Origin of the sequence: Rhizobium aouanii, assembly GCF_037002925.1 — a bacterium.
Taxonomy (GTDB): domain Bacteria; phylum Pseudomonadota; class Alphaproteobacteria; order Rhizobiales; family Rhizobiaceae; genus Rhizobium; species Rhizobium aouanii.
Genome location: NZ_JBAMYD010000010.1, coordinates 225,263 through 277,398 on the forward strand (window position 1 = coordinate 225,263; position 52,136 = coordinate 277,398).

A 52,136-nucleotide genomic window follows, 5' to 3' on the forward strand; every position below is an offset into this window, starting at 1 on the left:
TCGCCGGCGGCGCCGCCGCCTGGTTCATCGTCGCCCGCATCATGCGCCTGCCCTCGGCGTTTCTCCCTGACGTGGCGGGACTGACGCTCTTGACCGCGCTCGTCCTCACCGTCGGCATCGGCCTTATCGGCACCTGGCGCATCCTCGGGCAGAAGGCAGCCCCCGTCTTGCGCGAGCTTTGACCGGGCAGCGGCACCCAAACCCTTCACCTTACGGCGATTTAACCGACGGAGCCTTTGCAAGCCTCTTGTTTGCAAAGGGCGAAAGCCTCATATTATCCGCAGGCATGCTGGAGCTCCGCAGCGGCGCCCGGGTCGAAAACCCCGACACCGTATCTCCATCGGAGCTTGTAAGAGGAAACTATGGCTGATCTTCGTAACTATCAAAGCCGCGCTCAGACCGGCGAGATGATTGATCAAGGCCTGCGCGCTTATATGCTCAAGGTCTACAACCTGATGGCGCTGGGTCTGGCGATCACCGGTGTGGCCGCATATCTGTCGTTCCAATTCGCCTTCGCCAATGGTGAGCTGACCGCTTTCGGTCAGGCGATCTATGTGAGCCCGCTGAAGTGGGTGGTCATTCTGGCGCCGCTGGCTCTGGTGTTCTTCCTGAGCTTCCGGATCAATAGCATGACGGTGGCCGCCGCCCAGACGACCTTTGCGGTCTATGCCGCGCTCGTCGGCCTGTCGCTCTCGTCGATCTTCCTGATCTACACGGGTCAGAGCGTCGTTCAGACCTTCTTCGTCACCGCCGCCTCCTTCGGCGCGCTGTCGCTTTACGGCTACACGACGAAGCGTGACCTGTCGGCGATGGGCTCGTTCCTGATGATGGGTCTGTTCGGCCTGATCATCGCTATGCTGGTCAACGTCTTCCTGGCGTCGTCCGCCGTGCAGTTCGCCATCTCGGTACTCGGCGTCCTGATCTTCGCAGGTCTCACGGCCTACGATACGCAACGGATCAAGGAATTGTACCTGGAAGCCGATGACGTCGCCGTGGCCGGCCGCAAGGCGATCATGGGTGCGCTGACGCTCTATCTCGACTTCATCAACCTCTTCATGTTCCTGCTGCAGTTCATGGGCAACCGTAAATAAGCAGGGCAGGCTGAGATCGAAAAGGCGGCTTCGGCCGCCTTTTTTGTTGCGCAGGCTTCCACGGAATGGTTTTAAAAAAACCTTGCCGCCCTTATGGATATGCTGCTGAAATGTCCTTTGTCCTGCGCGATGCCTCGAACGCCGATATTCCCGCCATTGCCGATATCTATCGCGAATCGGTCCTGAACGGCGTCGCGAGCTATGAGATCGTCCCGCCCTCCGAGGCCGAGATGGCGCTGCGTTTTTCAGCGATCGTCGGCCAGCAATATCCCTATATCGCAGCCATCGGCACGGACGGGACGCTTCTCGGCTACGCCTATGCCTCGGCCTTCCGCACGCGTCCCGCCTATCGCTGGCTGGTCGAGGATTCGATCTATCTGGCGCCTGAAGCCCGTGGCCGCGGCATCGGCAAGGCGCTGCTCGCCGAACTGGTCATCCGTTGCACCACCCTCGGCTTTCGGCAGATGGCGGCCGTCATCGGCGGCGCCAGCCCCGCATCGATCGCGCTCCATCGCACGGCCGGCTTCGAGGAGGTCGGACTGATGAAGGGCACCGGTTACAAGCACGGCCGCTGGCTGGATACGATGTTCATGCAGCGCGCCCTCGGTGACGGCATGAGCACTGATCCGGACCCGTCGACCTATCCCGGCGTGCTGTTTAACGGCTGATATGGCTTACTTGTCGACGAGCTTCAGGGCCTTGTCGAAGACCTTCAGCACCTGGTTCAGCTCGTGACCGCGCTTCAGGATGGTGCCGTTGACGCTGATCACGGAATAGGCGCCCTGCTTGGCGGCGAGCTTCGGGTTTTTCTCGATGCGGAAGAGCGGCATTTCGCCGGAACGCTTGAAAACGGAAAAGACCGCCCTGTCCTTCAGGTGATCGATGGCGTAGTCGCGCCATTCACCATCACCGACCATGCGGCCGTAGATCCAGAGGATCGCGTCCAGTTCGCGCCGGTGGAAGGTCACCGGAAGCGGGTCCTTGCTTTGTTTGTATTCCCTGAGATCGACGACGACTGAGGAACTATTGTCGACGGATCGGCTTTCGCCGTGTCGCAAATCCGGCTGATCTGTCATCAGTCTCCCGAGGCCTCCGCTTGTGACAGGAGGGTGACAGTTTGCCCGAGCTGCCGCAAATTGCAAGAGTGCCAGCCGTCACATTCGACCGCACTACAGCGCCGCGCGTCTCTCGTGCAAGGACGCTGCAGCACTTTGAGTCAGTGCACCATGCCTCCTGAAAGTTGGGGCCGATTTTCGCGCTGGACAGGTCAACGCTTTCTCGGCAGCGCCGCATTTCAGTCAAAACAGCGCCTCATTTGCAGGAGATTTATGAATTCCGGTTTGGCGCCAGCGCGCCAAAGGGCCCGGCGGAGCGTATCGACCTTAACCCCAGCCCCGAATACGCTCGGCCGGGCCGCCCGGCACCTCATCCGGACTGGATGGAATCTCAGATATTTTTGCCAGCCATCACCACGGTCGCGCCAAGGATCGCAGCCGGATCGCCGTCTGCGGTTGCCGATTGCAGCAGGATGGCGCAGCCCTCGAGCTGCGGCCGCTGCAGGACGCTGGCCGGCAGTGTCAGACTGGTTGCTTTGCCGTCCCACATGCCGACGGTTTCGACATTGGTGACGCTGTGCAGATAGGAAATCTTCTTGCCGCTGTTCTCGCCCTTTTCGACATCGATCGTCTTTTCCTTGTCGAAATAGACCATCACGACATTGGCTTTGCCCTGTCCGGCACCGATCTTGATTTCCAGTTCGTCGCCGCGCATCGCGGCACTGATGGGAATAGTCAGCCCGTTGCCTTCGCTGCTGTAGGTGTCGATCTTGCCGTTGATGCCATTCAGATCGGCGCCGGCCAAATGGTCGCGTCCGTTGACGATGGCTTGCGGCGTGTAGACGTTGCTGCGGCCCATCGTCTTGGCATAACCATACTGCCGCTCGGTATTTTCCTTGGAGCTCAGCGTATCGGCCCAGCCGAGATAGTTCCAGTAATCGACATGATAGGCGAGCGCGATGACATCGCCCTGGTTCACCAGCTTGCGGAAAGCGGCATCAGCGGGAGGACAGGAAGAGCAGCCCTGCGACGTGAAGAGTTCGACGACACCTTTCGGCGTGCCGTCTTCGGCCTGCAGCGGGCCTGAGAGAACAACGCCGGCGATCAGCGGAATCAAAAAACGGGGGGACATTCACCTGCACCTCTTTTTCAGCGCCGACGGCATGTTTGAACCGGGGCCCTGACATGAACGTACGAATAATCCTTCTGGGTCTAAACGAAAAGTCACGAACGGGTGAGACGTAGCTCGACAGGAACTTGCGTAAAACAAATCATCGTGAGCCCCGCTTAAATACTGTCGCCGCAAAGAAAAGCCGCCGGAAACTGCTCTCCGGCGGCCATTATCATGCGAGTTTCTTAAAAATCAGGCAGCGAGATCGCGCAGAACCGTCTGCAGGATTCCGCCATTGTTGAGGTAGATCACCTCGTCGAGCGTATCGACGCGCGACAGCAGCGGAACCTCCTTCACGGTGCCGTCGCCATAGGTGATCCTGGCAATCTTCTTCTCGCGCGGTTTGATCTTTTCCAGACCTTCGATGGTGACGAGTTCATCGCCCTTGAGGCCGAGGCTCTGCCAGGTCGTGCCCTCTTCGAAGACGAAAGGGATGATGCCCATGCCGACCAGGTTCGAGCGATGGATGCGCTCGAAGGACTGGGCGATCACTGCCTTGACGCCGAGCAGGTTGGTGCCCTTGGCAGCCCAGTCGCGCGAGGAGCCGTTGCCGTATTCGACACCGGCAAAGATGACGAGCGGCACGCCTTCCTGCTTGTACTGCATCGCGGCGTCGTAGATCGAGGTCTCTTCCTTCGACGGGTAGTGGATGGTGTAGCCACCTTCCTTGCCGTTCGGGCCGAGCATGTGGTTGCGGATGCGGATATTGGCGAAGGTGCCGCGCATCATCACTTCATGGTTGCCGCGGCGCGTGCCGTACTGGTTGAAGTCGGCAACGGCGACGTCGTGGTCGATGAGGTAGGCGCCGGCCGGCGATGCCGCTTTGATCGAACCAGCCGGCGAGATGTGGTCGGTGGTGATCTTGTCGCCGAACAGGCCAAGGACGCGGGCGCCCTTGATGTCGGAGACGCCGGTGCCCTTCTTGCCCATGCCGACGAAGTAGGGCGGGTTCTGCACGTAGGTCGAATCATCGTCCCAGGCATAGGTCTGACCCGGCGGGACCTGAACGGCCTGCCAGTTGACGTCGCCCTTGAAGACATCGGCATATTTGCTTTCGTAGAGTTCGCGGGTCACGTATTTCAGGATGAATTCCTGGACTTCCTTAGAGGTCGGCCAGATGTCCTTGAGATAGACCGGATTGCCGCTCTGGTCCTCGCCGATCGGCTCCTTGGTCAGATCCATCTGCACCGTGCCGGCAAGCGCATAAGCGACGACGAGCGGCGGAGATGCGAGGTAGTTCGCCTGCACGTCGGGCGAGATGCGGCCTTCAAAGTTACGGTTGCCGGAGAGAACGCCGGAAACGATAAGGCCCTTGTCGTTGATCGTCTTCGAGATCGGTGCCGGCAGCGGGCCGGAATTGCCGATGCAGGTGGTGCAGCCGAAGCCGACGAGGTTGAAGCCGAGCTTGTCGAGATCGGCCTGCAGGCCCGACTTGGCGAGATATTCGCCGACGACTTGGCTTCCAGGTGCCAGCGAGGTCTTCACCCACGGCTTCGTCTTCAGGCCCTTGGCAACGGCGTTGCGGGCAAGAAGGCCGGCGGCGATCAGCACTGACGGGTTGGAGGTGTTGGTGCACGACGTGATGGCAGCGATCGCCACGTCGCCGTGGCCGAGATCGAAGTCGGTGCCTTCAACCGCATAGCGGTTGTTCAACTGGCCGGGCTTCTTGTAGTCGGCATCCATGGAGCCGGCAAAACCGGTCGCGATGTTCTCGAGCGAAATGCGGCCTTCCGGACGCTTCGGGCCGGCCATCGACGGCACGACGTCGCTAAGATCGAGTTCCAGCGTATCGGTGAAGACGAGCTCGGAGCCGTCGCCCTCGCGCCACATACCTTGAGCCTTCGAATAGGCTTCGACGAGGGCGATCCGGTCATGCGTGCGGCCGGACATGGTAAGGTAATTGATGGTTTCGCCGTCGACCGGGAAGAAGCCGCAGGTGGCGCCATATTCCGGACCCATGTTGCCGATCGTCGCGCGGTCGGCGAGCGGCATGTTGTCCATGCCGGGGCCGAAGAATTCGACGAACTTCGAAACGACGCCCTTCTTGCGCAGCATCTGCACGACGGTGAGAACGAGGTCGGTCGCCGTGACGCCTTCCTTGAGCTTGCCGGTCAGCTTGAAGCCGATGACTTCGGGCAGCAGCATCGAGACCGGCTGGCCGAGCATCGCAGCTTCCGCTTCGATACCGCCCACACCCCAGCCGAGAACGCCGAGACCGTTGATCATCGTCGTGTGGCTGTCTGTGCCGACGCAGGTATCCGGATAGGCGATCGTCTCGCCGTCCTCTTCCTTGGTCCAGACGGTCTGGCCGAGATATTCGAGATTGACCTGATGACAGATACCGGTGCCGGGAGGCACGACGCGGAAATTCTTGAAAGCCTGCTGGCCCCACTTCAGGAAGCGGTAGCGCTCGCCGTTACGCTGGTATTCCAGCTCCACATTCCTGGCGAAAGCCTGCGGCGTGCCGAATTCGTCGACGATGACGGAGTGGTCGATGACGAGGTCGACCGGAACGAGCGGGTTGATCTTCTCGGGATCACCGCCGAGCGACACCATCGCGTCGCGCATCGCGGCAAGATCGACGACGGCGGGAACGCCGGTGAAGTCCTGCATCAGCACGCGCGCCGGGCGATAGGCGATTTCGTTTTCGACCGCACCCTTATTGTTCAACCATTCGGCAACGGCCAGGATGTGCTCCTTGGTGACCGACTGCCCGTCTTCGAAGCGCAGCAGGTTTTCGAGCAGCACCTTCATCGAATAGGGAAGCTTCGACACGCCGGCCAGACCGTTTGCCTCAGCCTTGGGCAGGCTGTAATAGACATAGTCCTTCCCGTTGACGGAAAGCGTGGAACGACAATTGAAACTGTCAAGAGATTTAGACACGAGATACCCCGTTTCTGATAGCCAACACAGTCGTGCGAACGCCTATGCACTTAATGCACATCAGGATGCGGGTACGGCCATTTCCGCTGTCCGCACGTGGAACAGACGCTCCAAGTTCGGCGCAAGGATGAAATTCACGCCGACCGCTGGCGTGGTTGCAGGTCTTATAGATAATTTCCTAAAAACTTGCCATACCCGAGCACAGTCAAAATCGGACATTTTTTGACCCCGCCGCGAGCCGAAACCAAGAAAGAGCCGACGTATGCATCTCACCGCCGAAAATCTGGCTGCAAGGCGCGGTGAGGATTTCATTTTCCTTAACATTTCCTTTCACTTGGCAGCCGGCGAGGCGCTTGTGCTAACCGGGAAAAATGGATCGGGAAAGTCCACTTTGCTGCGTGTCGTCGCCGGCCTCCTCAGGCCGGAAAAAGGCACTGTCATATTTCACGGCGAAGAGAGTCGGGAAGGCAGGCACCCCGGGGAAGTCAGCCACTACCTCGGCCATCGAAATGCGATGAAGAATGAACTTACGGTTGCAGAAAACCTCGATTTCTGGCGCACCTTTCTCGGCAGTGCAGGCTCCGTCGCCACCCCTTCCGTCGAGGACGCCACTGACGCCGTCGGTCTTTCCGGCGTCACCCACCTTCCCTTCGGTTATCTCTCCGCCGGCCAGCAGCGCCGGATAGCCTTCGCCAAACTGCTCGTCGCCCACCGCCCCATCTGGATCCTCGACGAACCGACCGCCGCCCTCGATGCCAGCGCCGACCGGCTGTTTGCCGATTTGATCACGACGCATCAGGCCAAGGGCGGCATCGTGCTGGCGGCAACGCATCAGCCGCTGGGGCTGAGGAGTGCGCAGGAATTGGAGATGACGGGCTTTTCCGGGGTCGATGCGGGGGTATGGGGTTGATGGTTTACGGGTACGGCGTGAAAACCCCTCCCCAACCCCTCCCCACAAGGGGGAGGGGCTATGATGCCGCGCTGCCTCATGCAAACCTCATCCTTGCAGTTCGCAGAACGATAACAGCTTGCGAGATCTTGGCTTTTGACCGCCATTGCGGGCTGCGACTTAGCCCCTCCCCCTTGTGGGGAGGGGTTGGGGAGGGGTTTTTCTCCACTCACAGTGAGGGGTCTTCCTCACATCCCCGCAACGGGCACTCCGCATGACCGCCCTGTTCCTCCGAGACCTGAAACTCTCGATCCGTGCTGGCGGCGGTGCGCTGATCGGCGTGCTGTTCTTCCTGACCATTGTCGCCGTCATTCCCTTCGGCGTCGGTCCCGATCTCAAGCTGCTGTCGCGCATCGGCCCCGCCATCGTCTGGATCGGGGCGCTGCTTGCCGCCCTTCTCGGCCTCGACCGCCTGTTCCAGGCCGAGCGCGATGACGGATCGCTCGACTTGATGCTGATACAGGAAACGCCGCTCGTCCTCACCGTGCTGGTCAAATGCTTCGCCCATTGGACGGCCACCAGCCTGCCGCTGGTCATCGCCTCGCCGCTGCTCGGCCTCTTCATGAACATGGACGAGACGGCGATTGCTGCCACCATGCTGACGCTGCTGGTCGGCTCGCCCGCCATCACCTTCATCGGCGCCGTCGGTGCTGCCGTTGCCGTGGCGCTTCCCCGCGGCGGCCTGCTGGTCTCGATCCTCGTGCTGCCGCTGACCATTCCGGTGCTGATCTTCGGCGTCAGCGCCACCTATGCCGCAGTCGAGGATCCCGCCCCCTTCCTGCCGCCCTTCCTGATCCTCATCGCGCTGACACTCTTCTTCGCGGTCATCGGCCCGGCAGCCGCCGCCCTGGCGCTGCGAAACACAGCGGATTGATGGGCCATTCGATTGCGGGAAAAGCCGGATCAAGGTAAGGAAGCGGACATGAGCGAAACGAGCCTTGCCATCAGCAAATTCAGCGATCTCGCCAACCCGACGCGGTTTCTGGCGCTGGCGGCGCGCGCCATTCCGTGGCTGGCTGGCATCACCGCCCTCTGTTTCGCGGTCGGCCTCTATCTGAGCTTTGCCACCGAAGGCGATTACCAGCAGGGCGAGACCGTACGCATCATGTATGTGCATGTGCCCTCGGCCTGGCTTTCGATGATGTGCTATACGATCATGAGCCTCTCGGCGATCGGCACTCTGGTCTGGCGCCATCCGCTGGCCGATGTCTCCGCCAAGGCCGCAGCGCCGCTCGGCGCCGCCTTTACCCTGCTTGCCCTCGTCACCGGCTCGCTCTGGGGCAAGCCGATGTGGGGCACCTGGTGGGTCTGGGATGCGCGGCTCACCTCCGTCTTCGTTCTCTTCCTGATGTATCTCGGGCTGATTGCGCTCGGCCGCGCCATCGACGATCCGTCGAAGGCCGCGCGCGTCAGCGCCGTGCTCATCCTCGTCGGCTTCGTCAACATCCCGATCATCAAATTCTCGGTCGAGTGGTGGAACACGCTGCACCAATCGGCAAGCGTGCTGCGCCTCGATGGCCCGGCGATCGATCCGGAATTCCTGCGGCCGCTCTTCGTCATGGCGATCGCCTTCACCCTGCTCTTCTTCACGCTGCACATCATGGCGATGAGGAACGAGATCTGGCGCCGCCGCATTGCCGCCCAGCGCCGTCTTGCCGCCCGCATGGCGAGCCGGGAGGATTAAATCGTGACGCATGCCTTCTACGTCTACGCTTCCTATGGTTTCGCAGCCCTGGTGACGGTCGCCGTTACCGCCTGGACCTGGGTCGATGGCCGCGCCCGCCGCAGGGAACTTGCAGCCCTTGAGGCTGCCGGCATCCGCCGCCGTTCGGCGCGCCCCAAGGACAGTGTGGGGGATGGGGAATGAACGACATGCCGGAAAACGCCGCCGCCAAGCCGCGCGGGCTGAACCGTTACGCATTGGCGCTGCTGCCGCTCGTCGTCTTCGGCGGCATTGCGGGCACGGCCGCAAAGATGCTCTACGACCAGGATTTCCATGGCAAGAACATCGCCGAAATTCCCTCCGCCCTGATCGGCACCAAGGCGCCGGTGCTGAACCTGCCGCCGCTCGACGGCGCCAACCTGCCGGCGCTGACCGATGCTGCAATCAAGGGCAAGCTGACCCTCGTCAACGTCTTCGCCTCATGGTGCCTCCCCTGCCGGGACGAACATCCGATATTGAAAGAACTGGCAAAAGACGGACGGCTGAACATTGTCGCCATCAATTACAAGGACCAGAGCGACAACGCCCTGCGTTTCCTCGGCGAACTCGGCAACCCTTTTCGGGCGATCGGCATCGATCCAAACGGCAAGGCAGCGATCGACTGGGGTGTCTACGGCATTCCGGAAAGCTATCTGGTCGGGCCTGACGGCACGATCCTCTACAAGCGCGTCGGACCCTTCGACGATATCAGCCTGAAGGAAGGGCTGTTTCCAGCGATGGAAAAGGCGCTCGGCAAGCCGGTTTCTTAATGAGGCGTCTTATCAGGACAAAGAAGCCTTAACCCCCGCCCTGCCAGACTTTGATCGCCTCCACCGGCCAGATCAGCATCACAATGTTGAGCGTCAGGTTGTCGCGGATGATGTAGCCGGTGAAAATCTCGAAGAAGATGGCGATCGCAACCGTGAGCGCCACCGGTGCGCGCCGCGCGAAGAAGAAGCCGACACACATGAAGACGGTGTCCATCGCCGAATTCAGGATGCTGTCGCCGTAATAATCGAGCGCGATCGTCGCCGTGCGGTAGCGGTCGATGATGAGAGGGGAGTTTTCGAGCAGCTCCCAGCCGGATTCGATCACTAGCGCCAGCAGCAGCCTTGCCGCCAACGGCTTGCCGCGCAGGATGAGATGCGCGAGGCCGTAAAACAGGAAGCCGTGGATGATGTGCGACGGCGTGTACCAATCCGACAGATGCTGCGAATTGCCGCTGGTATTGACCCCACCCTCCCACAGTTTGACAGTACCGCAGGCGCAGATCGGTACGCGGCCCATCATAAATTCGGCAGCAATCTGAGTGATCAGCACCGCAAGGCAGGCGGCGAACCAAAAGGTCTGGTGTCTTACGCGAGATTCTACGTCGACAGCGCTCACTTCTCGCCTTCCGTTTCCAGGTTCACGCTATGCTTCAGCACCAGCGGCATCTGCGCCAGCGTGAAGATGATGGTGATCGGCATCGTGCCCCAGACCTTGAAAGCGACCCAGGTACCGTCGGAAAAATTGCGCCAGACAACTTCGTTCAGCACCGCGAGGAAGAGAAAGAAGATGCCCCAGCGGATGGTGAGCTTGCGCCAGCCCTCGGCATCGAGCTGGAAGGCGGCGTTGAAGACATAGCCGAGCAGCGACTTGCCGAAGGCCAGCCCGCCGAGCAGCGCCACGCCGAAGAGCGCGTTGACGATGGTCGGCTTCATCTTGATGAAGGTCTCGTTCTGCAGCCAGATCGACAGCGAGCCGAAGATGACGACGACGATGCCGGATACAAAAGGCATGATCGGCAGATGGCCGAGCACGATCTTCGAAACGATCAGTGAGATGATCGTCGCCGCCATGAAGAGCCCGGTCGCGACGAACAGCGGCCCACCCAATTCGGAAAGAGCAGGAAACGTCTCCACCAGCCACTGGCCGCGCAGATTGGCGAAGAAGAAGATCATTAGCGGCCCGAGTTCCAGCGCCAGTTTCAGCAGCGGATGATGCCGGTCGGCAACAGACGGGGTGATATCGCTTTCGGTGCTCATGCGTTCTTCAAACCTGTTTTCCTGGAAACCTGTTTCCGGCCGTGGCCTGCAGGCATTCGGCGGCATATCTGTGGCATCATTGCCCAAGTCCGGCAATGGCATGGGCAAAATCCTCGGCCTCGAACGGCTCCAGATCCTCGACGCCCTCACCGACGCCGATGAAATAGACCGGCAGCTTATGCTTGGCGGAGATGGCGACGAGAATGCCGCCGCGCGCCGTGCCGTCGAGCTTGGTCATGATCAGCCCGTTGACGCCGGCGACGTTGCGGAAGATCTCGACCTGGCTGAGCGCGTTCTGCCCCGTCGTGGCATCGAGCGTCTGCAGCACGGTATGCGGCGCGTCGGGATCGAGTTTTCCGAGCACGCGCACGATCTTCTCGAGCTCGGCCATCAGCTCTGCCTTGTTCTGCAGGCGGCCGGCGGTATCGACGATCAGCACGTCGCATTTTTTTGCCTTTGCCTGTTCGAAGGCATCATAGGCAAGGCCGGCGGCATCGGCGCCGAGCTTGGTGCCGATGAATTCGGATTTCGTCCGGTCGGCCCAGATTTTCAGCTGCTCGATCGCCGCCGCCCGGAAAGTATCGCCGGCGGCCAGCATCACCTTCAGCCCGGCGCCGGAAAGCTTTGCCGCAAGCTTGCCGATCGTCGTGGTCTTGCCGGTGCCGTTGACGCCGACGACGAGGATGACATGCGGCTTGTGCGAGAGGTCGAGCTGCAGCGGCTTGGCGACCGGCTTCAGCACCTTGGCGATTTCTAACGCCATGATCCGGCTGACATCCTCGCCGGTGACATCCTTGCCATAGCGCTCAGAAGCAAGCGTGTCGGTGACGCGCATGGCGGTCTCGACACCGAGATCGGCCTGGATCAGCAGGTCCTCGAGATCCTGCAGCGTCTCGTCATCGAGCTTGCGCTTGGTGAAGAGCGCGGTGATCTGGCCGGTCAGCTGCGAAGAGGTGCGTGCAAGGCCATTACGCAGGCGCTGGAACCAGCTGAGTTTTGGCTGCAAAACAACCGGCTCCGGCTCGACGAGCTTCGGGCCGGTGGCAAAGCCTTTGGGAAGCACCGGCTCAACGGTCGGCGCCGATTCTATCGACTCTGATGGCGGCAGGGGCGTTTCGACCGAAGGCTCGCGATCTGCGGCTTCCCCCCCTACCCTGCCGGGCATCCCCCCCACAGGTGGGGGGAAACTCGCGGCAATGTTTTCCGCCGCATCGACTGAATCATCCGAAGCAGCGGGCTCACTCTCCACATCTCTTGTCTGACGAGCGGCATCCAACTGCGTAGTCCCCCCACCTGTGGGGGGGACGTCCGGCAGGGTAGGGGGGGTATCTTGCGCGGCCTCCGCCTCGGCTTCCAGCAATGAAAGCGGCACGACACCCATATCGCTCAGTTGGTCGGCGGCGGGCAGGATTGAGGATTCGACATCATCTTCAGCAACCGCTGCTTCGACCCCGCCCTCGTCAATATCGGCAGCCGGACCGCCGGCCGTATCCATTTCCTCGGCCAGCACCGGATCGTCGGCAACCGGCAGATCTTCGTCGCGCGAACGCGGTTCCAACTCCCTTTCCACGGCCGCAGGCACAGGTTCTTCAGCCGGCTTGCCGAAGGTGAAGACCTTTTTGATGAAACTGAGCGCCATGGGGATTCCGTGAAAGTCAGGCCGCGGCTGCGGCCGTCAATTGCATGTCGAGATGTTTGCCATTGTGGCCGGTGATCGTGACCGGCACAAGTTCGCCTGGACGAATGCCGGGGGCAGCGACCAGCGTGAAGTTCTCCGTATGCGCTAGGCCGTTGTTTTCAACAAGCAGCCATTGCCGGGTTCCGATCATCCGATCGAGATGGGACTGATACAGCATATGTCCAGCCGCGCGCAGCCTTGCGGCGCGGTCCTTGACCAGCGACCGGTCGAGCTGCGGCATGCGGGCGGCCGGCGTACCGGGACGCGGACTATAGGGGAAGACATGCAGATGGGCGATGCCAGCCTCTTCGGCCAGCCTCACGGAATTCTCGAACATCTCTTCGGTTTCGGTGGGAAAGCCGGCAATCATATCGGCGCCGAAACTCATCTCGGGGCGGAGGCGGCGCGCATCCTCGATGAAACGCAACGCATCGGCGCGTAAATGCCGGCGCTTCATGCGCTTCAGGATCATGTCGTCGCCATGCTGCAGCGACAGATGCAGATGCGGCATGAAACGTGGCTCGTCGGCAATCAGATCCATCAGGTGGGCGTCGGCCTCGATGCTGTCGATCGAGGAAAGCCTGAGCCGGCGGATATCGGGGATCTGCTTCAGCAGCGTCTTCGCCAACAGCCCGAGCGTCGGGGCGCCCGGCAGATCGCTGCCATAGCTGGTGGCATCGACTCCGGTCAGTACGATCTCGCGATAACCGCCGTCGACGAGATTGCGGGCCTGATCGACGACGGCTCCCATCGGTACGGAGCGGGAATTGCCGCGGCCATAGGGAATGATGCAGAAAGTGCAGCGATGGTCGCAGCCATTCTGCACCTGGATGAAGGCGCGCACATGGCCGTCGATATGCCTGACCATCTGCGGCGCCGTCGCCTTGACGCTCATGATGTCGTTGACCCGGAGCTTCTCTTCGGCCGAAACGCCGAAATCCGGCAAGCTGCGATAGGAGGCGCTCGTCAGCTTCTCCTCGTTGCCGAGCACGGCATCGACCTCCGCCATCGCGGCGAAGGTCTGCTTTTCCGTCTGCGCGGCGCAGCCGGTGACGATGATGCGGGCATGCGGATTGTCGCGCCGTGCCCGGCGGATCGCCTGGCGAGCCTGGCGCACGGCCTCGCCGGTCACGGCACAGGTATTGACCAGGATGGCGTTGTTGAGCCCGGCCTTCTCAGCCTGCGCCTTCATCACTTCGGATTCATATGTGTTGAGGCGGCAGCCGAAGGTAATGACCTCGATGCCGCTCACTGCGCCTCCGCCTCTCGGGTACCATCGCGCGACCAGAGACCGGTCGAAGGATCGACCCTGCCCGACCATTCCCATTCGGCCGGGCCGGTCATGACGACATGATCGTCGCGCTCGCGCCATTCGATGGAAAGCCTGGCCGGCGGCTTGGCGCTTGCCACATTGATCGTCACCTTGCGGCCGGTGCGGCCGGTGCGCGCAGCACTGACGGCAGCAGAACAAGCAGCCGAGCCGCAGGCGAGCGTCAGCCCGGCGCCGCGCTCCCAGGTGCGGGTCGTCAGGGATGTCGGCGAGGTCACTTGCGCCAGCGTGATATTGGCGCGCTCGGGAAACATCGGATGGTTTTCGAGCAGCGGTCCGAAGCGGGCGAGGTCATAGGACATCACGTCCCTGTCCACCCAGAAGATCGCATGCGGATTGCCCATCGACATCGTCGACGGCGAATGCAGCACCGGCTTGTCGATCGGGCCGATCTGCAACTCGATGCGGCTGGTGTCGTGGAATTCTTCCGCCAGTGGGATCCGGTTCCAATCGAACACCGGCCGGCCCATGTCGACCGAAATCGTCCCGTCCTCGTGCTCGACGGCGTTGAGGATGCCGGCAACCGTCTGGAAGGTAAAGACCTTCCTGCCGGTCTCGGCGGCAAGCGCCTGCACGACGCAGCGCGTGCCATTGCCGCAGGCCTGCGCCTTCGAGCCATCGGAATTCAGGATATCGATGAAGGCATCGGTGCCTTCGGCCTTCGGATCATGGATCGCCATGATCTGATCGAACTCGGTCTGCGGATCGGCATTGAGCGCGACCGCCGCCGCCGGCGTCACTTTGTCCGGTCGGCCGCGCATGTCGACGACCAGGATCTTGTTGCCAAGCCCGTTCATCCTCGCGAATTCGACCGTTGCGCTCATGGTATCGTTCCGTCTGTCTTTCCGGTGTATATGGCGGAAATGCGAAGGAATTACCAGTGGGTGAGTGCCGGGCAGACGTTGCGGCCCGCTGACCCCTTCGAGGCAGCAGTTCGGCTTTTACCGCTGTGCACCGTCGGGATCGAAGGACGCAGCATGGGCTTCGACAATGGCTGCGGTGATGACCTTTCTCAGCTCGTAGACCAACGAGCGGGACCGCTTGCGATCCAGATCCTGTGCCGCCTTCGCAAGATTCAGGCCTTCATTCAGGACAATATGATGGGCCCGCGCCAGCGCCCAGCTCTCAATATCAGCATTTAGCATTCGATATCTCCGCCGATTCATTCGGCATCAAGGATATTCACGAATCATTTTACAGGACGCACTTAAGTAGAAAGTAGAATCATAAGCACAATAATTTGCAACTGGCGTCGACAGCGAATTCGGCCGCCGGAGTGGCAATATTTATCGGCAAAACCTGAAACCCTGGCGGATTGCGCAAGCTAATACATCGCCTTGTTTGAGTATGTACTTTTGCTGCAACCGCTGGATGAGACACTGGCGCCCTCTCTCATCCAGCTTTTGAGACGGCGGTCATGCGGTCATTTGTCTGCATTGTCTTGACTTTCGCGCGGCTTTCCTGTTTATCGCGCCCAATCCGCGACGAGCCACATGACTCCGAGCCGCCGACCGGGACTTAGAGATCCCGGAGGTCAACACCCGACAGCGCGATGCGCCCTCGGGTGCTTTTTGGCTTTGCGTCTTGTTTTCGTCAAGGAAAAGCACGACGTTTCCGGGCATATCCCAACCTGCCCGAAACGTATCAAGGAAGAGCCGATGTTTGAAAACCTCCAGGACCGTCTTGGATCCATTCTGAATGGACTGACAGGCCGTGGCGCGCTTTCGGAAGCCGATGTTTCCGCAGCGCTGCGCGAGGTTCGCCGTGCGTTGCTGGAGGCCGATGTCGCGCTCGACGTCGTGCGTTCCTTCACCGACCGCGTGCGTGAGAAGGCCGTCGGTGCCGAGATTTTGAAGTCGATCAAGCCCGGCCAGATGGTCGTCAAGATCGTGCATGACGAACTGATCGAGATGCTGGGCGGCGAAGGCGTTGGCGTCGACCTTCATGCCGCTGCCCCTGTCGTCATCATGATGGTCGGCCTGCAGGGCTCCGGCAAGACGACGACGTCGGCGAAGATCGCCCATCGCCTGTCGACGCGCGAGAAGAAGAAGGTGCTGATGGCGTCGCTCGACACGCGCCGTCCGGCAGCCCAGGAGCAGCTTCGCCAGCTCGGCGCGCAGGTCAATATCGACACGCTGCCTGTTATATCAGGCCAGTCGCCGACGGATATCGCCGCCCGCGCCGTGCAGGCGGCCAAGCTCGGCGGCCATGATGTCGTCATCCTCGATACCGCCGGCCGCACGCATATCGACGAGCCCTTGATGGTCGAGATGGCCGACATCAAGAAGCGGTCGAACCCGCATGAAATCCTGCTGGTTGCCGATAGCCTCACCGGCCAGGACGCCGTCAACCTTGCCCGCAGTTTCGACGAACGCGTCGGCATCACCGGTCTGGTGCTGACCCGCATGGACGGCGATGGCCGCGGCGGTGCCGCCCTTTCGATGCGCGCCGTCACCGGCAAGCCGATCAAGCTGATCGGCGTCGGCGAGAAGATGAGCGAGCTGGAGGAATTCCATCCCCGCCGCATCGCCGACCGTATCCTTGGCATGGGCGACATCGTCTCGCTCGTCGAGCGCGCGGCGGAGAACATCGACGCCGAGAAGGCGGCGGCCATGGCCGCCAAGATGGCCAAGGGCAAGTTCGATCTCGACGATCTCGCCGACCAATTGCGCCAGATGCAGAAGATGGGCGGCATGGGCGGTATCATGGGCATGATGCCCGGCATGGCCGGCATGAAGGACAAGATGGCCGCAGCCGGCCTCGACGACAAGCTTTTCGGCCGCCAGATCGCCATCATCCAGTCGATGACCAAGGCCGAGCGCACCAATCCCGACCTGCTCAAGCATTCGCGCAAGAAGCGCATCGCCGCCGGCTCCGGCACCGATGCCGCCGCCATCAACAAGCTTCTGAAGATGCACCGCCAGATGGCGGACATGATGAAGATGATGGGCGGCAAGGGCAAAGGCGGCATGATGAAGCAGATGATGGGCGGCCTTGCCGGCAAGATGGGGCTCGGCGGCGGCATGGGCGGCATGGGTGGCGGCATGCCCGATCTCTCGAATATCGATCCCCGGCAGCTCGAGGCCTTGCAGAAGCAGGCGGAAGCAGCGGGGCTTGGAAAACCGGGTGGGGGCATGCCCGGTCTCGGCGGTCTGCCGGGTGGATTGTCCGGCCTCGGCGGCGCCAAGCTGCCGGGCCCTGGCGGTGGTTTCCCGGGATTGCCCGGATTGCCGAAGAAGAAGTGAAAGGATCGTTTGCCCCATGATTGATCCAAACGTCAAAACCCAGCTCGCGAGCTATCGTCAGTCGATCGACAATATCGATGCCGCTCTCGTGCACATGCTGGCCGAACGCTTCCGCTGCACCAAAGAGGTCGGCGTGCTGAAGGCCAAATACAATTTGCCGCCGGCCGACCCGGCACGCGAGGAATACCAGATCGAACGCCTTCGCCAGCTGGCGAAAGCCGCCAATCTGGACCCGGATTTCGCCGAGAAGTTCCTGAACTTCGTCATCAAGGAAGTCATCCGGCATCATGAGCAGATCGCTGCGGATCACGCTGAACAAAGCGCTGCAGCCCGATAACCGTACCGCTCGAGAAAGCGGTCAAGAAAAGCCCAAGGAGTAAAGAACATGGCACTGAAAATTCGTCTCGCCCGCGGTGGTTCCAAGAAGCGCCCCTATTACCACGTCGTTCTCGCCGATGCGCGCAGCCCGCGTGACGGCCGCTTCCTCGAAAACCTCGGTTCCTGGAACCCGATGCTTGCCAAGGACGATGAGAAGCGCGTTCAGCTGAACGCCGAGCGCATCAAGCACTGGATCGAACACGGCGCTCAGCCGACCGACCGCGTTCTGCGCTTCCTCGATGAGGCAGGCGTTGCCAAGCGCGAAGTCAAGAACAACCCGGTCAAGGCAAAGCCCGGCAAGCGCGCCCAGGAACGCGCCGCCGAAAAGGCTCAGAAGGTCGCCGACGCTGCGGCTGCTGCTGCCGACGCCGCGGAATAATCGCGACATTCCCTTCGAGCGGGCGGCATGGCGACATGCCGCCCGTTTTCGTTTCCAATCGCACGCACTTCGTTTATGAGAAACCTGTCTTTCGGCTTCACATGAAGGAACCCATGACCAAGCTTGAAAACCCCGTTCTGATGGCGACGATCGGTGGCGCGCAAGGCCTCCGGGGCGAGGTGCGCGCCAAGGCCTATACGGCCGATCCCGGCGCGCTTGGCGACTACGGCCATCTGCACAGCATGGACGGCCGTAGCTTCGAAGTCCTCGAAATCCGCGAGATGAAGAATGTCGTCGTCGTCCGTTTCCGCGGCGTCAACGACCGCAATGCCGCCGAGGCCCTGAACGGGCTTGAGCTCTATATCGAGCGGGACAACCTGCCGGACGAGGAGCTGGACGAAGACGAGTTCTACTATGCCGATCTCGAAGGGCTCGAGGCGCGCGACGACAAGGGCGTCAGCTATGGCACGGTCACCGGCGTCTTCGATTTCGGCGCTGGCGACCTGCTGGAACTCAAAGGTCCGGGCAAGCGCCCGGTACTGATCCCCTTCTCCGAAGCCTCGGTGCTGGAGATCGACCTCGAGGCCGGCACGCTGCTGATCGATCCGCTGGCGGCGGGGCTGGTCGACGATCCCGAAGAGCTTTCGAAATTCACTCCCGACAAGCCGAAAAAGAAGAAGTAATGGCGTTCCGGGCGAGCGTGCTGACACTTTATCCGGAGATGTTTCCGGGGCATCTGGGCTTCTCGCTCGCCGGCAAGGCGATGGAGCGGGGGCAATGGTCGCTGGACACGGTTCAGATCCGCGACTTCGCCACCGACAGACACCGCACCGTTGACGACACCCCGGCCGGCGGCGGCGCCGGCATGGTGCTGAAACCCGACATTCTCGCCCGCGCGATCGACAGCGCCTCGGAAAACGATACCCGCCCGCGGCTGCTGATGAGCCCGCGCGGCCGGCCGCTGACGCAGCAGCGTGTGCGCGAGCTCGCCGCAGGCGACGGTGTCATCATCGTCTGCGGCCGCTTCGAAGGCGTCGACCAGCGGGTGATCGAGGCGCGCGGACTGGAAGAGGTTTCGATCGGCGACTACGTCCTGTCAGGCGGCGAGCCGGCGGCGCTGATCGTGCTCGATGCCATCGTCCGTATCTTGCCCGGTGTCATGGGCAACGATCTTTCCGGCCTGCACGAAAGCTTCGAAGGCGGACTGCTGGAACATCCGCATTACACCCGCCCGCAGGAATGGGAAGGCCGGGAAATCCCCGCGATCCTCACCTCGGGCAACCATGGCGCCATCGAGAAATGGCGGCATCAGGAAGCGGTGCGGCTGACGCGGGAGCGCCGGCCGGATCTGCTTGAAGAGGCCAAAAGCAAGAAAAACGGCTGATTTCGCAGCCCTTTTCACAAAAATGCCGTCCAAGGGATGACAGGCCCTGGCCTTTCGTGTATTGGCGCACGCGGAAATGGGGTTTATCCCCGTCTGCCAGCAAACAAAGAATGGCGAATCCGCTCCCGCCCTTGACGGGCAAAGTCCTGAGGCCAGTTCCGAAGGATCAGTGTTGAGCGCTCTGGCTGTTTCAGAAGAACCAAAGGTTAAGACGATGAACATCATTCAGCAGCTTGAGGCCGAACAGGCCGCCAAGATCGAAGCCAAGCGCACGCTTCCCGAATTTTCCCCGGGCGACACCGTCCGCGTCAACGTGAAGGTCACGGAAGGCACCCGTACCCGCGTTCAGGCCTATGAAGGCGTCTGCATCGCCCGCTCCGGCGGCGGCCTGCAGGAAAACTTCACGGTCCGCAAGATCTCCTACGGCGAAGGCGTCGAGCGCGTATTCCCGATCTACTCGCCGATGATCGAAAGCGTCGACGTCGTTCGCCGCGGTAAGGTCCGTCGCGCCAAGCTCTATTACCTGCGCGACCGTCGCGGCAAGTCTGCCCGTATCGTTGAAGACACCGGCGTTCGCGCCCGCAAGCTCAACGACGCCGAGCGCGCCGCCATTGCCGAGGAAAAGGCACGCATCGAAGCTGAAAAGGTTGCAGCAGCCCAAGCGCTCGCCGCCGAGAAGGCAGCAGCAGAAGCTGCGGAAGCCAAAGCCGCTGCTGAAAAGGCCGCCGCAGAAGCAGCCGCCGCTGCAGCGGAACCGGCAGCAGAATAAGATCTGCGCCACGCAAAATTCTTTGCTTGAAGCAAAATTCTTTCGCTTGGAAAGGCGGCCTTCGGGTCGCCTTTTCTATTTTTTGCTTCGGTGCGCAGCCGGCGGCCTTGCCTCAGGCCTATCTTCCGTGACAGTTTTTGCCGTTCAATTTTGGGGAACCGTTCAATGTTGTTTCGTCGTACCGTTCTTGCGAGCTTCGCCGCCCTTGCTCTTCTGCCCCTGGCCACGTCGGCCGCCGAACTGCCCGATCTCGGCGGCAAGAGCGTCGTCGTCGTCACCGAGAATGCCTATCCGCCGCTGCAATTCGTCGATCCGAAATCCGGCAAGGCGATCGGCTGGGAATATGATGCGATGAACGAGATCGCCAAGCGGCTGAATTTCAAGGTCGAATACCAGAACACCAGCTGGGACGCGATGATCCAGGCGGTTTCCGATGGCCAGTACAACATCGGCATGACCGGCATCACCATCAAGGACGACCGCAAGCAGAAGGTGGACTTCTCCGATCCCTATATGCGCTCGCAGCAGTTCATGCTGGTGCGCGGCGATGAGAAACGCTTCACCGACGCCAAGTCCTTCGGCGAATTCAAGGATGGCCTGGTCGGCGCGCAGCCCGGGACCACGCCCTTCTACACCGCCGTCTATGAAGTGCTTGATGGCAACGAGCAGAACCCGCGCATCAAGCTCTTCGAAACCTTCGGCGCCACCGTGCAGGCCCTGAAGGCCGGCGATGTCGACGTCGTGCTGACCGACGGCACCGCCGGCAAGGGCTATGTCGACGCCTCGAACGGTGCCCTCAAGCTGATCGGCGAACCGCTCGGCACCGAAGATTTCGGCTTCATCTTCCCGAAAGGGTCCGACCTCGTCGCCCCGGTCAATGCCGCCATCGCCGCACTCAAGGCCGACGGCACGCTGGATGGGCTGAACAAGAAGTGGTTCCTCGACTACAAGATGGGCGAATGACGCCGGCAATTCGCTGATGGCCCTGCGACCATCTCCAGACAGATACGTCAAGGACGACTATCCGTGGTGGCTGATCGCCCTTGTTGCGATCGGCATCGTGCTTGCCGCCGTCATCGTCGCCAACGATATCTATGCCCAGGTCTTCCGCACCGTCGTCAACGGTGTCGGCGTCACCGTCTTCGTCACGCTGATCGCCTTCGTGTTCGCCACCGTGCTCGGCCTCGGCATCTGCCTGCTCGGCATGGCCGACAGCCAGGTGCTGCGTCAGATCGCGCGATTCTACATCGAGATCATCCGCGGCATACCGATCCTCGTGCTGCTGTTCTACGTCGCCTTCGTCGGCGCGCCGGCTCTGGTCGCAGCCTACAACTTCCTGATTTCGCCGCTGGTGACATCAGGCATGGCCGAGCCCATCCTGGTGCGCGATCTCTCGCTGATGTGGCGAGCGATCATCGCGCTGACGGTCGGTTATTCCTCCTTCATCGCCGAAATCTTCCGGGCCGGTTTCCAGTCGGTCGATATCGGCCAGATCGAGGCGGCCAAGGCGCTTGGCCTGTCGCGCTACCGGCGCTTCCGCTCCGTCGTCTTCCCGCAGGCGATCCGGGTGATCTTCCCGCCGCTCTCCAACGATTTCGTCTCGATGGTGAAGGACAGCTCGCTCGTCTCCGTGCTCGGCGTCGCCGACATCACCCAGATGGGCAAGGTCTATGCCGCCGGCTCCTTCCGCTTCTTCGAGACCTATTCGATCGTCACCTATATCTATCTGATCCTGACGATCGGCCTGTCGCTGGCGCTGCGGCGGACGGAGAAATGGATGAAGTCGCGGTAAGCGATCAAATCCCAGCCGCGCCGCTGATTGGCTGCAGAGTGTCTGCTGATGATTCAAATTGAAGCCGCCGCGAAAAATCGCTATATGCAGGGCCATGGAATCCAAGTTCAGATGCATTGGTGCGCATATTTTCGTGCTGCAGGACCATTATCGCCTGCCGGCGCGGTTTTTTGCGTGCGTGTCCGGTGCGCTCAACAGCCGACTTCGTTGATCGAATGACGGCCGGCGGAGCCTGATCCGCCATTTCTCGATTTTCCAAAGCTTCCAAATAAACGGACTTTACGCCATGAGCGCACCGCGTACCCTCTACGACAAGATCTGGGACGATCATCTGGTCGACGAACAGGCAGACGGCACCTGTCTTCTCTACATCGACCGCCATCTGGTCCACGAAGTCACCTCACCGCAGGCTTTCGAAGGCCTGCGCATGACCGGTCGCAAGGTTCGCGCGCCGGAAAAGACGCTCGCCGTCGTCGACCATAATGTTCCGACCTCGCCCGACCGCCATCTCGGCATCAAGAACGAGGAAAGCCGCATCCAGGTGGAAGCGCTGGCGACCAATGCCGCCGAATTCGGTGTCGAATATTATTCGGCAAGCGACAAGCGCCAGGGCATCGTCCACATTGTCGGTCCGGAACAGGGCTTCACCCTGCCCGGCATGACCATCGTGTGCGGCGACAGCCATACCTCGACGCACGGCGCCTTCGGCGCGCTGGCGCACGGCATCGGCACCTCCGAGGTCGAGCATGTGCTGGCGACCCAGACGCTGATCCAGAAGAAGGCGAAGAACATGCTGGTGCGGGTCGACGGCGTGCTTCCGCCGCACGTCACCGCCAAGGACATCATCCTTGCCATCATCGGCGAGATCGGCACGGCCGGCGGCACCGGCCACGTCATCGAATTTGCCGGCGAAGCGATCCGCGCGCTGTCGATGGAAGGCCGCATGACGATCTGCAACATGACGATCGAGGGCGGCGCCCGCGCCGGTCTGATCGCCCCGGATGAAAAGACCTTCGAGTATATCAAAGGCAAGCCGCGCGCGCCGAAGGGCGAGGCGCTGGAACAGGCGATCGCCTATTGGAAGACCCTGCAGACCGACGAGGGCGCTCATTACGACCGCGTCGTCGTGCTCGACGCCGCCAGCCTGCCGCCGATCGTTTCCTGGGGCTCTTCGCCCGAGGATGTCATCTCCGTCCAGGGCATCGTTCCGAACCCGGATGACATTCCGGACGAAACCAAGCGCACCTCCAAGTGGCGCGCGCTCGACTATATGGGCCTGAAGCCAGGCACGAAGATGACCGACATCACGCTTGACCGCGTTTTCATCGGCTCCTGCACCAACGGCCGCATCGAGGATCTGCGCGAAGTCGCCAAGGTCGTCGAAGGCAAGACGGTTGCCCCAACCGTCGACGCGATGATCGTTCCGGGCTCCGGCCTCGTCAAGGAACAGGCGGAAGCCGAAGGCCTCGACAAGATCTTCAAGGCCGCCGGTTTCGACTGGCGCGAGCCGGGCTGCTCCATGTGTCTTGCGATGAACGACGACCGCCTGAAGCCGGGCGAACGTTGCGCTTCGACCTCGAACCGCAACTTCGAAGGCCGTCAGGGCTTCAAGGGCCGCACGCACCTCGTCTCGCCGGCAATGGCAGCCGCAGCCGCGATCGCCGGGCACTTCGTCGATATCCGCGAGTGGAACTGATCCGTTAAAACGGATAACAATCAAAAGCCCACCGATGCCGCTGCGCATCGGTGGGCTTCACATTTTATGCCGCCCGGCCTCGGTCGCCTTATACAGCGGCCCCGCATGCTGTCTTCTGCGGGACGACCCTTGATTGGCTGGCGGTAATCGAGGCGACGATCAGAAAGTTGCCGTCATCGGATCCGGTCCCATGCGGGCACCGGCGCTGTCGAGCCTGGCGATCGCGGCCATATCGTCGGCATCGAGCTTGAAGTCGAACACCTGGAAATTCTCCTCGATACGCGACGGCGTCACCGATTTCGGGATGACGACGAGGCCGGTGTCGATGTGCCAGCGAATGATGACCTGAGCCGGCGTCTTCTGATGCTTTTTGGCGATCTCGCCGATATCGGCGTTCGAGATGAACTTGCCCTGGCCGAGCGGGCTCCAGGATTCGGTGGCGATACCAAGTTTCTTGTGAACCTCCTGCGCCGCCTTCTGCTGGAAATCGGGATGCAGCTCGATCTGGTTGATGACGGGGACGACGCCGGTTTCGCCGATGATGCGCTCGAGATGTTCAGGATTGAAATTTGACACGCCGATCGAGCGGGCACGGCCCTCTTCCCGAATGCGGACGAAAGCCTTCCACGTCTCGGTATAGAGGCCGCGATGCGGCGACGGCCAGTGAATGAGATAGAGGTCGACATATTCGGAGCCGAGCTTCTTCAGGCTGCCGTCGAAGGCGCGCAGCGTATTGTCATAGCCTTGATCGGTATTCCTGAGCTTGGTGGTGACGAAGATGTCCTTGCGGTCGAGGCCGGAAGAGCGGATGCCTTCGCCGACGCCCTCTTCGTTGTCGTAACCGGAAGCGGTATCGATATGACGATAGCCGGCGGCGATCGCCGTGCGCACGGTGGGAGCTGCAATGTCCTGCGGCGTCTGCCAGACGCCGAGGCCGACCTGCGGAATGGAATGTCCGTCATGGAAAGTGATGATGGGTTGAGCGGTCACAATATATCTCCGGGAGTTTGAAGAATTGGACGAGGCATGAATTGCGCCCGCACCTACGGGGCGTCCCTGAACGCATTTCAGCCCGAGCGTTCGGTCACCGGAAGCATATAGGCGGCCGCATCCGGAAGACAATCAGACGACGCGGACAATCGTTCCCTTTCGAAGGAAAGGCAGGAGGCGGCGCATGTCGCGCAGGCTCACCGCCACGCAGCCCGCCGTCGGCTCGTAGCCCGGCCTGATGAGGTGGAAGAAGATTGCCGAGCCGCGATTGCGTGCACGCGAGGAGATGTTCCAGTCCATCACCAGGCAGATGTCGTAGAGCCCGTCGCCGCGCCGCATCTCCTCGTGACTTGCGCTGAACGGCGCCCGGACGAGGCGGTTGTAGCTGGCACTGCCGGACTGATCGCACCAGAGCATGTCGGGGCGGATGCGGCGGATGGAAAGCGGAGTGACGAGCCGGCCGTTCCGCTCGCCGCGCCGGAAGCCTGATATCAGCTTCATCGAAGCGATCGGCGTGGCGCCGTCGCCCTCTCGTTTCATCACTGTGCGGCCGGAGCGGCCGATCGCGGCGGGCACGGTGATGGCGCCGAGCCGGACGATCGCCCGGCTCTTGCGCCCCGGCGCAGGACGCACCACGATCGTCTGCCGCTTTATCCCCCGCCTCTGCCTTGCTTTTTCCATTTTTCTCGCATGTCGTGCCTTGTCTGGGGCTTCGATTGAAATCATATCGAAACCGACCCGGCAACAGCCCGCTGCCCGATCCTTGCCAAACCAGGAATTTGGCGTAGGACTAGGGGACTTAACACGAGGACGCAAACGGCATGACCGCACGCACCATTCTTCTGGTGGATGACGACGATGACCTTCGACAGACGCTGACGGAGCAATTGTCGCTGTATGAGGAATTCACGGTTCTGCAGGAAGCCAACGCCGGCAAAGGTGTGGCGACCGCCCGCTCGATGCCGATCGACCTGCTGATCATGGATGTCGGCCTGCCCGATATGGACGGCCGCGAGGCGGTGAAGCTGCTGCGCAAGGGCGGTTTCAAGGCGCCGATCATCATGCTGACCGGCCACGATACCGATTCGGACACAATCCTCGGTCTCGAAGCCGGCGCCAACGACTATGTCACCAAACCTTTCCGCTTCGCCGTGCTGCTCGCCCGCATTCGCGTGCAGCTGCGCCAGCATGAGCAGAGCGAGGACGCGACCTTCACCGTCGGCCCCTACCTCTTCAAGCCGAGCCAGAAGTTGCTCACCACCGATAACGGCCAGAAGATCCGGCTGACGGAAAAGGAAGCGGCGATCATCCGCTATCTCTACCGCGCCGAACAGAAGGTCGTTACCCGCGACGTGTTGCTCGAAGAGGTCTGGGGCTATAATTCCGGCGTGACGACGCATACGCTGGAAACCCACGTCTATCGCCTGCGCCAGAAGATCGAGCGCGATCCCTCCAATGCCGAAATCCTCGTCACGGAAAACGGCGGCTACAAGATCATACCCTAGAGCAGTTTCGTTTTTCCGAATCACGGAAGTGCTCTATCTCTTTGTTTTCACGCAATTCCGAACGCAGGACCGCGACGCATTCTGCTGGAATTGCTCTAAGGCGAAAAGCCCGCATGGCGCTGACCGACGACATCCACATGCTCGCGCAGCTTCCTCTGTTCAAGGACATGAGCGAGGATCAGCTGCGGTTGATCGCCTTCGGCGCCGACAGGCGCATGATCGCTGCCGGCCAGATGCTGTTTCGCCAGGGCTCGCCCGCCGAGAGCGCCTATGTCATCCTCAGCGGCAGCCTGGAGCTGAGCGCGACGAGCAGCGACGGCATGCAGAGGACAGAGGGGATCGCCGGTCCCGGAACCCTGGTTTCCGAGCTGGCGCTGGTGACGCTGGTAGAGCGCAAGTTCACCGCGGTAGCGCGCGAAGATACCAGCATCATCCGCATCACCCGGGCGCTGTTCCACCGGCTGATCGAAGAATATCCGGACGCAGCCCGGCTGATCGAGAACCGGATCCGCGATAATCTTGCGGAGCTTGCGGCAAAGGCCGCAAGCCAGTTCTACCGCTTCAACTGATTCAGCCAGGGCACTGCGCGTCCGGAAGAACGCACTGAGTTTGGCTTAGAAATCGAAATGCGCCGTCACCGGTACGTGGTCGGAGGGCCGATCCCAGCCGCGCGCCTCCTTCAGGATTTCTATCCGCTTGAGAAGCGGCCCGAGATCCGACGACGACCAGATATGGTCGAGACGGCGGCCGCGGTCGGCGGCCTCCCAATCCTTGGCGCGGTAGCTCCACCAGGTGTAGAGTTTCTCGCTGGCAGGCACATGCTGGCGGATCAGATCGAGCCAGGCGCCGCGTTTCATCACCTCGAGCAGTCCGTCGGTTTCGACGGGCGTATGGCTGACGATCTTCAGAAGCTGCTTGTGCGACCAGACGTCATGCTCCAGCGGCGCGATGTTGAGGTCGCCCACGAGGATGGCTGAGGTGTTGGCCTCGCCATTGGCTTTCAGCAGCTTCATCTCCTCGATGAAATCGAGCTTGTGGCCGAATTTCCGATTGATCGTGCGATCCGGCTCGTCGCCGCCGGCCGGGACATAGAAATTATGCAGCCGAACGCGACGATTGCCGTGCTCGAAGATCGCCGAGATGTGGCGCGCATCGCCGACGCCGCAATAATCCTGCCGGTGATCCTCGGTCAACGGAATGCGCGAGGCGATCGCCACGCCGTGGTAGCCCTTCTGGCCATGGATGATGATGTGATTGTAGCCCATCGCCCTGAGCGGTGCCGCGGGAAACAGGTCGTTCGTCACCTTGGTTTCCTGCAGGCAGAGGATATCGGGCCTGTGCTTGAGAACGAGCTGCTCGACGATCGGCATGCGCAGCCGCACCGAATTGATGTTCCAGGTGGTGATCGAAAACCCCATGCCCCATACCCTCTCGCGTCCAATGCCCGCATGCCGGCCGAACCGGCTCGACGCGACGCGCTTTCATGAAAGGGCTTTAAAACAAAGGCGGACGCGAGGGAACCGGCCGCTTGTAAAAGGAGCGGCCGATCAACCGAAAAGGTTCAATCGCGCGACTGAGGCGTGCCTGGAATGGTCTCATAGGGCACGCGGAAGACGCGATCGTCGAACTGCATGCCGGTTTTGACGTTGAAGATCATCACCGAGGTGTCCTTGCCCTGATTGTCGGTGATCGTCCACTGCCGCAGGTCGTAGGTCTTCGGGTCGAACATCATGGTGATGGTCGAGTTTCCGAACACCGTATTGTTGCCGAGCGCAATTGTCGTCAGGTCAGACTCTTCCTTCACGCCCTTCACCATGCCGGCCGAAAGGTCGATACGCTGCGCCAGGAGCAGGCTGAGCGGGGTCTTGGAGAGCGGATAGAGATCCCAGGTCTTGAGCTTCGTATTGCCGATGGCGACGTTCTTGCCGTCGGCGATCACCCGCATCGGCGACGGATCGTCATAGTTGAAGCGCAGCTTGCCGGGGCGCTGGATGAAGAACTTGCCGCCGGTCTGTTCGCCGCGCGGGCCGAACTGCACGAATTCGCCCTGCATCGTCGTGACGCCGGAGAAATGATCGGCGATCGCCTGCGCCGTGCCGGAGGCGGGAGCCGCCGCCTGCGCGTAAGCGCCGAAGGGAATGGCGCTCGCTATCGCAGCGACGGCAAAAGCGCCGAGAAGATCGCGGCGCGTTACCGTCAGGCCGGAGAGGAAGGTATCGGAGTGACTCATCTAAATCTCCTTTATGCGATCTGCATGCTGCCGAAAGGCGGCGTCTTCAAGGCGTTGCGATCGGCCTGCGAGAGGTAACGGCTTCGATCCTATCAGGTTTCCGCAAAGCGGCTGGCTGCATCGGATATATAGGCCTGATATGTCAGCGGTCGAGGATGTCGCCTTCGGTCGGAACGAGGATCTCGCGTTTGCCGGCATGGTTGGCTGGACCGATGATGCCCTCCTTCTCCATGCGCTCGACGAGCGAGGCGGCGCGGTTGTAGCCGATGCCGAGTCGGCGCTGCACGTAGGAGGTCGACGCCTTGCCGTCGCGCAGCACGATGGCAACCGCCTGGTCGTAGGGATCTTCCGATTCGGAAAGATTGGAGGTACCGGCCGGACCGCCGCCACCGCCGCCGTAATCACCGTCTTCGTCGTCATCGGCGGTGATCGCATCGAGATATTGCGGCGAACCCTGGGTCTTCAGGTAGGAGACGATCTCTTCCACCTCGACATCCGAAACGAACGGCCCATGCACGCGTTGGATACGCCCGCCGCCCGCCATGTAGAGCATGTCGCCCATGCCGAGCAGCTGCTCGGCGCCCTGTTCGCCGAGAATGGTGCGGCTGTCGATCTTCGAGGTCACCTGGAAGGAGATGCGGGTCGGGAAGTTTGCCTTGATCGTGCCGGTGATGACGTCGACGGACGGACGCTGTGTCGCCATGATCACGTGGATACCGGCCGCACGCGCCATCTGCGCCAGGCGTTGGACGGCGCCTTCGATATCCTTGCCGGCGACCATCATCAGGTCGGCCATCTCGTCGATGATGACGACGATATAGGGCATCGGCCGCAGATCGAATTCTTCGGTCTCGTACATCGCCTCGCCGGTATGGCGGTCGAATCCGGTCTGCACCGTGCGCGAGATGGCCTCGCCCTTCGACAGCGCCTGCTCGACGCGGGTGTTGAAGCCGTCGATGTTGCGGACACCGATCTTCGACATCTTCTTGTAGCGCTCTTCCATCTCGCGCACGGTCCATTTGAGCGCGACGACGGCCTTCTTCGGATCGGTGACGACAGGTGAAAGCAGGTGCGGGATGCCGTCATAGACGGAGAGTTCCAGCATCTTCGGGTCGATCATGATCAGGCGGCACTGTTCCGGCGTCATGCGGTAGAGCAGCGACAGGATCATCGTATTGATGGCGACCGACTTGCCGGAACCGGTGGTGCCGGCGACGAGCAGATGCGGCATCTTGGCAAGATCGGCGATCACGGCTTCGCCGCCGATCGTCTTGCCGAGCGCCATGGCGAGCTTCGCCTTGCTGCCTTCGAAATCCCTGGAGGCGATGAGTTCACGCAGATAGACGGTTTCGCGCGTCTGGTTCGGCAATTCGATGCCGATCGCGTTGCGGCCGGGCACGACGGCGACGCGGGCGGCAATCGCGCTCATCGAGCGGGCGATATCGTCGGCAAGGCCGATGACGCGCGACGACTTGATACCGGGCGCCGGCTCCAGTTCGTAAAGCGTGACGACGGGGCCGGGGCGGACATGGATGATTTCGCCCTTGACGCCGAAATCCTCAAGCACGCCTTCGAGCATGCGGGCATTCTGTTCCAGCGCATCAGCCGAAAGCGTCGAGTCGCGCACGACATTCTTCGGCTCGGCGAGCAGATGCATCGAGGGAAGCTGGAAACCCTCGGGACGGATGAACGAGCCCTGCGCCTCCCGCTCGATGCGGGCGCTGGGTTTCGGACGCGCGACGACGGGGACGACGCGCGGTTCCGGCTTGCCCGCCGTTTTTGCCGGTGCGCGGATCATCCAGTCGTCGTCGTCATCGTCATCGGGCAGGATATCGGCCGGGCGCGGCGGCATGTCGTTATCGAAGGGCAGGTCGTCGTCATTTTCATCATCGTCATCGATGGACATCGACGGCGCGGAGACGATACGCCGCGGCGAAGCCGTTCTTGACCCCATCGATGGCTCCATCGACGGTTCCATGCGCTCGCCGCGGACGGTCGACGCCTTGGCGCGGACGGGTTCGTTCAGCGTGCCGAACTCGTCATCGTTGAAATCATAAGGTGATTCGTAATCGCCCTGGCGCCGCTTGCGCGGCCCCATGCCGAAGAGCCGACGCAGTCGACCCTGGCTCATGAACCAGGCATGCGTCACGGCACCGCTGAGAGCGACCCAGCGGGACTCGTCCTCCTCCTCGTCCTCATCTCCGACGACGCGGGCCTTGCTGCGCGTATCGACGTAATCCTCCTCGATCTCCTCGTCGGCGTCGCTGCGGCCGACGAGCCCCGATGCAAAGAGCATCAGCCAGGCGGTCGGCGCGGCAAAGATGCAGCCGACGACCATGGCGAAGGTGCCCGTCGGATAAGCGCCGACGAAGAGTGCGGGAAAACGCAGGATCATATCGCCGATGACACCGCCGATGCCGTTCGGGATCGGCCAGGTGAGCGGCGGCGGAAAACAGCCGATGACGGCGCATGAAAGCACCGAACCGCCGAACCAGGCGCCAATGCGGGCAGGAATACGGCTGAAGCGGCGGCCCGAGATCAGAGCCAGCGCCCAGGCGACGATCGGCAGCATCGAAACGACGCTGGCAAGGCCGAGGAATTGCATGACGAGATCGGCAAAGGCAGCCCCGCTGTAACCGAGAATATTCGTCGGCAGGTTGGCGGTCGCATAGGAATAGCTCGGATCGGCAACATTCCATGTCGCCAGTGCCGCGACGCAGAACGCCAGCAGCAGAAAGATCGCAAAGCCGATGAGCGCCTGGATCTGCCGCAGCATGAATGCCGAGAAGGAGAACCGATCCGGACGGCCATCCATCGCCGGCGACGTGCTTCTTGCCATGTGTCTAACCCGTCCAATGCCTGAGGACACGCGAATCGCTGAAGCTTCGCCGTGCCAAAATGCGTCCGCTCTACCTAATCAGAGCCGGGTTAAAGCGATGTTAACCATGCATGCCTGGACGACAATTCCGGACAGGGAAATGAAAAAAGGCCCGAACCTTGAAGGGTCCGGGCGAAATGCGGTCTATGGTTAGATAGGCCGTGACGGGCCATGAAGCGGCGCCCTTTTGCCGGGCGCCGCAAACCCTGTGATCAGGAAGAGTGGTAGGCGGCTTCGCCGTGGGTCGAAAGGTCGAGACCTTCGCGTTCGGCTTCGACGGTGACACGCAGGCCGATGACCACGTCGACGATCTTGTAGAGGATCGCCGAACCGATGCCCGACCACAGCAGCGTCGTCAGCACGCCCTTGGCCTGGTTCCAGACCTGGGTTGCCGTGCCGGCATAGGAGGCCGCGAAATCGGCTGTGGAATAATCGACGATGCCAGCACCGCCGAGTGCCGGGTTGACGAGGATGCCGGTGCCGAGAGCGCCGATGATGCCGCCGACGCAATGGACGCCGAAGACATCGAGGCTGTCGTCGTAGTTGAACTTGTTCTTCACGACGTCGACGAAGAAGTAGCAGGCCGGCGAAACGAGGAGGCCGAGAACGATCGAGCCCATCGGGCCGGCAAAGCCTGCCGCCGGGGTGATGGCGACGAGACCGGCAACCGCGCCGGAAGCGCCACCCAGCATGGAAGCCTTGCCGCGGGTGAGGGTTTCGACGATGCACCAGGACACAGCGGCGGCAGCCGCTGCGACGAAGGTGTTGATCATAGCGAGAGAAGCGTAGGCATTGGCTTCGAGGTTGGAGCCGGCATTGAAGCCGAACCAGCCGACCCAGAGCAGCGAGGCGCCGACCATGGTCAGCGTCATCGAATGCGGAGCCATGATTTCCTTCTTATAACCCGTGCGCTTGCCGAGCATGATGGCGCCGACGAGGCCCGCGATACCGGCATTGATGTGAACGACCGTGCCGCCGGCGAAGTCGATTGCGCCGTAGGAGAAGATCAGGCCGGCCGGCGAGGTATAGGAGCTCGGACCGCCCCAGAACCAGACCATATGTGCCATCGGGAAGTAGATGAAGGTGACCCAGAGCACGACGAAGAGCATGACGGCCGAGAACTTGATGCGCTCGGCGAATGCGCCGACGATCAGGCCGGGCGTGATGCAGGCGAACGTCATCTGGAACACGATGAAGGTGTATTCCGGAATGGCGACGCCCTTCGAGAAGGTTTCGACGAGCGACGAGGTGTTGACGCCGGCGAGGAAGGCCTTGGAGAAGCCGCCGACGAAGCTGTTCAGCGAACCGCCGTCGGTGAAGGCGAGCGAATAGCCGTAGGTCACCCAGATCAGCGCCACGACGGCCGTGATCATGAAGACCTGCATCAGCACCGAGAGCATGTTCTTGGCGCGAACGAGACCGCCGTAGAAAAGCGCAAGGCCGGGGATGGTCATCAGAAGGACGAGCGCCGAGGAGACGAGCATCCAGGTATTATCACCCTTGTCCATCGTAAGAGCAGGAGCAGCAGCGGCAGTGGCGGCTGGCGCGGCCTCCTGCGCGAAAGCGACGACCGGCGCGAGAAGCGCGGCTGAAGCTGCGCAAGTCAGCGCAAAGGTGGAAGAAAACTTCGAAATTGACATTGGAAAAAGCTCCTTGATCTGCCGTTCTTACAGCGCTTCTGAATCGGTTTCGCCCGTACGGATGCGCACGGCATGGTCGATCGAATAGACGAAGATCTTGCCGTCACCGATCTGACCGGTCTTGGCCGCTGCCGCGATGGCCTCGACCGCCCTGTCGACGAGTTCCGATGCAACCGCGATTTCGATCTTGAGCTTCGGCAGGAAGCTGACCGCATATTCGGTGCCGCGATAGATTTCGGTATGCCCCTTCTGGCGTCCGTAGCCCTTCACTTCGGTCACGGTCAGCCCCTGAATACCGATCGCCGTAAGAGCTTCGCGGACCTCATCGAGCTTGAACGGCTTGATAATGGCCATCACAATTTTCATCTGGTTTCCCATCCTTCGTTATCCTCGGCGCGGAGCCGACTCTCCTTGCCGCTGACGTTCCTGAACAGCGACCGGCGATACACATTCAAGGGACGTGCCAGATTCGAGGCAAGACGTAACTTATTGAAAAGTAAAGATTATAATGAAGAGTGCCAATAAACAGGCAAATGATTGGCCGACAAGCGCACAAATAACGTGCAAATTTACAAAGTTGCATATTTTTTATTCATTTGCCTTTTTACGAATCAGGCCTTCCTGCGCGACCGACGCGATCAGGCTACCGGACCGTGTAAATAGGCTACCCCGGGTTAATCCTCTGGCGCCTGAAGTCGACGGACTGTCTTGCGTATAAAGCAGCCAGTCGTCGAGTTTGCAGGGTCTGTGGAACCACATCGAGTGATCGAGGCTCGCCACCTGCAGGCTCTGGTCGAAGATGGACGTTCCGTGCGCATAGAGCGACGTATCGAGCAGCGTCATGTCCGAGAGATAGGCAAGCACCGCAGCCTGATAGAGCCGGTCGTCGGGAACCGGGCCGGTGGCGCGCACCCAGACGTCCTGTTTGGGATCGAGCTTCCTGTCGGAAAAATAATGCGTCAGCGAGACGGGACGGATCTCGATCGGCCGCTCACGCTGCCAGTATTTTCGGATCGCTTCCGGCGCGTGCGCGAGATACTGTTCCTTGATCTGCTGCTCGCCGAGCAGCGCTTCCGGCATCTCAACCTCGGGCATCGCGATCTGATGTTCGAAGCCCGGCTCCTCCACCTGGAAGGAGGCCGACAGCGCAAAGATCGCCTTGCCGTGCTGGATGGCGACGACGCGCCGCGTGTTGAAGCTCGACCCGTCGCGGATGCGTTCCGCCTGATAGATGATCGGCACCGTGGGATCGCCGGGGCGCATGAAATACGCATGAAGCGAATGGACGAAACGCTCGCCCTCGATGGTGCGCTGCGCCGCCATTAGCGCCTGACCGATCACCTGGCCGCCGAAGACCCGCTGCCAGCCGACCTTGGGACTGCGGCCGCGGAAGATATCGACCTCGATCGGCTCGAGGTCGAGCGTCGAAAGCAGCGTCTCCATCGCCGAAGGCTCCATCGTCTCACGCGTCATTTTCTCTGTCTCCCGACGGTAGGAAGTGAAGTTGCGATGATCTATATAGAGCACATCTGAGGCACAAGGTACGGGAGCGGCGCGATGCTTGATATGCTGGTTGTGGGCGGGGGTTATGTCGGCCTTTCCGCCGCCGTCGCAGTCAAACAGGCCGCCCCGCATCTGAATGTCGCGGTCGTCGAGGCGGCCCCCGAACATGTCTGGCAAAACGATACGCGCGCTTCCGCCATCATCGCGGCGGCGGCGAAGATGCTCGAAGTCTTCGGTATATGGGACGAGATCGAGCCGGAGGCCCAGCCGATCACCAAGATGATCGTCACCGACTCCAAGACCTCCGATCCCGTGCGTCCGGTGTTTCTGACCTTCGACGGCGAAGTGGCCGAAGGTCGGCCCTTCGCCCACATGATCCCGAATGTCGCAATGGTCGCAGCCCTGCGCGGCGCCTGCGAACGGCTCGGCATCGACATCCGCCACGGGCTTGGCGCTACGGAGCTGAAGACCCACGACACCCATGTCACCGTCACGCTCTCGGACGGTAGCACGCTGGAAACCCGGCTGCTGGTTGCCTGCGACGGCGTGCGCTCGACGTTGCGCGATCTCGCCGGCATCAGGACCGTCACCTGGGACTACGGCCAGTCCGGCATCGTCGCAACAGTCGAACACGAGCGGCCGCATGACGGATGCGCCGAGGAACATTTCCTGCCGGCCGGCCCCTTCGCCATCCTGCCGCTCAAGAACAACCGTTCCTCGCTCGTCTGGGCGGAGCGGACGTCGGATGCCAACCGGCTGGTCGCCGCCGACGACCTGATCTTCGAGGAAGAGCTCGAACGCCGCTTCGGGCACAAGCTTGGGGCGCTGAAGGTTATCGGCGACAAGCGCGCCTTCCCGCTCGGCCTGACGCTCGCCCGCGCCTTCGTCGCGCCGCGTTTCGCGCTGGCCGGCGACGCCGCCCATGGTATCCACCCGATTTCGGGTCAGGGCCTCAATCTCGGCTTCAAGGACGTGGCGGCACTTGCCGAAACCGTGGTGGAAGCCGACCGCCTCGGCCTCGACATCGGCTCGATCAATATCCTCGAGCGCTACCAGACCTGGCGGCGCTTCGACACTTTCCGCATGGGGGTGACGACCGACGTGTTGAACCGGCTCTTCTCCAACGACGCGACGCCGATCCGCATCGCCCGCGACGTCGGCCTTGGCATCGTCGACCAGCTGCCGCGTCTCAAATCCTTCTTCATCGGCCAGGCGGCCGGAACGACGGCAAAGGACAATCCGCGGCTGCTTGCCGGCGAGACGATTTAACCTTTTACGCAATTCCCGGCAAAAGCGCTCGCGCTTTGCCTGGGAAAAGCCGCTTCCCGGAATTGCTTCAATCGTCGAGGCGGCGGGCTTCGGACACCAGCATGATCGGAATGCCGTCGCGGATAGGATAGGCAAGCCGCGCCTTTTCCGAGACGAGCTCATTGTGCTCGCGATCATAGGAAAGCCGCCCCTTGGAGAGCGGGCAGACCAGGAGATCGAGCAGCTTAGGATCGACGCGGCTGAGTTTTTCGTCCATGGCTGAAGTCTACTGCAGAACCGTGTCGGAGTCACCGAAGACACGCGCCAGCACGATTTCGGTGATGGCGATCAGCGTCTCGGCCCGCGTCTTCAGGTCTGGCGCCTCTAGCAGCGCCTGTTTTTCCGCCGGCCCGAAGGGCGACATCATCGCCAGTGAATTGACGAGCGTCAGATTGCTCGCCCGCTCGACGCTCTCCCAATCGGCCTCCAGCTTGTTGGCATCGAGATAGGCCTTGAAGGCGGTCAGAAGCGCTGCGCGGTCGACCGCCTCCTCCTCGTTCTCGGCCGAGAGGTCGGCGAAAAAAGGGGCGATACGGAAGGTACGGAAGGGATCGCTGGTCGCTTTCTCCTCCAGCAGCCGGAAACGGCAGACGCCGGTCAGCGATACGATATAGCGTCCGTCGCCGGTCTCGGCAAAGGAGGTAATGCGGCCGAGGCAACCGACAGCAGCAAGATTGGGCTCGCCGCCCTTATCCTCATGTTCGCCGAGCGCCGGCTGCACCATGCCGATCAGACGGTTTCCTGTCAGTGCCGCATCCAGCATCGCCAGATAGCGCGGCTCGAAAATGTTGAGGGGAAGCTGCCCGGCCGGCAGGAGGAGGGCACCGGTCAGGGGGAAAACAGCGATCGCATCAGGCAGATCGCCCGGCTTCAGGTATCTGGCATTCCCGACTTGCATGAAACCGTCCCGCATTCTTGTAACGGGCATGCCCGTCTTCACGAGAATGTGGTGCCCTCGTCCGAAAACGCAAGGGCAGATGCTCGAACTTACAGCGCCGCGCGTCTTTTTAGACGCGCAAAGGACGCTGTAACACTTTGAATCGCTGCATAATTTGATCCTTAAATCGATTCCGATTTAAGGAATTATGCAGTGGCGAATACCCCGAAAATCAAAATCGCTTTTCGGAAAAGATCATGCACGGATTCAATGCGATAGACCGTCCGTGGCGCGTCCTGTCGGATGCGCGGCGCCCTACGAGAACAGCATCGCCGAAAGCTTGCGGCGCGCTGCAACCGTCGCTGGATCCTTGAAGCCCCAGACCTCGAAGAACTGCAGCAGCTGGCGGCGGGCGCCATCATCGTCGAAGGCACGGTCCTTGCGCATGATCAGCAGCAGATGGTCGGCCGCCTCGTCGCGCCGGCCTTCGACATTGCGGATCTTGGCGAGCTTCAGCCGCGCCTCGTGGTCATCGGGATTGGCGGCCAGTTCACGCTCGAGCGCAACGGGATCGCCGAGCTTGCGGGCCTCCTCGATCTGCTCGAGCTTCATCAGCACGGCCTGGATGCCGGCGTCTTTCGCCAACTCTTCCGGCAGCGCCGTCAGTATTTCGCGCGCCCGCTGATGCTGATTGGCGGCGATCATGCATTCGGCCATGCCGGCAAGCGCCTTGGCATTCTCGGGATCGGCCTGCATCACGGCGCCATAGAGCTGAGCGGCCTCGTTGATATTGCCGGCGGCAAGCAGTTCCGCCGCTTCCTTGAGTACGGCTTCGATTTCGGCCGCCTCGTCGGCGCCGGCCGGACCGGCGATCCGGTCGATGAACTGCTGGATCTGGCTTTCCGGCACCGCGCCCATGAAACCGTCAGCAGGACGGCCGTTGACGAAGGCGATGACGGCGGGGATCGACTGGATGCCGAGCTGGCCGGCGATCGAGGGATGGTCGTCGATATTCATCTTGACCAGCCGGACGCGGCCCTTGGCTTCGTTGATTACCTTTTCCAGTACCGGCGTCAGCTGCTTGCACGGACCGCACCAGGGCGCCCAGAAATCGACCAGCACCGGCTGCTTGCGCGATTCCTCGATGACGTCCTTGGCGAAATTCGCGGTCGTCGTCTCCGTGATGTAGCTGCCGGCCGCAGCCGCGGGTTCCGGCGCAGCACCGAAGCTTGTCGTCGCCGTCATCTGATTTCCGAAGGAACCGTTATAGGGGTTGTCGCTGCCGCTCATAGGTATCTCCCGCCGCGCCGATCCTGCCGGCGTCTTTGCTAAAGCATCTCGCGCAAAACTGTGGTGCGGTTTTGCGATAAAGACATGCGCAAAACCAAAGACTAAAGCGCGGCAAGCGAATCTAAAAGATCGCGACGCGCTTTAGCGCTAAAATCGTATGTCAGGACGTCACTTTCAAGACAAGCGGCTTATGTCCGGTCGCTTCCATGAAACGGATGAGATCGCTGCTCGCAATCGAGGTCGTCGCATCGTTGGATAGCGGATGGCAGTTGACGATCTCGTGCGCCATCAGCTCGGCATCGAGCACGAAAGTGACATTCTCCGCGGTATCGTTGATCGCGCCGAAGGCGGTGACCGCACCCGGAACGACGCCGAGATACTCCATCAGCTTCTCCGGCCTGCCGAAAGAAACCCGACCGGATCCGCCGATGACATTATGCACCTGCTTGAGATCGACGGCAGCATTTTCCTCCACGGTCAGCAGAAAATACCTGTCCTTCTTGTCCTTGATGAAAAGATTCTTGGTGTGGCCGCCGGGGATTTCATCGCGCAGGGCCACCGATTCCGCCACGGTGAAGACCGGCGCATGGTCGACCGTCTTATGGGCGATGCCAAGCCCATCGAGAAACGCAAACAACTTTTCTCTTGTCTTCGGGGCATTTTCGGACATGGGGCAATCCATTGGGCAGGAAGGGAAAAAAGCGAGGCGTCCTGATTAAGTCGGTCCACATCGTTTGGCAATCTTTGCGACCGACGCTTTGCCCCGCATTTGCGGCCTTTCCGCCGGGCCACTGCGAACCCCAGAATTTTTCTTCGCCTCTCCGTCATTTCCCTGTTGCATTTGAAAACCCGTTAGGCCATATAGCGCCGGTCGCCGCGAGGCGGCGCCCACGGTCCAACAACTACCCCGGACCGATGCGGATTGAGCGGGTGTAGCTCAGGGGTAGAGCACAACCTTGCCAAGGTTGGGGTCGAGGGTTCGAATCCCTTCGCCCGCTCCAGTTTCTCCAGATTGCAACCTGAAAAGATGGACAATACGTCCGTCCTGTTCCTTTAAGTCCGGGCCATCCATGCCTTTATGCTGGTCGAGGCAGCTTATTCGTCCTGTGATTCCCGAAAATAACGGTCGATGTATTTTATTGCTTGAAGCAGTGCTCGCGGTGCCATTGCAGGAAATGCGCATGCGGTCGTTCAAATACTCGTCGGGGTGCGAGCGCGCGACCAGTCTTGTTGATAAAACCCCGTACTGCATCGGGATCATTGACCTGTCGTGAAATCAGAATTTCCAGACTGTCGGTCAGACCAATCAATCCTCGATCGAACATCCAATGGGCCGTGCCGGATAGAGCAATTCCATTGCTGACGATATCGGGACCGTTCGCCTCGACCGGCCGGATATGCGCCGCATCGACTTCTGCCCGCCCTCCGCCATTGATCAACTTGAGCCCGGCAATTGCGCAGCGCTTATCATAGGCGCTCAAAACGACTTGGCGAAAGACGCGATCTCGCACGATTCGGGACGCGATATAGCTCACCCGGTCGCGGCTCTGTTCGAATTGGAAAGGCGCTTGCTCTTCCTCAAAGCCTGGAGGCGATGCGCTCGCATCGACGCGTGGCAACAATGGTTCGTGATCATCGAGGCCCAGCGCAACAATACGGCTGAAGTCGTCTGGCGAGATTGGGCGAACCGCCGACTGCGCGCGGCCGGAAATCCGACCTTCCGCGTTTAGCACACCGCGCTCGACGACACCGTCGGCACCGCTGAAGGGAACTGGGTGGACGAAGTCGAGATAACTTCCAGGTTCTATCAGCGCCAGATACATGCCCGATGTGTTGGGATCTCGAATGACTTGCTGCACCTTCGCGACGGCAAAATAACCTCGAGTCTCGGAGACCTTTCGAGGCTCGTAGTAAATGATCCAGTCGCCGACGCATGCTTGGACACGATGGAGATACTGGCTGGGAAACTGATATTGCTCCGCCGGGCTGTCGTCATAGATCGAATCTGAGCGGTGGATGAAAACCCCTAGTCCCATGATCGTCGTATAGCATATCCGTTTTGGCTGCACAGGGCACCGAGCAACCCGCCGGCAGACCGGGGTCAAGATTGTAATTTATTTTGGTTGATTGGTTCGTTTGTAAACTTATTGTCGAAGCGAAAAAGGACGCGTCTTCGGATCGGACCCCAATGTTCAATTTATCGCAGCACGAACTCCTTCGGGCGATACCAGTCCGTACCCAACGCATCGCCTCCCATAACTTCCTGATTGCTCCCAACATCAACTGAGGTTTCCCATGCGCATCGCCGTCGGTGGCATTCATATCGAATGCAGCACGTACAACCCCGTCCTGAACGAGGAGAAGGATTTTCGCGTCGTGCGCGGCGAGGCATTGCTGGAAGCGCCTTATTTCGCTTTCCTCAGAGATTACGATGCCGAGTTCCTGCCGACGGTCCATGCCCGGGCCATTGCCGGCGGCCCGGTTTCGCGGGCCACCTACGAGGCCTTCAAGGGCGAATTCCTCGAGCGGCTGAAGCCGATGCTGCCACTCGACGGTCTCTATCTCGCTATGCACGGCGCCATGTATGTCGAGGGCATGGAGGATGCCGAGGGCGATTGGATCAGTGCGGCCCGTGCGCTGGTCGGCAAGGATTGCACGGTCTCGGCAAGCTACGACCTGCACGGCAACGTCACCCAGCGCATCATCGATGCGCTCGACATCTATTCCACCTATCGCACCGCGCCGCATATCGATGTCGAGGAGACGATGCGCCGCTCGGTCTCCATGTTGGTGAAGAGCCTGAAGACCGGCGAGAAGCCGCTCGTTCTCTGGGCGCCGATCCCGGTCGTGCTGCCCGGCGAGCGCACCAGCACCGTCGATGAGCCGGCAAAGAGCCTCTATCAGATGCTGCCCGGGATCGATGCGATCGACGGCGTCTGGGATGCATCGCTGATGGTCGGCTATGTCTGGGCCGACGAACCGCGCGCCACCGCCGCCGCCATCATGACCGGCACCGACCGCGCCGTGCTGGAACGTGAGGCCAGACGTCTCGCGAGGGCTTATTGGGATGCGCGCGAGGACTTTGTCTTCGGCTGCGAAACAGGCTCAGTCGAGGAATGCGTGGAAAGGGCGATCGCAAGCCCGACCGCGCCTGTTGTTCTGGCCGAATCCGGCGACAACCCCACCGGTGGCGGTGTCGGGGACCGGGCCGATGTGCTGGCCGAGTTGATCGCCCGGGAGGCCACCGGCGTCGTCTTCGCCGGCATCGCCGACAAGGCGGGGACCGAGGCCTGTTATGCCGCCGGCATCGGCGCGGAACTGGAGCTCAGCGTCGGCGCCTCGCTCGATACCAAAGGCAGCAGGCCGGTTATCGCCCGCTTCATCGTCAAATTCCTGCACGAAACTTCTGATCCGACCGACCGCCAGGCGGTGGTTTCGGTCGATGGCATCGATCTCGTGCTTTCCGCCAAGCGCCGGCCCTATCACAATATCGCCGATTTCACCCGGCTCGGCCTCGACCCGCACCAGGCAAGGATTATCGTCGTCAAATCGGGCTATCTCTCGCCGGAGCTGGCGCCGATCGCCAATCCGAACCTGATGGCGCTATCAACAGGCGTCGTCGACCAATTCGTCGAGCGCCTGCCGCGGCTGCGCAAGCAGCATCCGACCTATCCCTTCGACAAGGATTTCGCCTTCGAGCCGCAGGTCTTTCTCTCCGCGCGCTCGACGCCGGCCTGAGATTCACCTGAACCAATTGCGTTTTTCTGGATGATAGTGTCGATCGCGCCGCCGCCCTGTCGGCGCGATCGACCGTTTCCCAGATCGGGTCAATTGCGGGTTTGAGCAAAAAACGGGCAGATTTCTATTTGCACAAAAAAGCGCTTGACGGTCGCTGCGTTTTGGTTTGCACTGAACCAATAGAAAATTGGTACGGACCATTTAAGCGAATGCCGATGGATGAGACGCAGGGCAATTCGAATTATGCGCTGGAGAGGCTGAGGGCTCTCTTGCGGTCCGACAGTCTCGACGCCGACGGCAAGCTGCCGACCGAGCGCACCCTTTCGGAAATGCTGGGCGTTGGCCGCCGTGCTGTCCGCCGAGCCCTCGAAGTGCTGGAGGCCGAGGGGCGCGTCTGGCGCCGCCAAGGCTCCGGCACCTATGCCGGCCCGCGCCCCGATGGCTGGAGCGATCATGTCGGCTCGATCGTTGCCGGCACCGATCTCATGGAAGTCATGGAAGTGCGCCTGCGCATCGAGCCGCAGCTCGCCCAGCTTGCCGCCATGCGCGCCAAGGCCGCCGATATCGAGCGCATGTACGATCTGGTGAAGAAGATCTACGAAAGCACCGATGCCGACGGGCGCGAACTCTGGGACGGGGCGCTGCACCGCCAGATCGCCCAATGCGCCGGCAACGGTTTTTTCCTCACCATCTTCGACGTCATCAACCGGGTGCGCCAGGACGAGGCCTGGCAGACTATCCGCGAGCGCGCCCGCAGCGCCAGCCGGACGCGGCCCGTCACCTTTAACCAGCATACGGCGATCGTCGATGCGATCGCCGCTCGTGATCCGGCCAGGGCAGGCGAAGCGATGCGCCAGCATCTGCTGACGCTGCAGGAAAGCCTCGTCCGCATCACCTCGCTCGACCACAGCGAAACGGAGGCCGACAAGACCCTCGCCTGAACAGGGGAGGTGAGCCGGGAGAAAAAATACGGGCGGGCCATAACCGCCGGAATGGAAGCAAAAACCAAACAAAAATAGACAGAGGAGAATGGAATGAAGATCGCCAAATTGCTGACCACCGCCGTTGCCGGCGCACTGTTTGCACTTCCTGCCTTCGCCGTCGACCTGAAGATCGGTCTGCAGGACGATGCCGACGTACTCGATCCCGCACAGTCGCGCACCTTCGTCGGCCGCATCGTCTATACCGCGATGTGCGACAAGCTGGTCGACGTCTCACCGGACCTGAAGATCGTGCCGCAGCTTGCCACCGAATGGAGCTGGTCGGCCGACGGCAAAGAGCTCACCATGAAGCTGCGCCAGGGCGTCAAGTTCCATGATGAGACCCCCTTCAACGCCGAAGCCGTCGTCGCCACCATCGAGCGCAACATCACCCTGCCGGAATCACGCCGCAAGAGCGAGCTCAGCTCGGTCGCAAAGGTCGAGGCGACAAGCGAATACGAGGTCAAGTTCACCCTCAAGGCGCCTGATGTCACGCTTCTTGCCCAGCTTTCCGACCGCGCCGGCATGATCGTCTCGCCGAAGGCCGCCAAGGAACTCGGCGCCAAGTTCGGCGATCACCCGGTCTGCGCCGGTCCGTTCAAGTTCGTCGAACGCGTCCAGCAGGACCGCATCGTGCTCGAAAAGTTCCAGGACTACTGGAACAAGGACAAGATCTTCATCGACAAGCTCACCTATCTGCCGATCCCGGATACGACGGTGCGCCTCGCCAATCTGCGTTCCGGCGATCTCGACATGATCGAGCGCCTGGCCGCGACCGACGCGGAAGCGGTGAAGGCGGATTCGAGCCTCGTCTATGCCGATGCCGTCGGCACCGGCTACATGGCGCTCTACACCAATATCGGCAATGGTGCGCGCGCCGACAATCCCTTCGGCAAGGACAAACGCCTGCGCCAGGCTTTCTCGCTGGCGATCGACCGCGATGCCGTCAACCAGATCGTCTATGAAGGCACGGCGGTTTCCGGCAACCAGCCCTTTCCGCCGAGCAGCCCGTGGTTCGACAAGGATATTCCCGTCCCCGCCCGCGATCTCGACAAGGCCAAGGCGCTGATCAAGGAAGCCGGCTTCGACCGTGTGCCGATCGAGCTGCAGATCCCAAACAATCCTGTTGCCATGCAGATGATGCAGATCATCCAGTCGATGGTCGGCGAAACCGGCTTCGACGTCAGCCTGAAGTCGACGGAATTCGCCACGCTGCTGAGCGAGCAAACCGCCGGCAATTATCAGCTCAGCCGTTCGGACTGGTCCGGCCGCGTCGATCCCGATGGCAACATCCATCAGTTCATCACCTGCAAGGGCGGCATCAACGACACGAAATACTGCAACGCAGAGGTGGACAAGCTGCTGAACGAAGCCCGTGCATCGACCGACGATGCCGTGCGCAAGCAGAAGTATGATGCCGCCGCGGTCATCCTGAACGACGATCTGCCGATCATCTATCTCGGCCATCAGTCCTGGATCTGGGCGCTGCACAAGAACATCACCGGCTTCGTTCCGTCGCCGGATGGCATGATCCGCCTCGTCGGCGTCAAGAAAGCCGGCTGATCCCTAGAGCATGATGCTGAAAAGTGTGAGCGGTTTTCGGACGACATCATGCTCTACTTTTTGATCCAGCAAATCATGCGGCGGAAATCCTCCGCCGCATGACCCCAGTCGTGTCAGGATCGCCCATGTACACCTACATCGCCAAACGGCTCTTGGTCGCCATACCGACGCTTTTGATCATCTCGGTCTTTGTCTTCTCACTGCAGAAGCTGCTGCCCGGCGACCCGATCCTTGCCATGGCCGGCGAGGAACGCGACCCGCAGGTTCTCGAATTCCTGCGCGAGAAGTACCGGCTGAACGATCCCGTGCCCTATCAATACGCGCGCTGGCTGGGTGCCGCGCTTCAAGGTGATCTCGGCATCTCGCTGCGCACCAACCAGCCGGTTCTGCAGCTCATCGGCGAAAAGCTGCCGGTCACCATCCAGCTCGCCATCATGTCGATGATCTTCGCCTTTGTCATCGGCGTGCCGATGGGCATCCTGGCGGCCGTCAAGAAGAACACGATGATCGACTACCTCGCCAACATCATCGCGCTGACCGGCCTGTCGATCCCGAATTTCTGGCTCGGCATCATGCTGATCCTCCTGGTTTCGGTCAATCTCGGCTGGTTGCCGGCATCCGGCTACGAACCCTTCTTCAGCAATCCGCTGCGTTCGCTGGAAACCATGCTGATGCCCTCCTTCGTGCTCGGCAATGCGCTGGCCGCGACCCTGATGCGACATACCCGCTCGGCAATGCTCAGCGTCCTCAGCACCGATTACATCCGCACCGCGCGCGCCAAAGGACTGCCGGAAAGCACTGTCGTGCTCGAACACAGCTTCCGCAACGCGATGCTGCCGATCGTGACGTTGACCGCGCTGCTCTTTGGCGAACTGCTCGCCGGCGCCGTGCTGACCGAACAGATCTTCACCATTCCGGGTTTCGGAAAGCTCATCGTCGACGCCGTCTTCAACCGTGACTACGCCGTCGTCCAGGGTGTGGTGATCTGCACGGCGATCGGCTTCATCCTGATGAACCTCTTGGCCGATATTCTCTATGTCCTGCTCAATCCGCGCATGAGGGCCGCCCTATGACCGCAATCGGTGAGACCGGCATTCCCTCTGCGATCGACCGCACGCCGAGCCGCGCCTGGCGCAAGCTGAGGGCCAACAAGGGCGCCCTCGTCGGCCTTGCGATCATCGCCTTCTTCGCCATTCTCGCCATTGCCGCCCCCCTCCTTCCGATTCCCGATCCGAACGCCACAAGCTGGTCGGCGATCCGCAAGGCGCCCTCCGCCGCCCATTGGCTCGGCACCGACGACATCGGCCGCGACATTCTTTCCCGGATGATCTGGGGGGCGCAGGCCTCGCTGATGGCCGGCGTCTTCTCGGTCGCGATTGCCGTTGTCATCGGCGTGCCCTTCGGCCTGATCTCCGGTTATTTCGGTGGCTGGATCGACATGGTGATCTCCCGCATCACCGAAGCCTTTCTGGCCATGCCTTTCCTCATCACCGCGATTGCGCTTGCAGCTTTTCTCGGCCCGAGCCTGACCAATGCGATGATTGCGATCGGCCTTTCGGCCATGCCCGTCTTCGTGCGGCTGACGCGCGGCCAGGTGCTTTCGGTCAAGACCGAAGAATATGTCGAGGGCGCCCGCTCGATAGGCCTCCGGTCCTCGAGCATTATCACCCGCTACATCCTGCCGAATGTTTTTGCCCCGATCCTCGTCCAGGCGACGCTGACCATCGCAACGGCGATCATCGCCGAGGCGAGCCTTTCCTTCCTCGGCCTCGGGCAGCAACCGCCGGCGCCAAGCTGGGGCTCGATGCTCAACGTCGCCAAGAATTTCCTCTCCCAGGCGCCATGGATGGCGATGTGGCCGGGAGCCGCGATCTTCCTCGTCGTCATCGGTTTCAATCTTTTAGGCGACGGCCTGCGCGATGCGCTCGATCCGCGCGAAGCATGATTTCTTGAAAGGACATTCGATATGACCGCTTTCACGACCCGTCCAGAAATCCTCGGCACCTTCGGCGTCGTCACTTCCACGCACTGGATCGCTTCGGCCGTCGGCATGAGCATTCTCGAAAAGGGCGGCAACGCTTTCGACGCGGCAGTGGCGACGGGCTTCGTGCTGCAGATCGTCGAGCCGCATCTTTGCGGTCCGGGCGGCGATATGCCGGCGGTGATCTATTCGAAGAAGAAGGACAAGGTCGAGGTCATCTGCGCGCAAGGCCCCGCCCCCGCCGGCGCGACGATCGAACACTATACGGCAGAGGGCCTGAGCCTGATCCCCGGCGACGGGCTGCTTGCGACCGTCATCCCCGGCTCCTTCGATGGCTGGATGCTGATGCTGCGCGACTACGGCTCGATGAGCGTGCGCGATGTGCTGGAACCGGCGATCTACTACGCCGAGCACGGCCATCCGATGCTGCCGCGCGTCTCCGCCACGATCAAGGGGCTCGCCGCCTTCTTCGAGAAGGAATGGCCGACCTCCTACGAGACGTGGCTGCCTGATGGCAGCGCCCCCGAAGCGCATGCGAATTTCAGGAATCCGGTGCTTGCCGAAACCTGGAAGCGCGTCATTGCCGAGGCGGAAGGGAAAAGCGGCCGGGAAGCGCAGGTCGAGGCGGCCCGCGACGCCTTCTATCGCGGCTTCGTCGCCGAGAAGATCGACGATTATCTCAAAACCGCCGAGGTGATGGATGCGAGCGGCAACCGCCACAAGGGCGTGCTGACTGCCGCCGACATGGCGAACTGGTCGGCGACGATCGAGGAGCCGCTGACCTATGATTATCATGGCTGGACGATCGCCAAGATCGGCCCCTGGGGCCAGGGTCCGGTCTTCCTGCAAACCCTGTCGATCCTCAAAGGCTTTGATCTCGCCGCGATGAACCCCGCTGGCGCCGATTTCGTCCATACCGTCGTCGAGGCGATGAAGCTCGCCTTCGCCGACCGCGAAGTCTATTATGGCGATCCTGATTTTTCGGAGGTTCCCATCGCGCATCTGCTGTCGGAGACCTATGCCGCCGAGCGTCGCAAGCTCGTTGGCGCGGACGCCTCCTTCGATCTTCGCCCCGGCATCGTGCCTGGCTTCGAGGCGCAGCATGATCTGACGATGAAGATGCTCGGCGCGGATTCCAAGACCGGCGCCGTCTACGAGCCGACCATGGCGCATCTTTCCGAAAAGCGCGGCGACACCGTGCATATCGACGTCATCGACCGTGACGGCAACATGGTTTCCGTCACGCCATCAGGCGGCTGGCTGCAATCCTCCCCGACGGTGCCCGGCCTCGGCTTCTGCCTCAATTCCCGCGCCCAGATGTTCTGGCTGAAATCAGGCCTGCCGACATCACTTGCTCCCGGCAAGCGGCCGCGCACAACGCTGACACCGTCGCTCGGGCTCTATGAGGGCCGCCCGACGCTGGCCTTCGGCACACCTGGCGGCGACCAGCAGGAACAGTGGCAGCTTTCCTTCTTCCTGCGGTATGCGCACCACAAGCTGAACCTGCAGGCGGCGATCGACCAGCCGCTGTTCCACACTTCGCATTTTCCGGGCTCTTTCTATCCGCGCACCCGCGAGCCCGGCAGCCTGATGGCGGAAGCGAATTTCGGCCCTGAAGTCCTCGATGCCCTGCGCCGCAAGGGCCACAAGCTGACGGTCGCCGATGTCTGGACGATCGGTCGGCTGACCGCTGCGAGACGCGATGCCGACGGCCTGCTGCGCGCCGCAGCCACCCCGCGCCTGATGCAGGCCTATGCGATCGGGAGATAGTCATGACCTGGTCGATCGTCGCCCGTGATCCCTCGACAGGTCATCTCGGCATCGCCGTCGCGACCCGCTTCTTTGCCGTCGGCGCCCTCGTGCCGCATATTCGCGGCGGCATCGGCGCCGTCGCGGCCCAGGCCTTCGTCAGCCCGCTTTACGGCGTCGACGGCCTGTCGCTGCTCGCCGCCGGCAAGGCGCCGGAGGAGATCATCGCCGAACTGACCGCGCGTGACGCCGGCCGCAATCAGCGGCAGCTGCACCTCACCGACGCGAAGGGGCGCAATGCCGCCTTCACCGGTCCCGCATGCATCGACTGGGCGGGACATCTGATCGACGAAAACGTCTCGGTCGCCGGCAACATGCTCGCAGGTCCTGACGTCGTCACCGAAACGCTTGCCACCTACAACAAGGCGATGGACAAGCCCTTGGCCGAACGCCTGCTGCTGGCGATGCAGGCAGGCGAGGATGCCGGCGGCGACAAACGCGGCAGGCAGTCCGCCGCCCTCGTCGTCCATCGCGATCAGGATTATCCCTGGCTTAGCATCCGCGCCGACGATCATCCCGATCCGCTCGCCGAACTTGTCCGCCTGCATGCGGTGGCGGGTGAACGTTACCTGCATGTCGCCGAGACGATGGCGACGCGGCAAAATCCGACCGGCATGACGGACAGGCGCGAGATCGATGAAAAGATCGCCGCTCTGGAAGCGGCCCGCATCGCTGAAGGCAGGCCATCCGCCTCCTTTGCCACGCCTTTGAAGACGTGAACCCAGATAAGAGCAAGGGAACGATATGAGTGATGTTTCTTCAGCCTCCGCCTCCCCGGTTCTCTCGGTCAGAAACTTGACGACCTCCTTCCTTGTCGATGGCGACTGGAAGCCGGTGGTGCGCGACGTCTCCTTCGACGTCATGCCAGGGGAGACGGTGGCGATCGTCGGCGAAAGCGGCTCGGGCAAGAGCGTCACCTCCCTTTCGATCATGCGGCTTCTCGCCAAGGGATCAAGCCGCATCAACGGCGCCATCACCTTGAACGGCAAGGATGTTCTCGCTCTTCCGGAGAGGGAGATGCGCCGGGTGCGCGGCAACGACGCCGCCATGATCTTCCAGGAGCCGATGACATCCCTCAACCCGATCTTCACCATCGGCCGCCAGATCTCCGAAGGGCTGACCTGCCACGGCGATATCGGCAAGGCCGAGGCGCGGGCCGAAACCGTGCGCCTGCTGGAAAAGGTCCGCATCCCGAACGCTGCGTCGCGCTTTGATGAATATCCGCACCAGTTCTCGGGCGGCATGCGCCAGCGCGTGATGATCGCCATGGCGCTCGCCAGCCGCCCGAAATTGCTGATCGCCGATGAGCCGACGACGGCGCTCGACGTGACGATCCAGGGCCAGATCCTCGACCTGATCAAGATGCTGCAGGAAGAAGAGGGCATGTCCGTGCTCTTTGTCACCCACGACATGGGTGTCGTCGCCGAAATCGCCGACCGCACCATCGTCATGTATCGCGGCGAGGCGGTGGAAACCGGCACGACGGGCGACATCTTCCATCGCGGCAGGCATCCCTATACCCGCGCTCTGCTCTCGGCCGTGCCGCGCCTCGGCTCGATGGCCGACCGGAAATGGCCGCTGCGTTTCCCGGTCGTCGATACCTCGACCGGCGAACGCCGCGAGCCGATCGAGGTGGCCGATACCGTCGACCGTCGCCGGACGCCGATCCTCGAAGTCAAGAACCTCGTTACGCGTTTCGACATCCGCGGCGGCCTGCTCGGCCGCAAGACCGGCGCGATCCATGCGGTCGAGGACGTCTCCTTCGATCTCTTCCAGGGCGAGACTCTGTCGCTCGTCGGCGAATCCGGTTGCGGCAAGTCGACCACCGGCCGCTCGATCACCCGCCTCGTCCAGCCGAACGGCGGCAGCGTCAGCCTCGACGGCTATGACGTGCTGAGCCTTGACGCGGCCAGTCTCAGACGGATGCGCCGCAGTATCCAGATGATTTTTCAGGATCCCTTCGCCAGCCTCAACCCGCGCATGACCGTCGGCGCCGCCGTCGCCGAACCGATTACGGAACACGGCCTCGGCACCGGCGCCCTGGCCCGCGACAAGGCGGCCGATCTCCTCGAACGCGTCGGACTGAAACCCGATATGATGAAACGTTATCCGCACGAATTTTCCGGCGGTCAGCGCCAGCGCATCTGCATCGCCCGCGCGCTCGCACTCGATCCGAAGGTGATCGTCGCCGACGAAAGCGTTTCGGCCCTCGATGTCTCGATCAAGGCGCAGGTCTGCAATCTGCTGATGGATCTGCAGCAAAGTCTCAAGCTGGCCTTCCTGTTCATTTCCCACGACATGGCTGTGGTCGAGCGCGTCAGCCACCGCGTCGCGGTGATGTATCTCGGCGAGATCGTCGAGATCGGCCCACGCGCGGAACTGTTCAGCAACCCGCAGCACGCCTACACGAAGAAGCTGATGGCAGCCGTGCCCGTTCCCGACCCCTCGCGGCGCGGCATCAAGCGCAATCTCGGAACCGACGAGCTCAAGAGCCCTGTCCGCCCGGTCGGCTACGTCGCGCCGCCGCGCCGATACCGGGAAGTGGCGGCCGGCCATCTGGTGCGGGTCGACGAAGCCGCCTGATCGGGAAAACCCGCTCTGCAGAGCATCTGATGAGCCAAGTATTTCAGGAAATAACCTGTGCCAGCCGGGTACGGCCTACCCTTTTTGCTGCACCGCTTATATGACTTATCCTAGATATTATTTCACCCATAATTGTTAACGACCAAATCCGCCCATTTGTGTTCTCTTATCCCTACGAATCAAAAAGGTTTGATTTGCTCGGGGACGGCCACCATGTTGAAGCATGGGGCGATGCAACAGTTGGGTAGGAGCCTATGCTGCAACGGATTGAAGACATTGATGCAGCGCTCGTCGACAGGCTGCAGCATTCGGCGTTCAAGTACTTCCTGAAATATACCAATCCCGAAAACGGCCTTGTGGCGGATACCTCGATCGGCGGGGTTCCGTGCAGCATCGCAGCCGTCGGCTTCGCGCTTTCCTCCTATCCTGTCGGTGTCGAGCGTTTATGGATCAGCCGCGAGGAAGCGGCCGAGCGTACGGTCAATACGCTGCGGTTCTTCGCCGAGGCGCGTCAGGGCGAGGAACGCCACGCGACCGGCCACCGCGGCTTCTTCTATCATTTCCTGCACATGGATACCGGCCATCGCGCCTGGAACAGCGAGCTTTCGACCATCGACACGGCGCTGCTTGTCGCCGGCATTCTCACGGCCGCGCAATATTTCAATCGCGAAGATGACGAGACGGAAACCGAAATCCGGGAACTCGCGACCTTCATCTACGAGCGCGTTGACTGGCGCTGGGCGCTGAACAAGGGCGACACGATTGCCATGGGTTGGAAGCCATCTTCCGGCTTCCTGCGCTGGCGCTATCACGGCTTCGACGAGGCGATCATCCTCTATACGCTGGCGCTCGCTTCGCCGACGCATCCGATCCCGCAGTCGTGCTATGACGCTTTTACCTCAAGCTATTCCTGGATGCTGCATGGCGAGCAGTCCTATCTCTATGCCGGGCCGCTTTTCATCCACCTCTTCTCGCATGCCTGGATCGATTTCCGCAGCATTCAGGATAAGCCGATGGCGGAGCGGAACTGGGACTATTTCCGCAACACGCAGGTGATGATAAACGTCCAGCGTGACTATGCCGAGCGCAATCCCGGCCAGTTCGTCGGCTATAACAGGAATATCTGGGGCCTTTCCGCCTCCGACGGTCCGCCACCGACGCGACGCATGCGCGGCGGTCGCCAGCCGAAGGTTCTGGGTTATGCTGCACGCGGCGCACCGCTCGGCCCGGATGACGGCACGATCGCACCCTGGGCAGCCCTTGCCTGCCTGCCTTACGACCGGCAGGCGGCTCTCGACGGCACCAAGGCGCTTCTGACCACCTATCCGAACCTGCTGTTGGAAGGCGGCTTCCCCGGCGGCTTCAATCCCACGGTCAAGACCAAGCGGCCGGAAGGCTGGGTTGACGACCGTACCGTCGGCATCGACCAGGGCCTTGTCGTCATGACCATCGAGAACGACCGTTCGGATTTCATCTGGAAACTGATGCGGCAATCGCCGGTCATCCGCCTCGGCCTCGAACGCGCCGGCTTTACCGGCGGCTGGCTCGAAGGCATCGAGCCGGAAGAAGTGGTGCGCAAGTTCGGCTAGCCCGAATCTCTCAAAGTAAGGGGTGCATCGGGGCCGCGAATCTGAGAAACTGCTTTTGCTACAAAGGCTTATCAGATTCGTAACGGAGCCCCGATGCAAACAGAGACTGTATCTCTACGCAGTTGGAATTTAAAGGCTTCGAT

At 61.5% G+C, this 52,136-nt stretch carries 52 protein-coding genes and 1 tRNA gene (1 of these 53 cut by a window edge); 30 read left to right on the top strand and 23 right to left on the bottom strand.

Annotated features, from left to right (window positions below):
• The 3 genes from V8P77_RS19210 to V8P77_RS19220 all read left to right on the top strand — a co-directional run.
• On the top strand, positions 1-182 hold the end of the coding sequence (locus V8P77_RS19210) for an ABC transporter permease (RefSeq protein WP_335913811.1). The gene continues 2,362 nt to the left of window position 1, outside the view; the window shows 182 of its 2,544 coding nt (coding positions 2,363-2,544); its start codon lies beyond the left edge, outside the window; it ends in the stop codon at positions 180-182.
• Positions 183-362: 180 nt separating this feature from the next.
• Entirely contained in the window at positions 363-1,091 is a 729-nt protein-coding gene (locus tag V8P77_RS19215; protein ID WP_335913812.1) for a Bax inhibitor-1/YccA family protein, read from the top strand.
• Between the two features lie 110 nt (positions 1,092-1,201).
• Entirely contained in the window at positions 1,202-1,759 is a 558-nt protein-coding gene (locus V8P77_RS19220; RefSeq protein WP_335913813.1) for a GNAT family N-acetyltransferase, read from the top strand.
• A gap of 6 nt (positions 1,760-1,765) precedes the next feature.
• On the opposite strand, the gene V8P77_RS19225 is transcribed toward V8P77_RS19220, so the two are convergent.
• The 3 genes from V8P77_RS19225 to acnA all read right to left on the bottom strand — a co-directional run bounded on the left by V8P77_RS19225 (position 1,766) and on the right by acnA (position 6,200).
• Complete coding sequence (locus V8P77_RS19225; RefSeq protein WP_020052035.1) at positions 1,766-2,167, bottom strand: DUF2794 domain-containing protein; 402 nt, start codon at positions 2,165-2,167, stop codon at positions 1,766-1,768.
• 370 nt (positions 2,168-2,537) lie between these two features.
• A complete protein-coding gene (locus V8P77_RS19230) occupies positions 2,538-3,278 on the bottom strand; it encodes a DUF1223 domain-containing protein (RefSeq protein ID WP_335913814.1) in 741 nt (246 codons plus the stop codon).
• A gap of 231 nt (positions 3,279-3,509) precedes the next feature.
• Positions 3,510-6,200 carry an aconitate hydratase AcnA gene (acnA, locus tag V8P77_RS19235; protein ID WP_335913815.1) on the bottom strand — a complete coding sequence of 897 codons (2,691 nt, stop codon included), beginning with the start codon at positions 6,198-6,200 and terminating at the stop codon, positions 3,510-3,512.
• Positions 6,201-6,462: 262 nt separating this feature from the next.
• Between acnA and ccmA the strand changes: the two genes are divergently transcribed.
• From ccmA to V8P77_RS19260, 5 genes are all read left to right on the top strand, one after another.
• Positions 6,463-7,110, top strand: a complete 648-nt coding sequence (gene ccmA, locus V8P77_RS19240; RefSeq protein ID WP_335913816.1) for a heme ABC exporter ATP-binding protein CcmA — start codon at positions 6,463-6,465, stop codon at positions 7,108-7,110.
• Between the two features lie 253 nt (positions 7,111-7,363).
• Positions 7,364-8,023: a heme exporter protein CcmB gene (gene ccmB / locus V8P77_RS19245; protein WP_168266537.1), complete on the top strand. Its 660-nt coding sequence runs from the start codon at positions 7,364-7,366 to the stop codon at positions 8,021-8,023.
• A gap of 48 nt (positions 8,024-8,071) precedes the next feature.
• On the top strand, positions 8,072-8,833 hold the full coding sequence (locus V8P77_RS19250) for a heme ABC transporter permease (RefSeq protein WP_020052040.1): 762 nt from the start codon (positions 8,072-8,074) through the stop codon (positions 8,831-8,833).
• 3 nt (positions 8,834-8,836) lie between these two features.
• A complete protein-coding gene (gene ccmD / locus V8P77_RS19255; protein ID WP_168273780.1) occupies positions 8,837-9,016 on the top strand; it encodes a heme exporter protein CcmD in 180 nt (59 codons plus the stop codon).
• Entirely contained in the window at positions 9,013-9,621 is a 609-nt protein-coding gene (locus V8P77_RS19260; RefSeq protein ID WP_335913817.1) for a DsbE family thiol:disulfide interchange protein, read from the top strand. Before ccmD ends, V8P77_RS19260 begins: the two co-directional genes overlap by 4 nt.
• A 28-nt stretch (positions 9,622-9,649) precedes the next feature.
• Here the strand turns inward: V8P77_RS19260 and V8P77_RS19265 are convergent, their stop codons facing one another.
• From V8P77_RS19265 to V8P77_RS19290, 6 genes are all read right to left on the bottom strand, one after another.
• The gene (locus V8P77_RS19265) at positions 9,650-10,237 is read right to left on the bottom strand and encodes a DUF2585 domain-containing protein (RefSeq protein WP_335913818.1); all 588 of its coding nucleotides are present in this window, start codon (positions 10,235-10,237) and stop codon (positions 9,650-9,652) included.
• A complete protein-coding gene (locus tag V8P77_RS19270) occupies positions 10,234-10,878 on the bottom strand; it encodes a septation protein A (protein WP_335913819.1) in 645 nt (214 codons plus the stop codon). Before V8P77_RS19270 ends, V8P77_RS19265 begins: the two co-directional genes overlap by 4 nt.
• 76 nt (positions 10,879-10,954) lie before the next feature.
• The gene (ftsY, locus tag V8P77_RS19275) at positions 10,955-12,517 is read right to left on the bottom strand and encodes a signal recognition particle-docking protein FtsY (protein WP_335913820.1); all 1,563 of its coding nucleotides are present in this window, start codon (positions 12,515-12,517) and stop codon (positions 10,955-10,957) included.
• Between the two features lie 16 nt (positions 12,518-12,533).
• Complete coding sequence (gene mtaB / locus V8P77_RS19280; protein WP_335913821.1) at positions 12,534-13,808, bottom strand: tRNA (N(6)-L-threonylcarbamoyladenosine(37)-C(2))-methylthiotransferase MtaB; 1,275 nt, start codon at positions 13,806-13,808, stop codon at positions 12,534-12,536.
• Positions 13,805-14,710 (bottom strand): diaminopimelate epimerase, encoded by a 906-nt coding sequence (dapF, locus tag V8P77_RS19285; protein ID WP_335913822.1) that lies wholly within the window; start codon positions 14,708-14,710, stop codon positions 13,805-13,807. The genes mtaB and dapF overlap by 4 nt, the downstream gene beginning before the upstream one ends.
• Before the next feature lie 117 nt (positions 14,711-14,827).
• On the bottom strand, positions 14,828-15,052 hold the full coding sequence (locus V8P77_RS19290; RefSeq protein WP_017962453.1) for a hypothetical protein: 225 nt from the start codon (positions 15,050-15,052) through the stop codon (positions 14,828-14,830).
• 492 nt (positions 15,053-15,544) lie between these two features.
• Here V8P77_RS19290 and ffh point away from each other — a divergent pair, with 492 nt between their 5' ends.
• The 8 genes from ffh to V8P77_RS19330 all read left to right on the top strand — a co-directional run bounded on the left by ffh (position 15,545) and on the right by V8P77_RS19330 (position 21,833).
• Positions 15,545-17,131, top strand: coding sequence for a signal recognition particle protein (gene ffh, locus V8P77_RS19295; protein ID WP_335913823.1), 1,587 nt, complete (start codon positions 15,545-15,547; stop codon positions 17,129-17,131).
• Positions 17,132-17,147: 16 nt separating this feature from the next.
• A complete protein-coding gene (locus V8P77_RS19300) occupies positions 17,148-17,468 on the top strand; it encodes a chorismate mutase (RefSeq protein WP_335913824.1) in 321 nt (106 codons plus the stop codon).
• 48 nt (positions 17,469-17,516) lie between these two features.
• On the top strand, positions 17,517-17,888 hold the full coding sequence (gene rpsP / locus V8P77_RS19305) for a 30S ribosomal protein S16 (RefSeq protein WP_003543667.1): 372 nt from the start codon (positions 17,517-17,519) through the stop codon (positions 17,886-17,888).
• Between the two features lie 113 nt (positions 17,889-18,001).
• Positions 18,002-18,571 carry a ribosome maturation factor RimM gene (gene rimM, locus V8P77_RS19310; RefSeq protein WP_026158926.1) on the top strand — a complete coding sequence of 190 codons (570 nt, stop codon included), beginning with the start codon at positions 18,002-18,004 and terminating at the stop codon, positions 18,569-18,571.
• Positions 18,571-19,272, top strand: coding sequence for a tRNA (guanosine(37)-N1)-methyltransferase TrmD (gene trmD / locus V8P77_RS19315; protein ID WP_222420498.1), 702 nt, complete (start codon positions 18,571-18,573; stop codon positions 19,270-19,272). The genes rimM and trmD overlap by 1 nt, the downstream gene beginning before the upstream one ends.
• Positions 19,273-19,486: 214 nt before the next feature.
• Positions 19,487-20,041: a 50S ribosomal protein L19 gene (gene rplS / locus V8P77_RS19320; RefSeq protein WP_033181895.1), complete on the top strand. Its 555-nt coding sequence runs from the start codon at positions 19,487-19,489 to the stop codon at positions 20,039-20,041.
• A 165-nt stretch (positions 20,042-20,206) separates the two neighbouring features.
• A complete protein-coding gene (locus V8P77_RS19325; protein WP_335913825.1) occupies positions 20,207-21,004 on the top strand; it encodes a basic amino acid ABC transporter substrate-binding protein in 798 nt (265 codons plus the stop codon).
• Between the two features lie 16 nt (positions 21,005-21,020).
• Positions 21,021-21,833 carry an amino acid ABC transporter permease gene (locus V8P77_RS19330; RefSeq protein ID WP_335913826.1) on the top strand — a complete coding sequence of 271 codons (813 nt, stop codon included), beginning with the start codon at positions 21,021-21,023 and terminating at the stop codon, positions 21,831-21,833.
• 4 nt (positions 21,834-21,837) lie between these two features.
• On the opposite strand, the gene V8P77_RS19335 is transcribed toward V8P77_RS19330, so the two are convergent.
• On the bottom strand, positions 21,838-22,077 hold the full coding sequence (locus V8P77_RS19335) for a hypothetical protein (protein WP_335913851.1): 240 nt from the start codon (positions 22,075-22,077) through the stop codon (positions 21,838-21,840).
• 42 nt (positions 22,078-22,119) lie between these two features.
• Between V8P77_RS19335 and leuC the strand changes: the two genes are divergently transcribed.
• Positions 22,120-23,529, top strand: coding sequence for a 3-isopropylmalate dehydratase large subunit (leuC, locus tag V8P77_RS19340; RefSeq protein WP_020052055.1), 1,410 nt, complete (start codon positions 22,120-22,122; stop codon positions 23,527-23,529).
• Between the two features lie 159 nt (positions 23,530-23,688).
• On the opposite strand, the gene V8P77_RS19345 is transcribed toward leuC, so the two are convergent.
• Together V8P77_RS19345 and V8P77_RS19350 are read right to left on the bottom strand one after the other, a co-directional pair.
• The gene (locus V8P77_RS19345; protein WP_335913827.1) at positions 23,689-24,519 is read right to left on the bottom strand and encodes an aldo/keto reductase; all 831 of its coding nucleotides are present in this window, start codon (positions 24,517-24,519) and stop codon (positions 23,689-23,691) included.
• Positions 24,520-24,651: 132 nt separating this feature from the next.
• Complete coding sequence (locus tag V8P77_RS19350; protein WP_335913849.1) at positions 24,652-25,173, bottom strand: L,D-transpeptidase family protein; 522 nt, start codon at positions 25,171-25,173, stop codon at positions 24,652-24,654.
• A 167-nt stretch (positions 25,174-25,340) separates the two neighbouring features.
• Here V8P77_RS19350 and V8P77_RS19355 point away from each other — a divergent pair, with 167 nt between their 5' ends.
• On the top strand, positions 25,341-26,024 hold the full coding sequence (locus V8P77_RS19355) for a response regulator transcription factor (RefSeq protein ID WP_025396360.1): 684 nt from the start codon (positions 25,341-25,343) through the stop codon (positions 26,022-26,024).
• Positions 26,025-26,137: 113 nt separating this feature from the next.
• Positions 26,138-26,593, top strand: coding sequence for a cyclic nucleotide-binding domain-containing protein (locus tag V8P77_RS19360; RefSeq protein ID WP_168346056.1), 456 nt, complete (start codon positions 26,138-26,140; stop codon positions 26,591-26,593).
• Between the two features lie 45 nt (positions 26,594-26,638).
• Here the strand turns inward: V8P77_RS19360 and V8P77_RS19365 are convergent, their stop codons facing one another.
• The 6 genes from V8P77_RS19365 to tesB all read right to left on the bottom strand — a co-directional run bounded on the left by V8P77_RS19365 (position 26,639) and on the right by tesB (position 34,245).
• Positions 26,639-27,442 (bottom strand): exodeoxyribonuclease III, encoded by an 804-nt coding sequence (locus V8P77_RS19365; RefSeq protein WP_335913828.1) that lies wholly within the window; start codon positions 27,440-27,442, stop codon positions 26,639-26,641.
• 143 nt (positions 27,443-27,585) lie between these two features.
• Positions 27,586-28,254 (bottom strand): outer membrane lipoprotein carrier protein LolA, encoded by a 669-nt coding sequence (locus tag V8P77_RS19370; RefSeq protein WP_062941343.1) that lies wholly within the window; start codon positions 28,252-28,254, stop codon positions 27,586-27,588.
• Between the two features lie 142 nt (positions 28,255-28,396).
• A complete protein-coding gene (locus tag V8P77_RS19375; RefSeq protein ID WP_335913829.1) occupies positions 28,397-31,093 on the bottom strand; it encodes a DNA translocase FtsK in 2,697 nt (898 codons plus the stop codon).
• 251 nt (positions 31,094-31,344) lie between these two features.
• A complete protein-coding gene (locus tag V8P77_RS19380; RefSeq protein WP_335913830.1) occupies positions 31,345-32,772 on the bottom strand; it encodes an ammonium transporter in 1,428 nt (475 codons plus the stop codon).
• 27 nt (positions 32,773-32,799) lie between these two features.
• A complete protein-coding gene (locus V8P77_RS19385; RefSeq protein ID WP_017962468.1) occupies positions 32,800-33,150 on the bottom strand; it encodes a P-II family nitrogen regulator in 351 nt (116 codons plus the stop codon).
• Positions 33,151-33,360: 210 nt separating this feature from the next.
• Positions 33,361-34,245, bottom strand: coding sequence for an acyl-CoA thioesterase II (tesB, locus tag V8P77_RS19390; RefSeq protein WP_335913831.1), 885 nt, complete (start codon positions 34,243-34,245; stop codon positions 33,361-33,363).
• A gap of 84 nt (positions 34,246-34,329) precedes the next feature.
• Between tesB and V8P77_RS19395 the strand changes: the two genes are divergently transcribed.
• Entirely contained in the window at positions 34,330-35,544 is a 1,215-nt protein-coding gene (locus V8P77_RS19395) for a ubiquinone biosynthesis hydroxylase (RefSeq protein WP_335913832.1), read from the top strand.
• Between the two features lie 67 nt (positions 35,545-35,611).
• Here V8P77_RS19395 and V8P77_RS19400 read toward each other — a convergent pair whose 3' ends face one another.
• The 4 genes from V8P77_RS19400 to V8P77_RS19415 all read right to left on the bottom strand — a co-directional run bounded on the left by V8P77_RS19400 (position 35,612) and on the right by V8P77_RS19415 (position 38,420).
• Entirely contained in the window at positions 35,612-35,800 is a 189-nt protein-coding gene (locus tag V8P77_RS19400; RefSeq protein WP_017962471.1) for a Trm112 family protein, read from the bottom strand.
• Positions 35,801-35,809: 9 nt separating this feature from the next.
• The gene (locus tag V8P77_RS19405; RefSeq protein ID WP_335913850.1) at positions 35,810-36,496 is read right to left on the bottom strand and encodes an LON peptidase substrate-binding domain-containing protein; all 687 of its coding nucleotides are present in this window, start codon (positions 36,494-36,496) and stop codon (positions 35,810-35,812) included.
• 279 nt (positions 36,497-36,775) lie between these two features.
• Positions 36,776-37,750: a thioredoxin gene (gene trxA, locus V8P77_RS19410; RefSeq protein ID WP_335913833.1), complete on the bottom strand. Its 975-nt coding sequence runs from the start codon at positions 37,748-37,750 to the stop codon at positions 36,776-36,778.
• A 160-nt stretch (positions 37,751-37,910) separates the two neighbouring features.
• The gene (locus tag V8P77_RS19415) at positions 37,911-38,420 is read right to left on the bottom strand and encodes a prolyl-tRNA synthetase associated domain-containing protein (protein WP_335913834.1); all 510 of its coding nucleotides are present in this window, start codon (positions 38,418-38,420) and stop codon (positions 37,911-37,913) included.
• A gap of 256 nt (positions 38,421-38,676) precedes the next feature.
• Here V8P77_RS19415 and V8P77_RS19420 point away from each other — a divergent pair.
• Positions 38,677-38,751: transfer RNA gene (locus tag V8P77_RS19420), tRNA-Gly, on the top strand.
• Positions 38,752-38,886: 135 nt separating this feature from the next.
• Here the strand turns inward: V8P77_RS19420 and V8P77_RS19425 are convergent.
• Entirely contained in the window at positions 38,887-39,786 is a 900-nt protein-coding gene (locus V8P77_RS19425; protein ID WP_335913835.1) for an HNH endonuclease, read from the bottom strand.
• A 259-nt stretch (positions 39,787-40,045) separates the two neighbouring features.
• Here V8P77_RS19425 and V8P77_RS19430 point away from each other — a divergent pair, with 259 nt between their 5' ends.
• The 9 genes from V8P77_RS19430 to V8P77_RS19470 all read left to right on the top strand — a co-directional run bounded on the left by V8P77_RS19430 (position 40,046) and on the right by V8P77_RS19470 (position 51,993).
• Complete coding sequence (locus V8P77_RS19430; RefSeq protein ID WP_335913836.1) at positions 40,046-41,488, top strand: M81 family metallopeptidase; 1,443 nt, start codon at positions 40,046-40,048, stop codon at positions 41,486-41,488.
• A 209-nt stretch (positions 41,489-41,697) separates the two neighbouring features.
• Positions 41,698-42,429: a FadR/GntR family transcriptional regulator gene (locus V8P77_RS19435; RefSeq protein ID WP_017989759.1), complete on the top strand. Its 732-nt coding sequence runs from the start codon at positions 41,698-41,700 to the stop codon at positions 42,427-42,429.
• A gap of 93 nt (positions 42,430-42,522) precedes the next feature.
• Positions 42,523-44,031, top strand: coding sequence for an ABC transporter substrate-binding protein (locus V8P77_RS19440; RefSeq protein WP_335913837.1), 1,509 nt, complete (start codon positions 42,523-42,525; stop codon positions 44,029-44,031).
• 125 nt (positions 44,032-44,156) lie between these two features.
• Entirely contained in the window at positions 44,157-45,104 is a 948-nt protein-coding gene (locus V8P77_RS19445; protein WP_335913838.1) for an ABC transporter permease, read from the top strand.
• Positions 45,101-45,976: an ABC transporter permease gene (locus V8P77_RS19450; protein WP_131139491.1), complete on the top strand. Its 876-nt coding sequence runs from the start codon at positions 45,101-45,103 to the stop codon at positions 45,974-45,976. The genes V8P77_RS19445 and V8P77_RS19450 overlap by 4 nt, the downstream gene beginning before the upstream one ends.
• A 21-nt stretch (positions 45,977-45,997) precedes the next feature.
• The gene (locus V8P77_RS19455; RefSeq protein ID WP_335913839.1) at positions 45,998-47,782 is read left to right on the top strand and encodes a gamma-glutamyltransferase family protein; all 1,785 of its coding nucleotides are present in this window, start codon (positions 45,998-46,000) and stop codon (positions 47,780-47,782) included.
• A 2-nt stretch (positions 47,783-47,784) separates the two neighbouring features.
• Positions 47,785-48,540 (top strand): DUF1028 domain-containing protein, encoded by a 756-nt coding sequence (locus V8P77_RS19460; protein ID WP_335913840.1) that lies wholly within the window; start codon positions 47,785-47,787, stop codon positions 48,538-48,540.
• A gap of 25 nt (positions 48,541-48,565) precedes the next feature.
• Positions 48,566-50,404, top strand: a complete 1,839-nt coding sequence (locus tag V8P77_RS19465; protein ID WP_335913841.1) for an ABC transporter ATP-binding protein — start codon at positions 48,566-48,568, stop codon at positions 50,402-50,404.
• Between the two features lie 254 nt (positions 50,405-50,658).
• Positions 50,659-51,993: a glucoamylase family protein gene (locus V8P77_RS19470; protein WP_335913842.1), complete on the top strand. Its 1,335-nt coding sequence runs from the start codon at positions 50,659-50,661 to the stop codon at positions 51,991-51,993.
• The last annotated feature ends 143 nt before the right edge of the window (positions 51,994-52,136 follow it).

What these genes read in the sequence shown, in the direction of transcription:
- V8P77_RS19375 (WP_335913829.1), bottom strand. Translation starts at nt 31,093, where the DNA reads ATGGCAAGAAGCACGTCGCCGGCGATGGATGGCCGTCCGGATCGGTTC.
- V8P77_RS19385 (WP_017962468.1), bottom strand. Translation starts at nt 33,150, where the DNA reads ATGGGAAACCAGATGAAAATTGTGATGGCCATTATCAAGCCGTTCAAG.
- V8P77_RS19400 (WP_017962471.1), bottom strand. Translation starts at nt 35,800, where the DNA reads ATGGACGAAAAACTCAGCCGCGTCGATCCTAAGCTGCTCGATCTCCTG.
- V8P77_RS19365 (WP_335913828.1), bottom strand. Translation starts at nt 27,442, where the DNA reads ATGGGGTTTTCGATCACCACCTGGAACATCAATTCGGTGCGGCTGCGC.
- V8P77_RS19230 (WP_335913814.1), bottom strand. Translation starts at nt 3,278, where the DNA reads ATGTCCCCCCGTTTTTTGATTCCGCTGATCGCCGGCGTTGTTCTCTCA.
- V8P77_RS19430 (WP_335913836.1), top strand. Translation starts at nt 40,046, where the DNA reads ATGCGCATCGCCGTCGGTGGCATTCATATCGAATGCAGCACGTACAAC.
- ccmB (WP_168266537.1), top strand. Translation starts at nt 7,364, where the DNA reads ATGACCGCCCTGTTCCTCCGAGACCTGAAACTCTCGATCCGTGCTGGC.
- V8P77_RS19360 (WP_168346056.1), top strand. Translation starts at nt 26,138, where the DNA reads ATGGCGCTGACCGACGACATCCACATGCTCGCGCAGCTTCCTCTGTTC.
- V8P77_RS19290 (WP_017962453.1), bottom strand. Translation starts at nt 15,052, where the DNA reads ATGAATCGGCGGAGATATCGAATGCTAAATGCTGATATTGAGAGCTGG.
- V8P77_RS19395 (WP_335913832.1), top strand. Translation starts at nt 34,330, where the DNA reads ATGCTTGATATGCTGGTTGTGGGCGGGGGTTATGTCGGCCTTTCCGCC.
- V8P77_RS19415 (WP_335913834.1), bottom strand. Translation starts at nt 38,420, where the DNA reads ATGTCCGAAAATGCCCCGAAGACAAGAGAAAAGTTGTTTGCGTTTCTC.
- V8P77_RS19225 (WP_020052035.1), bottom strand. Translation starts at nt 2,167, where the DNA reads ATGACAGATCAGCCGGATTTGCGACACGGCGAAAGCCGATCCGTCGAC.
- V8P77_RS19450 (WP_131139491.1), top strand. Translation starts at nt 45,101, where the DNA reads ATGACCGCAATCGGTGAGACCGGCATTCCCTCTGCGATCGACCGCACG.
- V8P77_RS19460 (WP_335913840.1), top strand. Translation starts at nt 47,785, where the DNA reads ATGACCTGGTCGATCGTCGCCCGTGATCCCTCGACAGGTCATCTCGGC.
- trmD (WP_222420498.1), top strand. Translation starts at nt 18,571, where the DNA reads ATGGCGTTCCGGGCGAGCGTGCTGACACTTTATCCGGAGATGTTTCCG.
- rimM (WP_026158926.1), top strand. Translation starts at nt 18,002, where the DNA reads ATGACCAAGCTTGAAAACCCCGTTCTGATGGCGACGATCGGTGGCGCG.
- ftsY (WP_335913820.1), bottom strand. Translation starts at nt 12,517, where the DNA reads ATGGCGCTCAGTTTCATCAAAAAGGTCTTCACCTTCGGCAAGCCGGCT.
- V8P77_RS19405 (WP_335913850.1), bottom strand. Translation starts at nt 36,496, where the DNA reads ATGCGGGACGGTTTCATGCAAGTCGGGAATGCCAGATACCTGAAGCCG.
- ccmA (WP_335913816.1), top strand. Translation starts at nt 6,463, where the DNA reads ATGCATCTCACCGCCGAAAATCTGGCTGCAAGGCGCGGTGAGGATTTC.
- V8P77_RS19465 (WP_335913841.1), top strand. Translation starts at nt 48,566, where the DNA reads ATGAGTGATGTTTCTTCAGCCTCCGCCTCCCCGGTTCTCTCGGTCAGA.
- V8P77_RS19215 (WP_335913812.1), top strand. Translation starts at nt 363, where the DNA reads ATGGCTGATCTTCGTAACTATCAAAGCCGCGCTCAGACCGGCGAGATG.
- V8P77_RS19470 (WP_335913842.1), top strand. Translation starts at nt 50,659, where the DNA reads ATGCTGCAACGGATTGAAGACATTGATGCAGCGCTCGTCGACAGGCTG.
- V8P77_RS19270 (WP_335913819.1), bottom strand. Translation starts at nt 10,878, where the DNA reads ATGAGCACCGAAAGCGATATCACCCCGTCTGTTGCCGACCGGCATCAT.
- V8P77_RS19325 (WP_335913825.1), top strand. Translation starts at nt 20,207, where the DNA reads ATGTTGTTTCGTCGTACCGTTCTTGCGAGCTTCGCCGCCCTTGCTCTT.
- rpsP (WP_003543667.1), top strand. Translation starts at nt 17,517, where the DNA reads ATGGCACTGAAAATTCGTCTCGCCCGCGGTGGTTCCAAGAAGCGCCCC.
- V8P77_RS19425 (WP_335913835.1), bottom strand. Translation starts at nt 39,786, where the DNA reads ATGGGACTAGGGGTTTTCATCCACCGCTCAGATTCGATCTATGACGAC.
- V8P77_RS19300 (WP_335913824.1), top strand. Translation starts at nt 17,148, where the DNA reads ATGATTGATCCAAACGTCAAAACCCAGCTCGCGAGCTATCGTCAGTCG.
- V8P77_RS19355 (WP_025396360.1), top strand. Translation starts at nt 25,341, where the DNA reads ATGACCGCACGCACCATTCTTCTGGTGGATGACGACGATGACCTTCGA.
- V8P77_RS19380 (WP_335913830.1), bottom strand. Translation starts at nt 32,772, where the DNA reads ATGTCAATTTCGAAGTTTTCTTCCACCTTTGCGCTGACTTGCGCAGCT.
- V8P77_RS19260 (WP_335913817.1), top strand. Translation starts at nt 9,013, where the DNA reads ATGAACGACATGCCGGAAAACGCCGCCGCCAAGCCGCGCGGGCTGAAC.
- ffh (WP_335913823.1), top strand. Translation starts at nt 15,545, where the DNA reads ATGTTTGAAAACCTCCAGGACCGTCTTGGATCCATTCTGAATGGACTG.
- V8P77_RS19445 (WP_335913838.1), top strand. Translation starts at nt 44,157, where the DNA reads ATGTACACCTACATCGCCAAACGGCTCTTGGTCGCCATACCGACGCTT.
- V8P77_RS19435 (WP_017989759.1), top strand. Translation starts at nt 41,698, where the DNA reads ATGCCGATGGATGAGACGCAGGGCAATTCGAATTATGCGCTGGAGAGG.
- V8P77_RS19455 (WP_335913839.1), top strand. Translation starts at nt 45,998, where the DNA reads ATGACCGCTTTCACGACCCGTCCAGAAATCCTCGGCACCTTCGGCGTC.
- V8P77_RS19330 (WP_335913826.1), top strand. Translation starts at nt 21,021, where the DNA reads ATGGCCCTGCGACCATCTCCAGACAGATACGTCAAGGACGACTATCCG.
- dapF (WP_335913822.1), bottom strand. Translation starts at nt 14,710, where the DNA reads ATGAGCGCAACGGTCGAATTCGCGAGGATGAACGGGCTTGGCAACAAG.
- V8P77_RS19250 (WP_020052040.1), top strand. Translation starts at nt 8,072, where the DNA reads ATGAGCGAAACGAGCCTTGCCATCAGCAAATTCAGCGATCTCGCCAAC.
- V8P77_RS19370 (WP_062941343.1), bottom strand. Translation starts at nt 28,254, where the DNA reads ATGAGTCACTCCGATACCTTCCTCTCCGGCCTGACGGTAACGCGCCGC.
- trxA (WP_335913833.1), bottom strand. Translation starts at nt 37,750, where the DNA reads ATGAGCGGCAGCGACAACCCCTATAACGGTTCCTTCGGAAATCAGATG.
- V8P77_RS19440 (WP_335913837.1), top strand. Translation starts at nt 42,523, where the DNA reads ATGAAGATCGCCAAATTGCTGACCACCGCCGTTGCCGGCGCACTGTTT.
- rplS (WP_033181895.1), top strand. Translation starts at nt 19,487, where the DNA reads ATGAACATCATTCAGCAGCTTGAGGCCGAACAGGCCGCCAAGATCGAA.
- leuC (WP_020052055.1), top strand. Translation starts at nt 22,120, where the DNA reads ATGAGCGCACCGCGTACCCTCTACGACAAGATCTGGGACGATCATCTG.
- V8P77_RS19335 (WP_335913851.1), bottom strand. Translation starts at nt 22,077, where the DNA reads ATGGCGGATCAGGCTCCGCCGGCCGTCATTCGATCAACGAAGTCGGCT.
- tesB (WP_335913831.1), bottom strand. Translation starts at nt 34,245, where the DNA reads ATGACGCGTGAGACGATGGAGCCTTCGGCGATGGAGACGCTGCTTTCG.
- V8P77_RS19220 (WP_335913813.1), top strand. Translation starts at nt 1,202, where the DNA reads ATGTCCTTTGTCCTGCGCGATGCCTCGAACGCCGATATTCCCGCCATT.